We start from the raw sequence: 56,381 nt of genomic DNA, 5'->3' as shown, positions 1-56,381 counted from the left end.
TGCACGACGGGATCGTCACGCTCGCCGGCGACGTGCTGGCGGCGGAGGACGAGCGGGCCCGCCGGGCGATCCGCCGCGTTCCCGGCGTCCGGGGGGTCGAGGCCGTCTGGACCGCCCACCGCGAGGCCGGAGGGTCGTCCCGGTTGCACGGCGGCCGGCTCCGGCGGCCGGTGCCCGAACTGCTGCAGGTCCAGTGGTCGCCGACCGCCCGCTTCCTGGCGGGCACCGCCGCGGTCGTCCTCTGGACCCTGCGGCTGCCGAGCCCGTTCTCGACGGCGGCGCGCGGCATGGCCGCGGTGCTGGCCGTCCGCGCCGCGGCGAACCTGCCGCTGCGCCGTCTGACCGGGATCAACGCCGGGCGCCGCGGCGTCGACGTCACCGCCGCCGTCACCGTGAACGCGTCCCCGGCCGCCGTCTGGGCTCTGGTCAGCGACTACTCGGCGTTCCCGAAGTTCATGCCCCAGGTGTACGAGGTGCGCCTGTCCGACGACGGCCGCATCTCCCACTGGCTGATCAGCGGCCCGGCCGGCACGCCCGTACGGTTCGACGCGAGCGAGACCCGCCGCGTGGAGGGCCGCGAACTCGCCTGGAAGTCGGCCGAGGGCGAGCTCATCGCCCACGCGGGCACGTTGCGGCTGGCCGCGGTGCCGGGCGGCCGGACGCAGGTGCAGGTGCGGCTCTCGTACAACCCGGTGGCGGGGGCGGCGGGCCACGTCGTGGCCCGGCTGCTGGGCACGGACCCCGAACGCCGGCTGCGCCAGAGCCTGGCGATGCTCAAGACGCACGCCGAGGAAGCCGCGCTCCAGCACGCGTGACCGCCGGCCTCCTACCGTGACGGCGACGGCGACGGGGTCGTGGTCACGGTGGGGGACGGCGCGGCCGGGGCGGCCGTCTCCGGCGGTTTGCCGAGCGAGGTGACCACCAGCACCCCCGTGGCGACCGCCACCACCGTCACCAGAGCGACGGCGACCAGCACGAACCTGCGCATCGCCCGCTTGTGGACGACCTGCCGCGCGGCCTCCTCGCGCCGCAGCTCGGCACGCCTGCGCTTGACCTTTCTCTGTGACATGAACGCTCCCGAGAGTTCTCGCGCGCCACGATAGAAGGCACGCTGTAACGCGCAGCTAAACGGATGGACGGAGGCCGTAAGTGGAGCGGAACGACCTCGGGCGACGCCTGGCCGGACTGCGACCGGACGAGCTGGACGAGGAGCAGCGGCAGGTCTACCAGGCCATCGCGGGCGGCCCCCGGTCGGTGGGCCCGCAGCCGTTCGCGCTCGCCGACGAGGAGGGACGGCTGCGCGGCCCGTTCAACGCGATGCTGCTCAGCCCGCCGGTCGGCGGCGCGCTGCAGGCGGTGGGGGCCGCGGTGCGCTACGGCTCGGTCCTGCCCGCCCGCGTACGGGAGCTGGCGATCCTGGCCGTGGCCGCGTGGTGGGACAGCGCGTTCGAGCGCGAGGCGCACGAGGCGGTCGGCCGCGCCTGCGGCCTCACCGAGGACGAGCTGGCGACGCTGCGCGAGGGCGGCCTGCCCGAGCCGGACGACCCCGCCGAGCGCGCCGCCCTGCGGGCCGTCGCGGCGCTCACGGCGCGCGGCCGGCTGGACGACGAGGAGTACGCGGGGGCGGTGGCGGCGCTGGGGGAGCGCGGCCTGTTCGAGCTGACCACGCTGGTCGGCTACTACGGCACGCTCGCCCTGCAACTACGGGTCTTCGCCGGCGAATGACCCCGGAGCCCTCGTAAGAAGGTCTCAGCGCTCGATGCTGGCGTTGAAGTGCGCGAGCCCGCCCGCGAAGGACTCCAGCTCCTCCGTCGTCCAGTCCTCCAGCACCTTCGCCAGCCCGCGCAGCCGGCCCTCCCGCTCGGCCCGCGCCCGCCGCAGCCCCTCCTCGGTGACGCGGAGCTTGCGCGCCATGCCGCCCTCCGGGTCGGGGATGCGCTCGGCCAGCCCGGCCCGCAGCAGGACGGCGGTCTGCCGGTTCACGGTGGAGGTGTCGAGGCCGAACGCCCGCGCGAGCTGCCCGATCGACAGCGGCCCCTCGGCCTCCAATCGGCTCAGCAGGATGTAGCTGCTGCGTTCCAGCGGCCGCTCGTCGGGCCGTTCGGCCGCCACCAGCTCCTTGTAACGGCCGATCAGCATGAGTTCCCGCTCGATGTCGGCGATCTCCGTGCGCACCTTGCCTCCTGTCGCGGGAGTCAAGAATATCCGTTGAGTGGGCATGTGTATGATGCACACCATTTGCGCCTGGCGGCAGGCCGACTTCGGGGGAGCGACGTATGGACGAACCGGGCACGGTGCCGCGCAGCGGACTCGTCGTCGGAGTGCTGGCGGCGGCGGGCATCACGGTCTCGCTGATGCAGACCCTCATCGTCCCCCTCATCGCCACCCTCCCGGCCCTGCTGCACACCACCACCGCGAACGCCTTCTGGGCCATCACCGCCACGCTGCTCGCCGGCGCGGTCGCCATGCCCGTCTCCGGCCGTCTCGGCGACCTGTACGGCAAGCGCCGCGTCATGGTCGTCAGCGCCCTCCTGCTGTCGGCCGGCTCGTTCGTGTGCGCGCCCGCCGAGTCGCTGGTCCCCATGGTCGTCGGCCGCGCCCTGCAGGGCCTCGGCATGGGCGTGATCCCGCTCGGCATCGCCATCATGCGCGACGTGCTCCCGCCGCAGCGGCTCGGCTCGGCCATCGGGCTCATGAGCTCCTCGCTCGGCGTCGGCGGCGCGCTCGGCCTGCCCGCCGCCGCGCTCGTCGCCCAGTACGTGAGCTGGCACGCGCTGTTCTGGGCGGCGGCCGGGCTCGGGCTGCTGATGAGCGCGCTGATCCTGGTGATCGTGCCCGAGTCGCCGGTCAGGTCGCCCGGCCGCCTGGACGTGGTCGGCGCGATCGGGCTGGCGGCCGGACTGGTGCTGTTCCTGCTGCCGGTCTCCAAGGGCAGCGAGTGGGGCTGGACCAGCGGGACCACGCTCGGCATGTTCGGGGCCTCGGCGCTCGTCCTGCTGCTGTGGGGCTGGTGGGAGCTGCGCGTGCCCGCGCCGCTGATCGACCTGCGCACCTCCGCCCGCCGCCAGGTGCTGATGACGAACCTGGCCTCCATCGTGATCGGCTTCGCCATGTACGCGATGTCGCTCATCACCCCGCAGCTACTCCAGCTCCCCACCGCCACCGGCTACGGTCTGGGCCTGTCGATGGTCGAGGCCGGCCTGTGGATGGCGCCCGGCGGGCTGGTCATGATGGCGATCTCGCCCGTGGCGGCCCGCCTGTCGGCGGCGCGCGGGCCGAAGACGTCCCTGCTGCTCGGCGCGCTCGTCATCGCCGCCGGCTACCTGCTGGCCCTCGTCCTCATGGGGCACGCCTGGGGCATCCTGATCTTCTCGGCCGTGGTGGCCGCCGGGATCGGCTTCGCGTACGCGGCCATGCCGTCGATCATCATGGCGGCGGTCCCGCGTACCGAGACAGCCGCCGCCAACGGCCTCAACAGCCTCATGCGCTCGATCGGCACCTCGTCGGCCAGCGCCGTGCTCGGCGCGGTGCTGGCCAACATGACGATCCGGCTCGGTCCGGCGACGTTGCCGTCCGAGGCGGGCTTCCGTACCGGGTTCGTGATCGGGGCGGGCGTGGCGGTGCTGGCGGCGCTCATCGTCACCACCATCCCCGGCCGCCGCGCCGCCGCCCGCCGCCTCGGCGGCGTCCCCGCCGGCCTGGACGAGGAACTGCCCGCCCGCTGAGCGCCCTTTACCCGGCGGACCAGCCGCCGTCCACGGGGACGATCGCGCCGTTGACGAACGAGGCGGCGTCCGAGGCCAGGTAGAGCGCGGCGTCGGCCATCTGCTCCGGCTGCGCCATGAGCTCGCCCAGGGCCAGCACCGGCGACAGGCGGGCGGCGCCGGCCGGGTCGAAGGTGGCCCCGTCGGCGATGTTGGTCGCGGTGGGGCCGGGCAGGATGGCGTTGCAGCGGATGCCGTCCTTGGCGTACGCCCAGGCGACACTCCTGGTCAGGCCGATGAGCCCGTGCTTGGAGGCGGTGTAGGCGGCTCCGGCCGCGCCGCCGCGGATGCCCGCCTCGGAGGCGGTGTTGACGATCGCGCCACGGCCCTGGCGCAGCAGGTGCGGCAGCACCGCGTGGGTGACCAGGAACGCGCCGGTCAGGTTGACGCGGATCACCCGGTCCCACACCTCGGGGCTGATCTCGGCGGGCAGCGCCATGGTGTCCAGGATGCCGGCGTTGTTGCAGAGCACGTCGATCCGCCCGTACGCGCCGATCGCCGCCTCCACCAGCGCCGCGACCGACGCCTGGTCGCCGACGTCGGCGGTGACGGCGAGCGCGGCCTCGCCCACGACGGCGGCCGTCTCCTCGGCCCGCGCCCGGTCCACGTCGGCGGCCACCACCCGGGCGCCGGCCTTGGCGAAGGCCACCGCCATGGCCCGGCCGATCCCCGATCCCGCTCCCGTGACGAGGGCGACACGGTCGTCGAAAGCGTTCATGAGCAAGTCCTTCCGCTCGGGCGGCGGGCCTTCCTGGGGGGTGCTCCGCCTACCGGACATCTCTGTCCGGTTGTTACGATAGCCTTCATGCCGGGGCCGCGTCGACCGAACAGAGGACCCAGCGCCGCCGCCGAGAACCGCGCCGCGCTGATCACCGCCGCGCGCCAGGTCTTCGCCGCCGAGGGCTACGGCGCGCCGCTCAGCTCCGTCGCCCGCGTCGCCGGCGTCGGCCAGGGCAGCCTCTACCGGCACTTCCCCGACCGCGTCGCGCTGGCCATGGCCGTGTTCGAGGAGCAGGTGGCCGCGCTGGAGGCGCTCGCCGCCGAGCCGGGCAGCACCATCGACGACCTGCTCGCGGTGATGACCGAGAACGCCGTCGCCTCGACCGCGTTCATCGAGCTCGTCTCACGGGCCTCCACCGAGCCCGACCCGCGCATCCTCGGCCTGCGCGAGCGCGTGGTCGGCCTGCTCCAGGGCGTCCTCGACGACCCACGGCGGGCCCCCCGCATCCGCCCCGGCGTCTCGGCCGACGACCTCGTGCTGATCTTCGGCATGATCGCCGGCGCCCTCGCCCACATCCCGGCGTCCCAGCGGCACGCCACGGTCCGCCGCGCCTGGTCCCTCCTCCGCGAGGGCGTGGAGCTCTGACGCGGCGACGGCTGCCGCTCTCCTCGATCAGAGGCGGAACGGGTCTCTCCACAAGGCGTAGAACTCGGGCGGGTAGAAGTCGGTCAAGCTGATCACTCGACCGGTGGGCGCCGTGCCCCGCAAGGTGGCCGGATCCAGCCGCTTCCTGCACAGCTCGTCCGGGGGCCGGCGAAGGACGAGGTTGGCGTAGCCCTCTTTCCGCAGCTCGAAACAGAGCGCCTTGATCAGCCGGGTGGGCTGCTCCGGACGGTCGCGGTGGGGTTTGCCCAGGTGGAAGTAGCGGAGCTCGCAGGCGTCCGGGGTCGGATGCCCCAGAACGGCGCCGACGACCCCGAACAACTCGCTTCGATGGTCCTGGTCGAGGACCAGCAGGAGGCGCTGCTCGCCGGTGCCGGCGTCCTGGAAGATCTGCCGGCGCAGTTCGGCGACGCTGCGCACGCCGGTCAGCTCGGTCACCAGCGGTTCGTCGTAGGGCTCGTAGTCGCGGACGCGGTCGGCGTAACCGAGGCGGAGGTCCAGGTACTCCTCGTGACCGCAGGGCATCAGCAACCCGTGCCTCCGGGTGCAGCCGGGGTCCCAGTGGTAGGCGTAATGGATGAGTGAGGCGGCCAGGTCGGGGTGGGCACTGGCCCAGACGTCGTCGAAGACGAACCAGGGCCGGTGGCCGCTGGAGTCCGCGTGCAGGGCCATCAGCGCCAGGTGCTCTCCGACGTGGATGAGTGTCCGCTCGGGCAGGCGGCCGTCGTCGGGGGTGACGGTGCGCAGGTGTTCCAGCGCCGCCCGGTGCGCCTGGTCATGCGGCTCGGGGAACTCGGCGGCGTCGCCCGCGAAACGGCTGACGCGTTCGAGGGCGGGTGCGATGCCGCCTTCGTCGGGGGCCACCGACGCTCGGAGGTCGAGGAGCCGGCCGGGCCAGGCGTCGTGATCCTGGATGGGCCGGCGGAGCGCGGCGGCCAATTGAGGCAGTCGCACACCGGGAAGAACGTACGTGCGATCGTAGGCAAGGGTGTCGTGCCTGCCGTCCAGAGTGGTGAACAGCATGTAGGTGGCGCCGGCGTCGCGCGCTGTCGAGGAGGCGAGCTCCACGCAAGGGAGGGGCGCGACGAACGGCGTCGGGCCGGGAGCGGCGGCGTCGGGCAGCGGCCACGAAGGGTGGAGGGGATAGGCCCAGCGGTCCGGCTGCTCGGCGACGCGGGCGTCGTCGACGAAGTAGAACGCCTCCTCCAGATGCACGCCCATGCTGCGGATGCGGATGCTGTGATCATCGACGTGCAGCTCCCCGTCGGCCCACAGCTGCGTCCGGATCCGGCGGCGTAGCTCGACCATGTCCTCAGGAGGGGTGTCGCCGCATTCCCTCAGCAGTTCCACCTCGTAGGGCGCGCCGTCCAGGTCGGAGTGCGCCCGGTCGAGGCCGCCCGGCTCCCACAGGCCGCGAAACCATTCCAGGACGGTGCGGCCGGGCACGTGCCGGACGGTCTTACACAGAGGCCCGGCTTCCCAGTCACGGTGGATGAAGTACATGAGAAGCGGGCTCCTGAGGCGATGACGGCGTGGCCGCCATGTTACTGATCTTGCCGTCCGACGGCAGAAGGCCGCATCAGCCGTGGCCTTCTGCCGTCGTGCGGGATCGTCAGTTGTAGGGGTTGTCGTAGGTGAAGCCGCTGCGGTGTTCCCTGTAGACGTTGTTCGGGAAGCTGGACCCGATCAGCTCGAAGGTGACGTTCCGGACGACGGCCCCGTAGTCCACCTCGCCCGAGTGCGGGGAGGCGAAGCCGGAGTAGAAGCACCAGGGGACGGTCGTGGAGGGGTTCCAGAAGAGGGTGTTGTAGAGGACGCCGTTGACGTAGATCCTGACGTACGGCGCCTGGAAGCTCGAACGGCGGCACAGCACCAGCGAGTAGGTGTACCGCGTGTTCCCGTCGTCGAAGGCGACCGTGCCCTCGACGCGGGCGAGCTGGGTGCCGTCGCTCGCGTTCACCTGAAGGATGATCGGGCTCGGGGGTCCGTACGCGGCCTGTGCCGGGCTGAGCGGCAGCAGCGCGACGGCGATGGCGGCGAGCAACAGCGCGATGCGGCTTCGCATGCACGTCCTCCTGATGGGGAGTAGGGCGGGTCCACTCGCGGCGAGATTATGGTCGGACGTGCGAGGGGTCCGGGCCCGGTGTCATCCGGCCGGGCACGAAACGGGGCGCCGGCACACCCCTTTCCGCGGGTCACGCCGCCCACCAGCCCGGCGACCGGAGCAGGTCAGGCAGGGGCCGATGAAAATTTCATCGGGCTCGGGGCAGGACGTCGATGACGTGGTCGTGGTCGCGCCAAGGCGCGGGAAACCGCCGTACGCCGAGGGCGGGCGGGCCGTCAGGATGTCGTCGCGCGGCGACCGGCCGCCTGCCCGAGGAGCGTGCATGAGGAGATTCGCGGTCATGGCCGCCCTGGTTCCCCTGATGGCCACCACCGTGGCCACCTCGCCCGCCACCCCGACCGGGCATGAGCTCACCTGGAAGCGGTGCCCGGCGCCCACCCCGGGCCAGGGGAAGGGCGGCCGGCCGGAGCCGCTGCCCGACGGCACCGCCTGGGAGTGCGCGACGTTGCAGGTGCCGCTGGACCACGCCCGTCCCGGCGGGCCGCGGCTGCCCCTGGCGCTCGTCCGCGCCAAGGCCAGACCGGGCGCGGGCGAGCGGCGGCTCGGCTCGCTCGTCTTCAACTTCGGCGGTCCCGGCGAGTCCGGCGTGGCCACGCTGCCGCCGGTGGCCAGGGACGACTACCTGAAGCTGCACCGGCGTTACGACCTGGTGAGCTTCGACCCGCGCGGGGTGGGCCGCAGCGACGGGGTGCGCTGCCTGGACGGCCGGGCGTTCGACGCCTGGCGCGACCTGGACGGCACCCCCGACGGCCCGGCCGAGGAGCGCGCCCTCACGGGCGGGTTCCGCGCGTTCACCGCCGCCTGCGCCCGCCACGCCCGCGCTGTGCTGCCGTACGTCGGCACCGAGAACGCCGCCCGCGACCTCGACCTCCTGCGGCAGGCGCTCGGCGAGGAGCGGCTGCACTACTTCGGCATCTCGTACGGCACCAAGCTCGGCGGCGTCTACGCCCACCTGTTCGCGCGCCGGGTGGGCCGGATGGTGCTGGACGGCGCCGTGGACCCCACCGAGAACGCCGAGCAGGTCGCCCTGCACCAGGCGAAGGGCTTCCAGCGGGCACTGGGCAACTTCCTGCGCGACTGCGCCGGGCGGCGCGACTGCCCGGTCCCCGGCGGACGGGCCGCCAGGCAGAAGGACGGAGAGCAGGACAACCGGCGCGGCGCGCGGCGCCTGGCCCGGCTGCTCACCCGCCTCGACTCCCGCCCGCTGCCCACCGCCGACGGACGCCCGCTCACCCAGACCCAGGCCCTGTACGGCATCGCCGCCGCGCTCTACTCCCGCGAGTTCTGGCCGTACCTGCGGCTCGCGCTGCGCTCGGCCGTCGAGGACGGCAAGGGCGACCTGCTGCTGTACTTCTCCGACGCCCTCCACGGCCGAGGCGACGGCGGCCGCTACACGAACCTGCAGTCCGCCAACGCCGCCGTCAACTGCGCCGACTCCAGCGACCGCTACACCACAGCGCACGTACGCACCCGGCTGCCGCAGTTCCGCGCCGCCTCGCCGGTCTTCGGCGAGCTGCTGGCCTGGTCGCTGCTGCAGTGCACGGACTGGCCGGTGACCGGCGCGGCCGCCGCGACCGACGTGCGCGCCCCCGGAGCGCCGCCCGTCCTCGTGGTCGGCACCACCGGCGACCCGGCGACGCCGTACGAGGGCGCCGCCACGATGGCCGAGCGGCTGGGCGTCGGCGTGGAGCTCGTCCACCGGGGCGAGGGCCACGGCGCGTACGGCTCGGGCAGCACCTGCGTCGACGACACCGTGAACCGGTTCCTGCTGGACGGCACGGTCCCGGCGAACCGCACCACCTGTGCGTGACCCCGGCCCTAGGGAAAGCCCTAGGGCGGCTCCTGATGCGGACGGGCGGCCGGCGGTGCCAGGCTGCGGAGGTCCGAACAGGCTCCGAGCAGTCCGACGGCGTGGTCGGGGAGCCCCCCGCTCCCTGTCGTGCCCGCGGACGGGGACGGGTGTGGAATGACCGAGGCTTCCGAGGCCATGGACAAGCGGCTCGCCGGAGTCGTCGAGCTGCGGGACTTCCTGGACAGGGCGGGGTCGCTGACCCTCGCCGACCGGCGCGCGCTGGTCGCGCAGGCGCTGGTCCTCATCGAGCAGAACTACGTGCACCTGCCGCTCAAGGTCGCGATGCACGCCGTGAACCCCGTCCAGCGGCTGCTGGCGCTGCGGCTCGGCCGGCAGGGCGAGGCGAGCATGGACCCCGAGTGGCGCTTCCACGCCGAGCTGTCGCAGATCTTCCACTCGGTACGCGACCTGCACACCAACTACCTGCTGCCGGAGCCGTTCGCCGGCCGGATCGCGTACCTGCCGTACCAGGTCGAGGAGTACTACGAGGGGCAGGAGCGGCACTACGTGGTCGCCCGGGTCGTCGCGGGCTTCGCCGCCCAGGGGTTCGGCCCCGGCGTACGGGTCACGCACTGGAACGGCGTCCCGATCGACCGCACGCGGGACGGCTGCTCGCCGCGCTGCCCGCGCGCCGCCTGGAGGTGCGGGTCGCCGGCTCGGGGGACGAGCTGGCCCTGCGCACCCACCTGCTCGACCGGGCCGACGTCTACGTGGACGGCCGGCCGCGGGCGTCAGCCGACCTGACCGGGGAGAGCGTCACGGTGTCCGTGCCGGGGGTCAGACCCGCAGCAGCGGCGGCCAGGTCTCCGGGCCGACGACGCCGTCCGCGCCGAGCCCTCTCGCCTGCTGGAACGCGCTCACCAGCGCCATGAGGCCCTCGTCGGCGACCGTGGACTCCAGCCAGGTGCGCAGCCCGCCGGGGAGGTCGGCGTACGCGGCCGGGGGCACGTGCCCGCGAGCGAACAGGCAGCCGCGCACGGTCTTGACGTCGTAGTTGTCGTCGCCGAGCCGGATCACCGGCAGATTCCTCACGAGCTCCTCCGTCCAGAAGGCGTCCGGGCCGCTCTTGATGATGGCGGCCACCGACGCCCGGAAGTCGTTCATGTCGATGGAGTGGGGGTCGGGCTTGGCGGTGTTGACCTCGCGGTGCGCCTTGACCCGCGAGGCCGGCAGCCCGAACGCGCGGCACAGCTCCGCACACAGCCGGACGTAGGACTCCCGCTGCGCGGCCGGCCAGGGCTGGGTCCCGTTGTTTTCGGCCTCGATGCCGAGCGAGCTGGAGTTGTCGTGCCAGGGCGAGGTCGAGGGGGCGTTGTGCCAGCACCGCCCGGCGGCGATCACGTAGATGCGGCCGGAACGGCCGAGCCCGAAGTGCGACAGCGGGCCGTCGAGCCCGGGCCGCCCGTCGCGCACCACGGCCAGCGACGGGTAGTCGCCGCCGCCGGCCGGGCCGGCCGTGTGGTGGCAGACGACGCCCTGGACCTCCGGCTGCGGCCCGTGGCCCCGGGTCCGCCACCCGGCCACCTCGGTGACCGGGCTGCCGGTGCGGCGGGCGACGTCGGCGAGCTGGGTCAGGAACGGCATCAAGGACTCCCATCGGTGTCGTGCGTCCTGCGCGGTTCCCTAGAATGCCCGACAAATCCGGGATTATGAGCGCTTTCCCCGCCCAGGCGACCGGCCGGGCGGGCTGACCTGCGGGCACGCGGGCGAGGACGTCAGGACTCCGTCGCAGTCACGACTCAGCCACGGTGACGACGACCTTGCCCCGCGCGTGGCCCTCCTCCTGGTAGCGGACGGCCGCCGGGATCTCCCCGAACGTGTACGCCCGGTCGATCACCGGCCGCAGCTCGCCCGCGTCGATGAGCCCGCCCAGCGTGATCAGGTTGCGCCGGGTCTCCTTCCACGGGCCGTTGGTGATGGCCACCCGGTGCGGCAGGAACGGCGCGGCGGCCATCGTCCCGAACATCCGCCCCATCGGCTGCAGCCACCGGCTGCCCCGCCCGCCCACCTGCACGTGCCGCCCCTTCGGGCGGATCAGCCGCCGGTAGGCCCGCCCGGGGTGGCTGCCCGCGATGTCGACGACCAGGTCGAAGCGGCGGCCGAGGCCCAGGACGTCCTCCTTGGTGTAGTCCACCACCTCCTCGGCGCCGAGCGAGCGCACCAGGTCCAGGTTCGCGGGGCTGCACACGCCGGTGACCTTCCCGCCGAACGCCCGCGCGAGCTGCACCGCGAACGTGCCCACGCCGCCGGAGGCGCCGTTGACCAGGACCCGCTGCCCGTCCTCCAGGTCGCCGTCGTCGCGCAGGGCCAGCAGGGCGGTCTGCGCCGCCATCGGCACCGCCGCGGCCTCCTCGAACGACAACGTACGCGGCTTGGGCGCCAGGTCGGCGACCTTGACGGCGGCGTACTCGCCGAAGCCGCCGCCGCCGGACATGGCGTACACCTCGTCGCCGGGCTCGACCTCGGTCACGCCGGGGCCGGTCTCCTCGACGACGCCGGCGACGTCCGCGCCGAGGATCGGCAGGCTCGGCCGGAACAGGCCGGGGCCGCCGGGCATGAGACGGGCCAGGCGCGGCTCGCCGCGCATCAGGTGCCAGTCGAAGGGCTGGACGGACGTGGCGCGCACCCGTACCAGCACCTCGCCGGGGCCGGGCACGGGGCGGGGCAGCTCGGTGAGCTTCAGGGCGTCGGGGGAGCCGTAGGAGTCGAGGACGAAGGCCTTCATCGGGGCGCTCCTTGTTCTGGTGGGAACGGACGAACGCCAGTGTGAGCGCGCCCCCGCCCCGGGGTAACCGCCGAAAGTACGACCTTCCGAGTGGCCTTTGGGACGCCTGGATCAGGGCCGAAGCGCCGATGAGCCGCCCCCGTCCCGGCCGCCACCATCGAGGCATGACCCAGGCATTCGTTCCCACCGGCCCGGCCGGGCGGCGCGCGTCACGGCTCGTGCCCGTCGCGCTGATCGCGCTCTCCGTCGTCCCCCTGGTGGCCGGCGCGCTCCGGCTGTCCGCCCTGTCCGGCGGCCCGGACGTCCTGCCGGACGGCGCCCGCTTCGCCGCCGTGCCCGTGCCCGTCGTGGCGCACATCCTGGCGGCGACCGGCTACACCGTGCTCGGGGCCTTCCAGTTCGGGGGCCGCCGGCCGCCCGCCAGGCACCGGCTGATGGGGCGGATGCTGCTGCCGCTCGGGCTGGTCGTGGCGCTGTCCGGCATATGGATGACCCTCTTCTACCCCCGTCAGGACGGCGACGGCGACCTGCTGGCCGCGTTCCGGCTCGGGTTCGGCTCGCTCATGGCGCTCGCGCTCGTCCTCGGCCTGGCCGCCGTGCTGCGCCGCCGCTACGCCCGCCACCGCGCCTGGATGATCCGCGCCTACGCGCTGGGACTCGGCGCGGGCAGCCAGGCGCTGATCCTGGGCATCTGGACGGGCGCCGCCGGCGATCCCACGGGCACGACGCGGGCGCTGCTGCTCGGCGCCGGATGGGCGGTCAACCTGGCCGTGGCCGAATGGCTGATCCGCCGCCGCACGGGCCACCGAGGTCAGCGCCTGACCCGGTCGGTCTCGTAGGCCCACATCGCGATCTCGACCCGGTTGCGCACGCCCAGCTTGGTCATCAGGCTCGCCACATGGCTCTTGACCGTGCTGAGCGAGATGTGCAGCTCGGCGGCGATCTCGCTGTTGGTCCGGCCGCGCGCCACCGTCGCCAGGATCTCCTCCTCCCGCTCGGTCAGCGGCTCGACCGGCTGCGCGGGCGGCGCGGACGGGGCCGACCCGGCGAACGCGCCGAGCAGCCGGGCCGTGACGTTCGGGGCGATGAGCGCGTCGCCGCCGGCCGCCGCCCGCACCGCCTGCGCCAGCAGGTCGGGCCCGGCGTCCTTCAGCAGGAAGCCGCGGGCGCCGGCCCGCAGCGCGGCGTAGACGTACTCGTCCAGGTCGAAGGTCGTGATGACGACCACTGCGATGGGGTCGGCGACGGCCGGGCCGGCCAGCAGGCGGGTCGCCTCGATGCCGTCCAGCGCGGGCATGCGGATGTCGAACAGGCACACGTCCGGGCGCAGCCGCCGGGCCAGCTCGACCGCGCGCCGCCCGTCGCCGGCCTCGGCGACCACCTCGATGCCGGGCTGGAGGTCGAGGATCATCCGCAGGCCGGTCCTGGCGATCTCCTGGTCGTCGGCGACGATCACCCGGATCGGGCGCTGGTCCTGGTCGCTCACGTCGTGGCCCCCGCCCTGGGCAGGACCGCGGTGACGGTCCAGCCGCGGCCCGGGTTCGGGCCCGCCTCGCAGGTGCCGCCCAGCAGGCCCGCGCGTTCGATCATGCCGATGAGGCCGTACCCGGCCGAGGAGATCTGCCGGGCCACGACGCCGTCGCCGTCATCGGTCACCCGCAGCCGCACCGCCGCGTCGTCGGCCGCGACGTCCACCTCGATGCGGGTGGCGTGCCGGGCGTGCCGGCGGGCGTTGGTGACCGACTCCTGCGCGATCCGGTAGATCGCCGCCCCCACCGACGGCGGCACGCCTGCGACGTCGCCGCTGATCCGTACGTCCACCGCCGGTCCGACCCGCGCCCGGCCGGCCAGCTCGGTCAGGTCGCCCAGCTGCTTGCCCGGCGTCAGCTCGGCCGGCTCGTTGCGGCGCAGCACGTGCACCATGGTGCGCATCTCGGCCAGCGTGCGCGACGCCTCGGCCTCGATCACCCGGAGGGCGTCGGCCGCGGCGTCCGGCTGCTCGGCCGCCGCCGCGGCGAGTCCCGCCTGCGCCCTGATCGCCATCGCCGAGACGTGGTGGGCCACGAGGTCGTGCAGCTCGCGGGCCAGTTGCTCGCGCTCCAGCAGCTTCACCTGGTCCAGCTCGCGCGAGCGCGCCCCCGCGCGGAAGCGCATCGCGCCGCCCAGCCCGAGCGCCGCCGACGTCACCGCCAGTCCCGCCACCAGGTCGCCCGGCGCGAGGCGGCCCTGCGCGGCCGACAGCCCCAGCGCGCCCAGCGCGACGAGGAGACCGCCGACCGCCTCCCGCCCCGACCCCCACCGGAACAGCGCGTAGACGAGGATCAGCACGAACACCATCGTGTACGTCTCGACGTCCTGCCCGCCCGCGGCCAGCGACGCGGCCCCGCTCACGGCGAACGCGGTCACCATCACGAGCAGCGGCCGCTGACGCCGCCACAGCAGCAACGGCACCAGCACGACGGTGACGGCCACCGCCGGCACCCGTAAGGGCAGGTCCGGTCGCAGCACGCCCTCCAGGACCGCCACCGGCACGAGCACCGCGACGAGCGCCCAGTCCCGCCAGACCCGCCGCGGCGCGCCGGGCGCCCGCGGCTCGTTCCACACCGAGCGCCCCAGCGAGCGGATCAGTCCGTTCACGCCCTCATCGTACGGGTTTACCCCCGTTCACCGCCCTGGCTGGACGTGCGTGATCCCGGCGCCGAGAAGGTCGGCCACCGCGCGCAGCTCGGCCAGGCGGTGGCCGGTGCCGAGGGCCCAGTGGTGGGAGATGCCGCTGGCGCTCCAGGCGTCGGTCCACTCGCCGGGGTCGCAGCCGAAGTCCACCCGCGAGGTCGTGTTGCCGATCTGCAGCAGCGGCCCCTCGACGACCTCGCCCTCCGAGACCACGAAGCCGTAGCCGCCGTCACGGTCCTGGCGCAGCCCGAACGCGGTGACCGGGCCGCGCGTCACGTCGAACTCGACCGACACGCCCCAGCCGCGCTTGCCGTGGTAGACGCCGAGACCGCGCAGCAGCGGGCGGCGGGAGCTGATCGCGAGGTGGGCGGGGCCGTCGTGGCCCATCTCGACGTGGCCGCGGGCGAAGTCGAGCGCCTGCAGCTCGGTGAAGGAGCCGCCGCCGCCCAGCCTGTCCATGATCAGCATGGCGAGCGAGGTGCGCAGCTCGTACTCGCCGGCCGCCGGGACGCCCCGGGCCGTGAGCAGGGACGCGCCGAGGATCATGCCGGCGCCCAGCCGCTCGTGGATCTCGCCGTCCAGGCCGCGGTGGTAGTAGGCGAGGCTGTCCAGGGCGAAGTCCTCGACCAGCCGGTCCAGGCCGACCGAGACGCGGGCGGCCCACTGGAGGTCCTCCTCGTTGACCGAGCCGTCCAGCTCGAAGACCTCGCGGGCCAGCTCGACCCGGGCGGCGGCCTCGTCGCCCGCGACCTTCTCCACGCGTACCCGCAGGTCGTCGAACTCCAGCACCTCGACGTGGCCGCCGAGGTTGGCGCTGACCAGGGTCAGGTCGGTGGCCACGTCCAGCATGCCGGGGTAGAGGTGGCCCATCAGCCCGTGCCGGCCGCGGCCCAGCGCGGCGCGCACCCCGGCCGCCTTCACCCAGCGGCCGATGCGCTCCCACGCCCGCTCGTCCTCCAGGTAGCCCGACACCGAGCGGAACGGGATGCCGCACCGGGTGAAGGCGTTGGCCATCTCCGGCAGCGGGCAGGCGCCGCAGTAGGCGAGCCACTGGCCGGTGTCGAAGGTGGCGTGGTCCATCGACTCGGTCGGCTGCAGGTTGATGAGCAGCACGGGCGCGCCGCTGCGCTGCGCGATCGGCACGAGCATGGTGGCCGTCATGTACGTCGTCAGGAACCCGACGATCAGGTCGCATCCGGCGGCGCGCAGCTTCTCGGCCGCCACCGCGCCCTCCTGCGCGTCGGAGATGAAGCCGACGTCGACGACCTCGCAGTCCAGCGCCTCCATGCGTTCGGCCACCCGCGCGGACGAGCGCCGCAACTGCGGCAGCAGGTCCGGGAACTGCGGCCAGTACGCCCCCAGCCCTCCGGCGACCAGCCCCACCTTGACGCGGGGCGGTGTGATCCGAGTGAACGTGCCGCTCACCGGCGTTCTCCCTTCGCTCAGCGGACTTCGACCTCGATGATGCGGGTGTAGTCGTTGGCGCCGTTCGAGGCGAGCGCCACGACGCGGACCGCGTCCGCGGTGACCGGCGCGAAGTCCGAGCGCACGGTCCCCGCGGTGTTGCCGCGCACCTGCGCGACCGTCTGCCACTGGCCGCCCACCTGGGCCTGGACGTCCCAGTCGCGCACGCCGTAGCGGTAGGCCGGGTAACGCTCGGTGTCGAGCGTGTACAGGTCCACGCGGGAGATCTGACGGGCGCCACCGAGCGCGATCGCGACGGTGTCGGGGAAGGCGCGGGCGGTGGCGTCGTTCCAGCCGTTGCCGCCGGCCCAGCCGTTGGAGGAGCGGTCGCCGTCGGCGACGCTGCACGGCGGGTAGTTGGCGTTGGTGTGCTGGGAGGAGGCGGTGACGGGGCGGCGCAGGGCGAAGTTGCCGCCGTTGTCGAGCCGGTCCACGGTCATGACCTCGACCGGCACCTCCAGGCTGCGCTTGGTGGTGGTGCGCAGGCGCAGGCCGTAGGTGCCCTCGGCGGTGCCGGGCGGCACGGCCACCAGCAGCTTGGCGGACAGCTCGTAGCCGGGCGGCAGGTAGCTGGTGAGCATCGCGCGGGACGCGGTCAGCGGCTTGTCCACCTCGATGGCGGCGGTGGCGTAGCCGGCCTTCTTCGCGTCGCTGCGCAGGCCGATGTCGATCCTGGCGGGGCAGGCCGGGTCCACGCCGAGCGGGGCGACGAGGCGGTCGGCGCCGGCGATCGGGGTCAGCGCGCCGGTGCCCTTGGACGTGCCGGGCCGCACCTTGACCGAGGCCGACGACGGCGGCTCCGACGCGGGGGAGGGCAGCGCGGGGGAGGGGGACGAGGGCGCGGGCGTGAGGGCGGCGGTCCCCGCCAGGGCGGGGGCCGTGAGGGCGGCGGCGGCCGTGACCAGGGTCGTGGTGGCGGCGAGCGCGGCGGTGAGGTGACGCATGTTCGGACCTTCCTCCTAGAGCGCGTGCAGGCCGGGGGCGCCGTCGAGGGTGACCAGGCTGGCCCTGGTGGAGACCGGCGCGCCGGGCCGGTCCACGTACGGGACGACCCGGAAGTCGGCCCGCCACTGGCTCCGCGTGACCTCGCAGGAGACGTAGCCGCGCTGGTAGCTGGAGAAGCGCAGGTGCGGGTTGACGGGGTCGCTGCCGCCGGGCGGCACGCCGGTGTTCGCGTTGCCGTTGCCGCCGCTGCTGACGGAGGTGCAGACCAGCTCGACGCCGACGGCCGGCGAGGCGGGGTCGTCGAAGTTCGTCCGCAGGTCGCCGGCGAGGTTGTAGTGGATGTCGCCGGTCAGCACGACCGGGTTGCTGACCCGCCGCTCGACCAGGCCGGTCAGCAGGCGGTCCTTGGCGGCCTTGTAGCCGTCCCACAGGTCCATGCTGAGCTTCTGCGCCGGCCCCGCGTCGAAGTCGAGCTGCATCATGGCGACCTGCTGGGCGAGCACGTTCCACCGGGCGCGGGAGGCGCCGAGGCCGTCCAGCAGCCACTTCTCCTGCTCGGCGCCGATCATCTGGCGGGCCGGGTCGAGCCGGTCGGCGCAGTCCACCTGCTGGCCGTCGCCGCAGACCTGGTCGTCGCGGTACTGGCGGGTGTCGAGCACGTTGAACTCGGCGAGGTCGCCGAAGGTGAAGCGCCGGTAGATGCGCGCGTCCGGACCCTCGACGGAGGGCAGGCGGACCGGCATGTTCTCCCAGAAGGCGCGGAAGGCGTTGGCGCGGATGACGAGGTAGTCCTGCTCGGTCACGTCGCCGCCGGGGCCGTACCGGCCGGCCCAGTTGTCGAGCACCTCGTGGTCGTCCCAGGTGACGATCCACGGTGCGGCGTGGTGGGCGGCCTGCAGGTCGGGGTCGCTCTTGTAGAGGCCGTACTGGACGCGGTAGCGGTCGAGGGTGTCGCACTGCACCCGGAACTGCTCGGGGACGGGCGTGTTGCGGTTGCCGCCGGTCGGCACGATGCCGAACTCGTAGATGTAGTCGCCCAGGTGGAAGACCACGTCGGGGTGCTCGTCGGCGAGGTGGCGGTAGGCGCTGTAGTAGCCGTCCTGCCAGGACGCGCACGAGGCGAAGGCCAGGCGCAGCGCCTCCGGGCCGGCGTCGTGGGCGGGCGCGGTCCTGGTGCGGCCGACGGGGCTGAGCTCGCCGCCGGCGCGGAAGCGGTAGTGGTAGTCGCGGCCGGGCCGCAGGCCGGTGGCGTCCACGTGCACCGAGTGGCCGTACTCGGGCAAGGCCCAGGCCGAGCCGTGCCGCACGCGCCGGGTGAACGCCTCGTCCTCGGCGATCTCCCACTCCACCTTGATCTTCTGGTACGGCAGACCGCCGAGCGGCTCCAGCGGCTGGGGCGCCAGCCGGGTCCAGAGCACGACCCGGTCGGGGAGCGGGTCGCCGGAGGCGACGCCGAGCCGGAAGGGGTAGTCGCCGCGGGCCATGGTGCGCGCGTCGGCCGACGCGGTCCACGGGTCGGCCAGGTCGGAGGTGAAGGCCAGGGCGAAGGCGGCGCCGCCGAGGCCGAGGAAGGATCTACGGGAGGGATGACCCATGCTCCTGCTTCCTACGCTGGGGGGCGAAAGCCCTCACTTTGTAGCAAGCAGGATGTGGTCTTAACAAGAGTCGAGTTACAAATAACGTCCTCGACGTTACATTCGCCGCCCGCCGGGCGCTGAAAGGGTCACAGTTGCGCGACCAGGACGTTGCGGTGCCGGTCGTGCAGGCGCTGCAGCAGGTCGGCGGGCGCGCCGGAGTCGACCACGATCACGTCGAAGTCGTCGAGCGGCGCCACCCGGTGCAGCGCCACCCGGGCCAGCTTCGAGCCGTCCACGGCCAGGATGCGCCGGGTGCCCGAACGCAGCATCGCCCGCTTGACCAGGACGATCTCCTGCTCCTGGTGGAAGGCGTACTGGTCGGAGACGGCCGAGGTGGACACCACGACCACGTCGGTGCTCACGGCCTCGGCGGCGTCCACGCAGCCGAGCCCGAGGAAAGAATCATGGCTCGCGTGATATTCGCCGCCCAGCGCGATGAGCCGGATGTCGGGGACGCCGGCCAGCAGCCGGATCGCCTCCAGGAAGTTCGTCACCACCGTGAGCGGCGCGAGCTCCCCCAGATGACGGGCCACGGCCAGTGCCGTGGTCGAGTCGTCGAGCATGATCGAGCTGCCCGGCTCGATCTGGCCCGCCACGACCCGCGCTATGGCGTCCTTCTCGGCGGTGTGGGCCTGCAGCCGGTAGGCGATGTTGCTCTCCCACACGTTGCTGGCCTGAGCCGTCGCCCCGCCGCGGACCTTGCGGACCATGCCCTGGCGTTCGAGCTCGTCGAGGTCGCGGTGCACGGTCATCACGCTCACGCCGAAGCTCTCCGCGAGCTCGGCGACCGAGGCCGAACCCTGGCGCACGATGTGCTCGGCCATGCCGCGCCACCGGGCGGACCTGCTGGGGGTGTGCTGACGCGAATCCACCGAAGCCCTCTCCACACTGGTGAGACGGCTGCGCATCCTACTCTTGACACCCCGCTGGGGCGACTCGTAACCTCCCTGCATCCATCACTTGTAACAGAATTGGCTGTTAAATTAACAATCAATTCATGGAGGTAGGCGAGCATGACCGGCCTTCTGCACGACGCCCGGGTGAGCCGCGGGCAGTTCTTCCGCCTGATGGGCGGTCTGGCGCTGGCGAGCGCCGCGACCGCCTGCTCCACCCGGCCGGAGACGACCGCGACGACGGGCGGCGGCGGCACCACCACCGAGCTCAAGTTCGTCGGCGTCTCCGACCAGAAGGCGCCGATGGACAAACTGGCCGCCGCCTACGCCCAGGCCACGCCCGGCGTCCGCGTCACGCCCTCGTACGCGCCCACCGACCAGGTGCAGACCTCGCTGCGCACCCAGCTCGGCGCGGGCAACGCCCCCGACCTGCACGTGGTCTACCCCGGCAGCGGCAGCGCCATGTCGATGACCCAGATCGCCCAGGCCGGCCTGCTGGCCGACCTGTCAGCGCAGGCGTGGACGCAGACCATCCCCGCGGGCTTCAAGCCCGCCTTCCAGCTCGACGGCAAGACCTACCTGTACTCGGCCGGCTCGTCGGTCATCGGCGCCGTCTACAACAAGAAGGTCTTCCAGCAGGCCGGCATAGACGCGCCGCCCACCACGTGGACCGAGTTCCTGGCCGTCTGCGACAAGCTCAAGAAGGCCGGCGTCGTGCCGATCGCGCTCGGCGCGCAGACGCCGTGGGTCACCCAGCTCATCACGTACGCGCTGGTGCCCTCCACCGTCTACGCCAAGGACCCCACGTTCGACGACAAGCAGCAGGCCGGGCAGGCGACGTTCGCCGGCTCCGGCTGGCAGCAGGCCTTCGAGATGTACCTGGAGCTGCAGAAACGCGGCTTCTTCAACGACAAGCCCAACGGCACCACCTTCGAGCAGCAGACCTCGATGGTCGCCACCGGCAAGGCCGCCATGGCCGTGCAGGTCTCGGCCGTGCTGCCCGACTTCCGCAAGGCCGCCTCCTCGCCCGACGACCTGTCGATGTTCCCCCTGCCGGGCGCCGACGACGCCGACTCGGTGTGGATCCCGGCCGGCGTCGTCGTCGGGCTCGGCGCCAGCGCCAAGGGCAAGAACGCCGAGGCGGCCAAGGCGTTCATCGACTTCCTCGGCAAGCAGGAGAACATCAACGCCTGGGCCAAGGAGATCGCCGCCATCCCGCTCACCCAGGACGCCTCCTCCACCATCGACCCGGCGGTGGAGTCGTTCCTGCCGTTCACCAAGGACCGCGCGGTGCCGTTCATGGACCAGCGCTGGCCCAACGCCGAGGTCCAGCCGGTGCACTTCGCGGTGGTCCAGAAGCTGCTGGCCGGCGACTCCACGATCGACGAAGCACTGAAGAAGATGGACGAGGCATACCGCAAGTGACCCCGTTGACCGCCCGGCGCGCGCGGCCGGCCAGTGCCGCCCGCCCGCGCCGCAGCGCCACCACCCCGCCCTGGCTGTTCGCCGCCCCCGCCCTCGCGGTGTACGCGCTGGTCGTGCTCTACCCCGCGATCAGCGGCGTCGTGTACGCCTTCACCGACTGGAGCGGCATCGGCGAGGACTGGTCGTTCGTCGGCCTGGCCAACTTCCGCACCCTGCTCGGCGACGAGCAGGCCATGGGTTCGATCGGCAACACGCTGCTGCTGACCCTGGCCGTCGTCGCCGTGCAGAACGGCGTCGGGCTGCTGCTGGCGCTCGGCGTGCACGCCAGGCTGAAGAGCCGCGCCCTGCTGCGCGTGGTCTTCTTCGCGCCGGTCGTCGTCAGCCCGGTCATGGTGGCCTTCCTGTGGAAGTACATCTACAACCCCGACCCGGAGGCCGGCCTCAACGGCCTGCTCGGCCTGCACGTGGACTGGCTCGGCGACCCGTCGGTGGCGCTGTGGTCGATCGCCGGCATGGTCGTGTGGCAGTACGCCGGCTACTCCATGGTCATCTTCCTGGCCGGGCTGGAGGGCGTGCCCAAGGAGCTGCACGAGGCCGCGATGATCGACGGGGCGGGCACGTTCCAGCGCTTCAGGTATGTCACCTGGCCGCTGCTCGCGCCCGCCGTCACGATCAACCTGATGCTGTCCACGATCGGCGGGCTCAAGCTGTTCGACCAGGTCTTCGCCGCCACCAACGGCGGCCCCGGCTACGCCACCGAGACCCTGTCCACCGTGCTCTACAAGCAGGCGTTCGTCTTCGGCAAGTTCGGCTACAGCACCGCGGTCGCGCTGGTGCTGGCGCTGTTCGTGGCCGCGGTCTCGCTCATCCAGGTCTCCTACCTGCGCGGCCGGGAGGTGAGCGTGTGATGCGGCGTACGTTCCTGCTGGAGATCGTCATGATCGCGGTGGCGGTGGCGTTCCTGTTCCCCGTCTACACGCTGGTGTCGCTGGCGCTGAAGGACCCGGCGCAGATCTCGCAGGCGCCGCTGGCCCTGCCTGACCCGCCCACGCTGGACAACTTCGCCACCGCCTGGTCGGCCGCGGCGCTCGGCCCGTCGCTGGTCAACAGCACCGTCATCACCGTGGTCAGCCTGGTCGCGCTCATCGCGCTCGGCTCGTTCGCCGCCTACTTCCTGGCCCGCGTGCAGACCCGGCTCGGCTACGGGCTCTACATCCTGTTCCTGCTCGGCATCGTGCTGCCCTTCCAGCTCGGCATGATCCCGCTCTACCGGCTGGTCACCGACCTGGGGCTCATCGGCACGCACGCCGGGATGATCCTCTTCTACACCGGCATCCAGCTGCCGTTCACCGTGTTCCTCTACACCGGCTTCATCCGGGCGCTGCCCCGCGAGTACGCCAGCGCCGCCCAGATCGACGGCGCCGGCCACCTGACGGCGTTCACCCGCGTCGTCTTCCCGCTGCTGCGGCCCATCACCGGCACGGTGCTCATCCTGAACGCGGTCTTCATCTGGAACGACTTCTTCACCCCGCTGGTCTACCTCGGCGGCTCCGGTTTCGAGACGGTCCCGGTCAGCGTCTTCGCCTACGTCGGCCAGTACGTCTCCCAGCACGGCCTGGTCTTCGCCGGCCTCGTGCTCGGCGCGCTGCCCATCGTGGCGGTCTTCCTCGCCCTGCAGCGCTACGTCATCAAGGGCTTCTCCAGCGGGCTGAAGGGATGAGCGAGGCCGCCCGGATCTTCCGGGACCCGCCGCGCGCCTACTCGCCGGCCGCCATCTGGTGGTGGAGCGGCGAGCCCCTGCGCCGCGACCGGCTGCGCTGGCAGATGGAGCGGCTGGTCGCCGGGGGCGTGCACAACCTCGTCATACTCAACCTCGCCCCGTCAGGGCCGCTGTTCGGCGCCGACGCCGACGACCCGCCGTTCCTGTCCGAGGCGTGGTGGGAGCTGCTGGACGGGGTGTGCGCCGACGCCTTCGAGCTCGGCGCCCGCCTGTGGTTCTACGACCAGCTCGGCTTCTCCGGCGCCGACCTCCAGGCCCGCCTGGTGCAGGAGCGGCCGGAGTTCGCCGGGCAGTGGCTCGGCCCCGGCGGCGAGATCACCACGCGCGGCTTCAACTACCTGTCGGCCGAGGCGTGCACGGTGCTGCTCGACCAGGTGCACGGCGAGTTCGAGCGGCGCGTCGGGCACTGGTTCGGGCGGGTCGTCGCCGGGTCGTTCCAGGACGAGCTGCCCACGCTGCCCACCTGGTCGGCCCGCTTCGCCGAGGAGCACCTGGCGCGGCGCGGGAAGGAGTTCTCGCTCGCCGACCCCGACTGGGCCGCCTACCAGCGGACCCGCGCCGAGCTGGCCGAGGAGGCGTTCTTCCGTCCGCTCGCCGACTGGCACGAGCGGCACGGCCTGCTGAACGGCTGCGACCAGCAGGACCCGGCGCGCGCCGGGCATCCGGTGGCGGGCGTCGAGCTGTACGCCGACTACGCCCGCACCCACCGCTGGTTCTCCGCGCCCGGCTCCGACCACCACGGCGACGCCCGCCTGCACGCCTCGCTGGCCCACCTGTACGGCCGCCCCCGCGTCTGGATCGAGGCGTTCCACAGCAGCGGCTGGGGCGGCACGCTGGAGGAGACCTTCGACTGGCTGCTGCCCTGGCTGCGGGCCGGGGCGACGCTCTACAACCCGCACGCGGTCTACTACACGACCCGGCGCGGCTGGTGGGAGTGGGCGCCGCCGTCCACCGACTGGCGGCAGCCGTACTGGCGGCACCACCGGGTGTTCGCCGACGCGGTGACCCGCCTGTGCGCCGCCCTGTCGCTGGGCCGCCACGCCTGCGACGTCGCCGTCCTGCTGCCCACCGCCACCGTCCAGTCCGGTACGCCCCTGGCGGGCGGCGGCCCGGCGGGGCCGGACGCGGCGCGGGCCGACGAGGTCTACCGGGCGCTGGTGGGCGACATGGCGTGGTTCGCCACCAAGCCCGGGGTGCTCGACCGGCTGGGCCTCGACGCCGACGTGATCGACGAGGACTCGGTACGGCGCGCGGAGACCGCGGACGGGCGGCTCGCGGTGTCCACCGAGGCGTACCGGGCGATCGTGCTGCCCGCCGTCACCGTGCTCGACGACGACGTGGCCGCGCGGCTGACCGCGTTCGCCGACGCGGGCGGGCTGCTGGTGGCCGTCGGCGCCGTGCCGCCCGCGCTGTGCGGCCGGGCCAGGCTCGCCGCCACCCCCGAGGACGTGGGGGAGGCGCTGGCCGCGATGCCGCGCCGGGTCGAGTCCCCCGTGCCCGCGCTGGTCCGCGAGACCGGCGACGCCACGCTGGTGTTCCTGACCGCGACGCATCCCATGGCCAGCAGGATCGGCGTCGGCCGGCCCGAGGAGCGGGGCGTGGACCTGGGCTGGCTGGACGCCGACATCGACTTCGACCCCGCCAGGTACGCCCGCGAACTGCGCGTCACCGTACGGGACGTGGCGGGCACGCCCCGGCTGCTGCGCCCCTTCGCGGGCGGCGACCCGGTCCCGCTGCCCCACGTCCGGCGCGGCGACGCCGTCGAGGTGGTCGTGCCGTTCGACGACGGGCCCGCCGCGCTGCTGGTCTTCGACGGCTCAAGCGGCGATCCAGTGCCGCCGGAGCCGGCGTACCCGGTGGAGACGGACCTCGGGGACGAATGGGACGTCGAGCTGGTCCCCACCCTCGACGACACCTGGGCGGACTTCGGTGGCGGCGCCGGCGTCGAGCACCGGACCCTGCGCACGCCCGGCGGCGAGCCCGTCCACGTCACCTTCGGCCCGCGCGGCGAGCAGCGGGTCGGCGACGGCCCGTGGACGCCCTCGGTCTGGTCGGCCTCGCGCGGCCTGCGCAAGGACCCCGTGCACCGCGACACCCTCGGCCCCAAGGGGCACGTGCCGGTGGAGTTCCTGGCCTTCGGCCGGGTCGCCGCCGGGGTGGAGGCCCGTTTCCGCAGCGTGCTCACCGTGCCGCCGGGCCCGCCGCGGTGGCTGGCGCTCGGCGCGGGCGCGGCCAAGACGCTCCGGCTCGACGGCGAGCCGCGCCCCCTCGACGACGCCGGGTACGCCGCCGTCACCCGTGACCCCGTGCCGCCTGGCGAGCACCTGCTGGAGCTGCTGCTCGTCCCGGACGAGGAGCTGGACCTGCGGGCCTACGCCTGCCTGGCCGCCGACCCGGCCGACGCCGCCCGGCCCGAGTGGATCGCCGGCCCCCGCCTGGAGACCGTCGTGGAGGCCGGCGTGGAATGCGACGGCGGCGGGGACCGGGTGCTGCAGGTGGCGTCCACCACGTTCTGCCGGGTGCTGGTCAACGGGGTGGAGGCGGGCCGGCAGGGCGGGTTCGACCCGTACGCGGAGGCCGACATCCCGCGCGTGCGCCGCTACGACCTCGCCCCGCTGCTGCGGCCCGGCCGCAACACGATCGCCGTGGAGTCGGACGGCTGGATCCTGGCCGACGGCCTGGCCGTCTCGGGGCCGGACTGGTCGCCGCGGCCCCGCGTACGCCGCCGCCAGCACGGCGACCCCGCCGCGCTCTGGCTGCGGCCCCGGCCGCACCCGCTGCCGGAGGCGGGCTGGCTCGACGGGCGGCCGTCCGCGCCGCCCGCCGGGTTCGCGGTCCCCGGCGACCGGCCGGGGGAGGAACGTTTCCTGCTCGACCCGCCGCCGGGCGCGACCGCCGTCGAACTGCCCACGACGGGCGCCGCCGAGCTCCTCGGCGAACTCGGGGACGGGCCTGTCGAGGTGCGGGTGGTCACCGGGCCCGGCGCGCGGGCCGGGGCGGCCTTCACCGGGCCGGTCCGCTTCACCTGCGGTCCCGGCCGCATGCGGCTCGGCGACTGGGAGGAGCGGGGCCTGCCCGGCTACAGCGGCGGCGTGCGCTACCGGACCACCGTCACCGTCCCGGCCGCCGGGCCCGGCCTGCTCGACCTCGGCCGGGTACGGGGCACGGCCGAGGTCGTGGTCGACGGGAAGCCCTGCGGGGTGCGGGTCTGCTCGCCGTACCGGTTCCCCGTCGAGCTCGCCGAGGGCCCGAACGTGGTGGAGATCCTGGTGCTCGGCACGCTGGGACCGTACATGGACGAGGTGAGCCCGACGCACTTCGTCTTCGCCGGCCAGCGCGCCACCGGCCTGTTCGGGCCGGTACGGCTGCGCACGCCTCAGCCTCCCGCGTGATCCTGAGCGGCGGGACCCTGCCCGGCGACCCAGGCCGCGATCTGGGCCCGGGAGGTGAAGCCGAGCTTGCACAGGATGTGCTCGACGTGCGCCTCGGCGGTGCGCTGCGCGATCACCAGGGTGGCGGCGATCTCCTTGTTGCTCATGCCGCGGGCGACCAGCGCCCCGATCTCCCGCTCGCGGCGGGTCAGCGGCGAGTCCTCGCCGGTCCGCGGGGCGCGTGGCCGCCGCTTCTCGTGGCCCGTCGCGTACCCGGGCACGTCGCCGGGAGGCAGCTCCACGCCCTTGCGGAAGGCGGCGGCGAACCCGCGGGCGCCCAGACGCTCGCGCGCCGCCGCCTCGGCGGCGTCGTGGTAGCCCTCCAGGTAGCCGAACAGCGGCCCGCCGAACGCCCGCCAGCTCTCCTGCGAGGCGCCGAGCAGCGTCGCGGCCCGCTCCGCCGAGGCGTCCGCGGTCATCCAGGCCAGCGCCTCGACGCAGAGCGCGACGCCGAGCCGGTCGTCGAACGGCTGCTTGAGCCGGATGGCCTCCTGCTCCATCTCGATCGCGCGGGCCGGGTCGCCCTGCCGCCAGGTCTCGATGCCGAACATCCACAGCGTGTAGGAACGGAACCAGTGCTCGTGGCGAGCCTCGCACCTCGCCAGGCACTCCTTGAACCGGGCGATCGCCTGGTCGTCGTCGCCGAGCAGGCCGTGCGCCGTCGCCAGGTACATCAGCGCGTTGACCACGCCGCTCTCCTCGCCGGCCGCCCGGTGGCCGTCGGCGGCCTCGCCGAGCAGCGTCACCGCTTCCCTGAGGTCGTGCCGCATCAGCGCGGCCAGGCCGGCGACGTACGCGACGGGCGCGGCCGGCGGCGGGTCGGGCAGGGCCTCGCCCAGCTCCCTGCACTCCCGCAGGAGCGCGTCGGCCTCCTCGAAGTCGCTCTGCAGCACCGCGAGGCGGGCCTGGACGCACAGCGCCTCGGCCCGCTCCGGGGACGGCTCGGGCGCGGCGGCCAGCAGCCGCGCCAGCCACGCCCGGCCCTCGCGCAGCGCCCCGGCCGCGATCCAGTGGAAGCAGAGCGCCGTGGCGAGCACCAGCCCGTCGCGGACGCCGTCCGGCCCCGGCGCGTACGGGGAGGAACCGGAGGAGGGCAGGGCGGAGTCCAGGGCGGTGCGCAGGTTGCCGTGGTCGGCGCGCAGGCGGGCGAACCAGGCGACCTGGTCCGGCCCGTACCAGTCACGCCGGGCGCGCAGGGCCAGGTCGCGGAAGTAGGCGCGGTGCCGGGCACGCAGCTCCGCCTCCTCGCCCGACTCGCGCAGCCGCTCGCGCCCGTACTGCCTGATGGTCTCCAGCAGCCGGTACCTGACGCGTCGCCGGTGCTCCTCGCGGGCCAGCACCGACTTGTCCACCAGCCCGCCGACCAGGTCCATCACGTCCTCGGGCGGGATGCCGCCGCCGGAGCACACCTGCTCGGCCGCCTCCAGGTCGAGCCCGCCGGAGAACACCGACAGCCGGCTCCACAGCAGCCGCTCCTGCTCGGTGCAGAGGGCGTGGCTCCAGTCGATGAGCGAGCGGAGGGTCTGCTGGCGCGGCATGGCGGTCCTCGCCCCGGTGGTGAGCAGCCGGAAGCGGTCGTCCAGCCGTTCCAGGAGCTGCTCGACCGACAGCGCCCGCAGCCGTACGGCCGCGAGCTCGATGGCGAGCGGGATGCCGTCGAGCCGGCGGCAGACGCGGGCGACGGCCTCGCGGTTGGCGTCGGTGATCTCGAAGCCGGGCAGCACGGCCCGCGCCCGCTCGGCGAACAGCCGCACCGCGTCGGTCTGGCCGTCAGCCCGGCCGGCGGTCCCGGCGGCCTCGGGGACGGCCAGCGTCGGCACCTGCAGCACCTGCTCGCCCGTGACGCCGAGCGCCTGCCTGCTGGTGGCGAGGATCCGCAGGCCGGGCGCGGCGCGTACGAGCCGGTCGGCCAGGGCCGCGCACGCGTCCAGCAGGTGCTCGCAGTTGTCCAGCACCACCAGCGTCCGCCGGTCGCGCAGGTGGGCGGCCAGCACCTCGAGGGAGGGCCGCGACGCGCTGTCCTGGAGGCCCAGCGCCGCCATGACGGTGGCGACCAGCAGCTCGGCGCTCTCCAGCGCGGCCAGCTCCACCAGCCACACCCCGTCGTGGTACGCCCGCCGCAGGTCGAAGGCCACCCGCAGCGCCAGCCGTGACTTGCCGACGCCGCCCACGCCGGCCAGCGTCACCAGCCTGCCCTCGCCCAGCAGCCGCTTGACCTCGGCGATCTCCCGCCGGCGGCCCACGAAGCTGTTGAGCTCGGCCGGCAGCGAGCCGGCCGGCGACATGGTCTGCCACCCGTCCGGTCCCGGCTTCGGCCCGCTCTTCGGCCCAGTCTTCGGTGCAGCGATGGTCATGATGGAAGCCCCCGGGACCCAGGCTATGCCCTGACCCTTTTCGTCCGCCTTTGTGTTGGTATGGGGATGGCAAAACCGGGCTCAGCCCTGGTTGAGCACCGAGTGCCGCCGGCTGTAGGCGAGGTAGACCACGAGCCCGATCAGGAACCACACCGCGAAGCGCAGCCAGGTCAGCGGCTCCAGGAACGTGATCAGCCAGAGGGAGAACACCACGCCGACCGCCGGCACCACCGGCATCCACGGCGTCCGGAACTCCCGGTGCAGGTCCGGCCGCCGGTAGCGGAGCACGATCACCGCCGTGCACACCACCACGAACGCCAGCAGGATCCCGATGTTGGTCAGCTCGGCCGCCTCCCTGATCGGCAGGAACCCGGCGATCAGCCCCGAGGCCACGCCCACGATCCAAGTGACCCGCGAGGGCACCCGCCGCACCGGGTGCAGCCGGGCGAACCAGGCGGGCAGCAGCCCGTCCCTGCTCATCGAGTACCACACGCGGGTGACGCCCAGCATGAACGTGAACATCACGGTCAGGATGCCGACGATGGCGCCCACCGCGATCAGCCCCGCCAGCCCCCGCAGCCCGACGGAGGCGAACGCCGAGGAGAATCCGCTCACCGGGTCGATCTCCCGGTAGTTCTGCATGCCGGTGAGCACCAGCGTGGCCAGGACGTACAGGATCATCGAGATGACCAGCGAGTAGATGATGGCCTTCGGCATGTGCCGCCGGGCGTCGCGCGCCTCCTCGGCCGCGGTGCTCATCGCGTCGTAGCCGAACACCGCGAAGAACACCGTCGCCGCGCCGGTGATCGCCCCGCCCACGCCGAACGGGAAGAACGGCGAGTAGTTGGCCGGGTCGATGAAGAAGAACCCGACCACGATCACCACCAGCACCACGGCGACCTTGATCGCCACCACGGACGTCTCGAACCTGGCGGCCGTCTTGATGCCGCGGTTCAGCAGGAAGGCGATGAGCAGGCACAGCAGCACGGCGAACAGGTCCACCACGTGGCCGTCCCCGGTGCCGGGCGCGCCCAGCATCCAGGCGGGCAGCCCGAGGCCCAGCTCCTCCACCAGGAAGCCGAAGTAGCCGGAGATGCCGATGGCGACCACCGCCACGATCGCGGTGTACTCCAGCAGCAGGTCCCAGCCGATGAACCAGCCGACGATCTCGCCGAGCACCGCGTAGCCGTAGGTGTAGGCGGAGCCGGCCTTCGGGATCATGCCCGCGAACTCGGCGTAGGAGAACGCCGCCGCCGCGCTCGCCACCCCCGCCAGCAGGAACGACACCAGCACCGCCGGCCCGGCCGTCTGGCTGGCCACCGCGCCCGCGAGGGCGAAGATGCCCGCGCCGATGATGCCGCCGACGCCGATCGCCGTGAGCTGCCACAGCCCCAGCGACCGGGACAGATCACCCTCGTGCTCCTCCGCGATCTGCTCGACCGGTTTGCGGCGGAACATGCCTTGCGACGCGGCCACGGCGACCTCCTGAGCACCCTGTCGGTTCTCAGGAGGTCCTTTCCCGGCCCGCTCCTCGCATGCCCCGGCCCCGGCGTACCGGACCGGGATTTGACGCGTACGGCAGCGGACGGGCGGAGGTCAGCGCGCCTTGCCGAAGTCGGCGGGGACCGGCCGGCGGGTGCTCAGCAGCGTGAACAGCTCCTCCCACAGCGGCATCACGACCTCCGGCGTGTAGGCGTGCGCCGTCCGCGCCGCCGCGGCGCCGAGACGCGCCCGCAGCTCGCGGTCGGCCATGAGCCGGCCCAGCTCCTCGCCCAGCCTCGCCACGTCGCGCGGCGGCACGAGGACGCCGTTCTGGCCGGAGACCAGCACGTCGGCGGGCCCGGTCGGGCAGTCGAAGGCGACCACCGGCAGGGCGTGGCCCATCGCCTCGATCATCGCCATCGGCAGGCCCTCGATGCGCGAGCTGAGCGCGTAGATCGACGCCCGCGCCAGCTCCTCGTGGATGCGGTCGCTGCGGCCCATCAGCGAGATCCGCCCCTCCATGCCGGTCTCCTCGATGCGCTGCCGCAGCTTCTGCTGCGAAGGACCGGTGCCGAAGATGCGCAGCCGCCACTCCGGATGCTCCTCCGCCACCGAGGCGAAGGCCGGGATGAGCATGTCGTAGCCCTTCTGCGGCACCAGCCGCCCGGCCGCGATCACCACCGGGTTGCTCTGGTCGGAGTGCTCACGGTGGTCCATGTGGACCGCGTTGGGGATGCGCACGATGGGCGTGTCGTCCAGGATGGCGTGATACTCGGCGCGGCTGGTCTCGGTCAGCACGGCGACCGCGTCGAAGCGCCCGTAGTGGCGGGCGATCTGCTCGCGTACGGCCTCGTGGTAGGCGCCCAGGTTCATGTGCTCCTGCGCGACCCGGATGACCTTGCGCGAGGCGCGGCGGGCGGAGATCAGGTTGAGCGCCGGGCGGGTGGTGACGAGGATGCCGTCGTTCAGCGACGACACGTAGTCCATCACGGCGGCCTCGACGCGCTCGGTGAACCACTCGGCGGCGAACTCGCCGTACGGCACGATCTTGCCGCGCGCCCGCCGCCACACCTTGCGCACCAGGGAGTCGGCCGACACCCCCTCGCGCTGGTCGACCAGCGCGGACAGGCGCACCCGCGGGTCGATGGCGAACTGCGGCTTGCCGCGCCGGCGCACGACGCTGACGATCTCCACGTCGTGGCCCGCCTCGGCCATGGCGTTGGCCTGGTTGACGACCGTGCGGATGGTGCCGCCCATCCCGTACGCGTGCAGCAGCATGTAGCGGATCCTCACGGGAGGTACCCCCACGTGCGCGCCATCCCCTTGAGGACGTCGGGCACCTCCTCCGGGCCCGGCAGCTCGCGGCCCGGCTGCACCTGCCCGGAGCGGATCTTGTCCTTCCAGTCGCCGAGCCCCTTGGTCACCACCTCGGGGGTGCCGTAGTTGAGCATGGCGGGCGCCCACTCGATGGTCAGGAAGCCGCAGATCTCGCGCAGCGTCCGCTCCGGGTCGGCGGTCAGCTCCTCGTAGCGCACGGTCAGGCCGGGCAGCGCCTTCCTGGCACGCTCCACCGCCTTCATGTAGCGCAGCGCGTCCTTCGCCGCCTCCTCGGGCGTGCGCCGGTCCGGGCTGGCCTCGTGCCAGGAGGTCGCGATCGAGGCGGGGTGGCGCAGCAGGAACACGAAGCGCGCGTCCGGCCAGCAGGCGGCCAGGCGCTCGAAGGCGAAGGCGTTGGCGGGCGTCTTGTCCACGATGTACCGCTTGCCGCTGCGGACCAGCTCCCGGTGGAGCACCCGGTCCCACAGCAGGTGCTCCAGGTCGGCCTTGTTGTGGCCGAGCGCGGCCATCGCCTTCTCCGCCAGGTTCGTGCCGAAGTCGACGCCCAGCCGCCGGACGTGCAGCTCGTGCGGGGCGTGCAGGTCGGGGTGGGAGTTCAGCATGGAGCGCAGCAGCGTCGAGCCGGACCGCACGGGCGAGATGACGAACACCGGCGCCCTCAGCAGGCGGTCCGCCTCGGGGTCCGCGGGCGGGCGGAACGAGACGTCGGATGCCTTCTTGGCGGGCACCACCGGTTTGGCCGGGCCGGAGGTCTTGGACACCCGCTCGATGCGCAGGCCCGTGTGCCTTTCCAGCGCGGTGGTGATCTTACGCTGCCACTTCATGGTGGGGGAGGGTACTTACCTTTTCTGCAGATTGTCTGAAAGCGGCCGGCGGGGTGACATCCTCGTCAGTTGATGCGGCGCTCCCGGCCCGCCCAGGCCCGGTCCCGCAGGACGTACTTCTGGATCTTGCCGGTGGAGGTCTTCGGCAGCTCGCCGAACTCCACGCGCTTCGGCACCTTGAACCGTGCCAGCCGCGACCGCACGTGCTCCACGATCTCCTCCGCGGTGGCCGTCGCGCCCTCGCGCAGCGTCACGTACGCGGCGGGCACCTCGCCCCAGTGCTCGTCCGGCACCGCGACGACCGCCACCTCCAGCACCGCCGGATGGTCGGCGATGGCCTGCTCGACCTCGACCGAGGCGATGTTCTCGCCGCCCGAGATGATCACGTCCTTGCTGCGGTCGCGCAGCTCCACGTACCCGTCGGGATGGCGGACGCCGAGGTCGCCGGTGCGGAACCAGCCGTCAGGCGCGGCCGCCGCGGTCGCCTCGGGATCGCGGTAGTAGCCGAGCATGACGTTGTTGCCGCGCAGCGCGATCTCCCCGACCGTCGTGCCGTCGGCGGGCACGTCGCCGCCGTCCCCGGCCACGACGCGGGCGGTGCAGGCGATCATGTTGCCGACGCCCTGGCGGGCCTTCAGCCGCGCCTGGCGCTCGCCGCTCAGCCCGTCCCACTCCGGCCGCCAGTCGCAGATCATCGCCGGGCCGAACGTCTCGGTGAGCCCGTACAGGTGGATGACGTCGAAGCCGAGGCCCGACATGCGGCGCAGGATCGCCGGGGACGGCGGCGCGCCGCCCGTCGAGACCCGCACCGTGCGCTCCAGCGGGGCCGCGTCCGGCGCGTAGGCGATCATGGACAGCACGGTCGGCGCGCCCTCCAGGTGGGTGACGCCCTCGGCCCGCAGCAGCCGCCACACCTCGGCCGGGTCCGGCTTCGGCAGGCACACGTGCGTCCCGGCCGCCGCCGTCACCGCCCAGGGGAAGCACCAGCCGTTGCAGTGGAACATCGGCAGCGTCCACAGGTGCACGGTGGCCGGCGACAGCCCGGCGTGCCCCACCATGGCGAGGGCCTGCAGATAGGCGCCGCGATGGTGGTACATGACGCCCTTCGGGCGGCCGGTGGTGCCGGAGGTGTAGTTGATCGACAGCAGCGCCCGCTCGTCGGCCGGGGTGAGCGCCAGCGGGGCCGCCCGCGCGAGCAGGTCCTCGTACTCCGCGCCGGCCCGGATCCGGTGCGGCGGCCCGGCCAGCCCGGCGAACGCCGCGTCCACCAGGCCGTCGAAGACCGGGTCGTGCACCAGCACGCCCGCCCCCGAGTGCTCCAGGATGTAGCCGACCTCGCCCGGCGCCAGCCGGGTGTTGATCGCCACCAGCGGCACGCCCGCCCACGGCACCCCGAAGTTCGCCTCCAGCAGCACGGAGGTGTTCGGCGCGAGCACCGCCACCGGGCGGCCCCGCGCCAGGGACGCCAGCGCGCCCGCCATCCGGCGGCAGCGCTCGCGCAGCTCGCGGTAGGTGACGCGGCGGTCCCCGTCGATCACGGCGATCCGGTCGCCGTGCGCGTCGGCGGCCCGGTCGAGGAAGGAGACGGGGGTCAGCGGCTCGAACGACAGACCGTCCAGATCGGGCATGCGGGAGTCCTCCGATCAAGAGGCGGGCTCACCCCGCCATCCTGAGCCGCGACCCCGTGCCGCGTCCACCCCGTCCGCCAGGACTTTCCGCCCCCGCGCTGGGTAGTCGTGACGGCCGGACCGAGAGCGAAGGAGCGTTGCCGTGCAGATCCCTCAGCGGCCCGGCATCAGCCAGGTGCACACCGGCATGAAGGTCGTCGACCGCGACGGCAAGGAGGTCGGGACGGTCGAGCTGGTCAAGATGGGCGACCCGCAGGCGGCCACCACCGACGGACAGCAGCCCGGGCGGAGCCCCGGCTTCGTGCCCGTGCTGTCGGACGTGTTCGGCCACGCCGAGCCCGACCTGCCGCCCGCGCTGGCGGCCCGGCTGCTGCGGACCGGCTTCGTGAAGGTGGACGGCCGCGGGCTGTTCGCGCGCGACCTGTACGTCGCCCCCGAGCAGGTCGCCAGGATCGAGGACAACGTGGTGCATCTGTCGACCGACGGCGGCTCCCTGGCGAAGGAGAGCTAGGCCGGGGGCTCCTCAGGGCCGAGGAGGCGGGCGATGGTCTCGGACTGGCGGGTGCGGAACCAGGCGCGCTCGCGGGGGCCCGACTCCAGCCCGCAGGGGCGTTCGACGTCGTGGCGGGCGTACTCGTCGGCCCACAGCGCCGCCTTGACCCGGCTCGGCAGGTTCGCCAGGCCGGGGCGGCGGCGGGCGCGGCGCAGCGCCGCGAGGTCCAGCTCGGCCGCGGCGACCAGCGTCTCGCCCGACCCCGCCCGCGCGAGGGCCCGGCCCTGGGGGTCGATCAGCTCCGAGCCGCCGTTGACGGAGTCGCCGGGGACGGCGCTGCCGGTCAGGCCGCCGGAGTTGGCCGCCACCACGTACGCCAGGTTCTCCACGGCGCGGGCGCGACGGGCGATCGCCTTCGGCGTCAGGTCCGGGGAGGACGCCTCCGAGGTGGGGTTGCAGAACACCTCGGCCCCGCGCAGGGCGAGCGCGCGGGCCAGCTCCGGCACCTGGACCTCCTCCGAGGCCAGCGCCGCCAGGTTGCCGATCTCGGTACGGGCCACCGGCAGCACCGCGTCGATGCCGTACATCTCCGTGTAGCGCTCCCACACGTCGTACGGCGTCGGCGTGAACAGCGAGTGCAGCCGCCGGTAACGCAGCACCACCTCCCCGGCGGGGGAGAGGATCACCGTCGCCTGGAAGTACAGCCCGGGGAAGTGCTCGTCGCGCTCGTAGGCGTTGACGCACAGGAACACCTCCTCGCGTACGGCGATCCCGGCCAGCAGGCGGTATTCGGGCCCGCCGGGGTCGAGCGCCGCCCGCTCACGCCACTCCGGCAGGCTCTCGCGCATCGGGAAGCCGGTCAGCGCGTACTCGGGCAGCACCACGAGCCGCAGCTCCGGCCCGAGCCACGCCTTGGAGCCGGCCACCCGGTCGGCGACGCGGGCGACGGCGGCGGCGATCTCGGCGCGCGGGTCGGCGGCGGCGTTGACGGCCCGCGTGCCGAGCTGCAGCGCCAGGGCCAGGTAGGCGGTCACGCGCCGGTCCTCCACTCGTTTATCAACGTCCTGCGCACGCATACGCCGTCCTCCAGCCACTGCCACACCCGGCTGCGGGAGCGGCCGTCCTCGCTCAGCACGATCAGCTCGAACAGCCGCAGCGGCCGGCCCTTGTAGCGCCAGGTGAGATAGATCGTGCTGTCGTCCACCTCGCGGAACTCCCCCTCCAGCCGGTCGATGTCGATGCGGCACCGGCCGCCGCCCAGGTGGACGGCGGGGAACTCGTGCACCTCGGTGCGGCCGTCGTCCCAGGTGTAGCGGTTGGTCTGGTGGTAGGCGGCGTCGCCGACGATGCGGCACGTCATGTGGACGCGGTGCCGGTCGAGCAGGGCGCCGTCGCGGCCGAGATGGAGGTATTCCCCCTCCCACTCGCCCTCGTGCCGGGCCAGCAGCGGCATCTCCTCGCGCAGTCCCATCGGCTACTCCTCGGTCGGATGCCACCAGGGGTCGGCGGCGGGGGATCGGTTGACGAGGAACGCCCGGCGGCGCAGGAACCGGGCGATGGAGGCCGGGCCCATGCGCGAGCCGCCGAGCCCGGACAGGCGGAAGGAGTGCTTCTCGCCCTCGTGCACGAGCGCGGTGAGCGCGGCGTCGTTGACGCTGACCGCGCCGACCGGCAGCCGGACGGCCACCGCCATGGCCTCCTCCTCGGTGGCGGCGAACACCGCGGCCGACAGCCCGTACGCCGAGTCCGCCGCCAGCGCGACCGCCTCGTCCGGCCCGTCCACGGCCATGACCGGCAGCACCGGCCCGAACGTCTCCTCGGTCATCACCAGCATCGAGTGGTCCACGCCGGACAGCACGGTGGGGCGGCACCAGTGGCCGCCGCCGTGCCGCTCGATCGTCCCGCCGGTGTGCGCGACGGCGCCCCGCGCCAGGGCGTCGGCCAGGTGGGCGGCGATCACGCCGGGCTGGTCGGGCGCGACGATCGGTCCAATGGGGCCGCCCTCGCAGGTCAGCCGGGTCCGCTCCGCCTTGGCCACGAGCAGCGCCAGGAAGGCGTCGTGGACCTCGCGGGCGACGTAGACGCGCTCGATCGACTGGCAGGACTGGCCGGCGTTGGCGGTGCCGCCCCACAGGATCGCCGAGGCGGCCCGGTCGAGGTCCGCCCCGGCCAGGACGATTGCCGGGTCCTTGCCGCCGAGCTCCAGGTGCGCGGGGACGAACGCGCGGGCCGCCGCCTCGGCCACCAGCCGTCCGGTGGGGACGCTGCCGGTGAACACCACGGCGTCCACCAGCCCCACCAGCGCCGCCCCGGTGGCCGGCCCGCCCTCGACGACCGCCAGCGGCAGCTCGCCGGGCACGAGCCGGGTCAGCGGCTCGATGAAGCGCGGCGTCACCTCGCTCGGCTTGACCAGCACCGCGCAGCCGGCGGCCAGCGCGGGGGCGGCGTCGAGGAGGCCGAGCAGCAGCGGGAAGTTCCACGGAGTGATCGCCCCGACCAGCTCGTACGGCACCGCGTCCCCCGCCACGTGCACCCCGGGCAGCTCGGCGGCGAACCCGGCGGGCGGGGCGAGCAGCGCGGGCGCCCGCCGCGCCCACCGCTCGATCGCCTCCGCGACGACCCGCCGCTCCAGCACCGACTCCGCGACCCGCCCGGTGTCGGCCACCAGCGCGGCCAGCAGGTCCTCGTCGCGGGCCAGCGCCGCGGCGAAGCGGGCGAGCACCGGGCCGCGCCCGGCCGGCCCCGCCGCCGCCCAGCCGGCGGCCCGCGCCCGCAGCCCGGCCGCGATCCCGGCGAGCCGGTCCGGCGGGACGGGGCGCAGGTGCCGCTCGGCCCGGCCGGTCAGCGGGTCGAGGACCGGCGTGCTCACGACCGGCTGTGGGCGGCGCACCAGCCGGCCCAGCTCAGGGTGCCCTTGTCGAGCTGCTTGGCGTGGAAGGAGGTCCAGGAGTTCTGGCTCGGCCCCGGCTCGTCGGGCGCGGCGGTGTAGAGCGGGTGGTGGGCCTCCACCTCGGCGCGCAGCCACGGCTCGACGTCGGCGTAGGAGTCGAGCGACCAGGCGAGGGCGCGGTAGGTGAGCTGCCCGCGCACCTGGCTCTCGGCCAGGCCCATGAACGGCGCCCACGGGGCCGTGCGCGTCCAGCTCACCTTGACCCGCATCGCGCCGTCCGGGATCTCGCCGGGGACCGTCCGCGCCGCCACCTCGCGGTCGTCCACCTGGAACTCGAACATCTCCTGCGCCGTGTAGACGCCGCCGACCAGGCCGAACGTCTCGCCCAGAGTGGCGCCGTAGTCGGCGTGGACGGCGATGTCGCTGGTCCAGACGGTCTCGTCGTGCAGCCGGCGCATCGGCGGCCCGGCGAAGGCGGGGGTGATGGGGAACGGGCCGAAGTTGACCGCGTCGTTGTTGATCGGCACGACCGGGTAGGTGCGGCCGTCGAGAGGGTTCGCCCATTCGCGCAGGACGCGCGCCGGGTCGCCGGGGTCGGTGTAGCAGACGAGCTCGCGGGAGAGCTGGTGGAGCCGGTCGGTGCCGGGCACCCGGTAGAGGCGGCGAATGTTGTAGCCCTCGATCCCGAACAGCTTCCGGCCATGCGGAATATCCGGTTTAAGAGCGTCGCCGGGAATGTTGGCGTAGACGGAGCCGGAAATGCGGAAAACCATGTCTTCCCCATCCGGACGTCCGAAAGTTTGCAAGGCCAGCATTCCGCTCGGGTCGGTCACCGTGCGGTAAACGGGGCCGGGATGCGTCGGATCCATGGTGATCACAATAAAGGCTGAGGGCCCGCCGGACGCAGAGTGTATTTCGTGCCGGAAACCGGGTGTGTCATCCCTTTTGTCAGGGGTACGGGCCGCGAAGGGCACCGGGAGGCGTGGCGTCTCCCGGCGCTCGCACGTACATCCGACACCTGTGAAGGACCGCATGATGACCGACCGATTCGCCCGTGCGCTCGGCTGGACCAGCCTCGCGCTCGGCACGGCGCAGCTCGCGGCGCCCCGGGCCGTGACCCGCCTGTGCGGCGTCGACGACGCGCCGGGGGCCAAGACGATCACCAGGCTCGTGGGGGGACGCGAGCTGCTGCACGGCGCGCTGCTGCTCGGCGGCAAGACGCCCGCCCAGTGGACGTGGACCAGGATGGCCGGCGACGCGATGGACCTCGGCCTGCTCGGCAAGGCCGCCGCCGCCCGCACCGGCTTCCGGCGCCGCCGCGCCCTGTTCGCCTTCGGCGCGGTCGCCGGCATCGCCGCACTCGACGCGACCTGCGCCGGGCTCCGCACTCGCAAGGCCCGCAGCCCGCTCCAGGTGCGCGCCTCCATCACCATCAACAAGCCGCGCGCCGAGGTCTACCGCTTCTGGCGCGACCTGGAGAACCTGCCGACCTTCATGACCCACCTGGAGTCCGTGCGCACCCTCGGCGGCGGCCGCTCCCGCTGGCGGGCCAAGGGCCCCGTGGTCGACCTCGAATGGGAGGCCGAGATCATCGACGAGCGCGCCGGCGACCTCATCGCCTGGCGCTCCGTGCCCGGCAGGGGCGTCCGCAACGCGGGCCTGGTCAGCTTCACCGACGGCCCCGCCGGACGCGGCACCGTCGTCGACGTCTCCCTGGAGTACGGCATGCGCGGACGCAAGCTCGCCGCCGCCGTCGCCCGCATGCTCGGCGAGCACCCCGAGCAGCAGGTACGCGACGACCTGCGCCGCTTCAAGCAGGTCATGGAGACCGGCGAGGTCGTCCGCTCGGAGGGCAGCCCCGAGGGCCACCGCGCCCTGCGCCAGCTCCACCAGCACCCCGCCCAGCCGATCGGAGCGCGCGCATGAAGGCCATCGTGTGGACCGGCCGCAACAGCGTCGAGGTCCAGAACGTCCCCGACCCCGCGATGCTCAACGCGCGCGACGCGATCGTCCGCGTCACCTCGACCGCGATCTGCGGCTCCGACCTGCACCTCGTGGACGGCTACATCCCGACCGTGAAGAAGGGCGACATCCTCGGCCACGAGTTCATGGGCGAGGTCGTCGAGGTCGGCCCCGGCGTGCGCAACCTGCGGCCAGGCGACCGCGTCGTGGTGCCGTTCCCGATCGCCTGCGGCGCCTGCTTCGCCTGCGAGGCCGAGCTGTACTCCCTGTGCGAGAACTCCAATCCCAACGCGGGCATGGCCGAGAAGCTGATGGGCCACTCGCCCGCCGGCATCTTCGGCTACTCGCACATGCTGGGCGGCTACCCCGGCGGCCAGGCCGAGTACGTGCGCGTCCCGTTCGCCGACGTCGGCCCCATCAAGATCGAGGACGACCTGCCGGACGACAAGGTGCTGTTCCTGTCCGACATCTTCCCCACCGGCTTCATGGGCGCCGAGATGTGCGACATCAAGCCGGGCCAGACGATCGCGATCTGGGGCGCGGGGCCCGTCGGGCAGCTCGCCGCGGCCAGCGCGTTCCTGCTCGGCGCCGACCGGGTCATCGTCATCGACCGGTTCCCTTACCGGCTCAAGCGGGCCCAGCGGACCGGCGCCGAGGTCCTCGACTACGAGGAGGTGAACGTGCTGGACGCGCTGCGCGACATGACCGGCGGGCGCGGTCCCGACGCCTGCATCGACGCCGTCGGCATGGAGGCGCACCACCCGACCCCGGCCATGTACGCCTACGACCGCGGCAAGCAGGCCGCCCGGCTGGAGACCGAGCGCCCGTACGCGCTGCGCGAGGCCATCATGGCCTGCCGCAACGGCGGCGTGGTGTCGGTGATCGGCGTCTACGGCGGGTTCATCGACAAGTTCCCGATGGGCACCGTCATGAACCGTTCGCTCACCCTCCGGGCCGGGCAGTGCCACGTGCAGCGCTACATGCGGCCGCTGCTGGACCGGATCCGCGCCGGCGAGATCGACCCGAGCTTCGTCATCTCGCACCGGATGCCGCTGAGCGAGGCGCCGCGCGGCTTCGAGCTGTTCAAGAACAAGCAGGACGACTGCAACAAGGTCGTGCTCATGACGTAGCGCCGCGCGGGGGAGGGGCGTCAGCCCCGCTGGTCCTTCTCCCCCGCGTACGCGACCGCCGCCCACGCGGCCAGCAGGACGGCGGCGGCCGCGAACACCCACCAGCTCCACGACGCGGTGAGCAGATTGATCAGCGCGCTCACGACCGCCGACAGCACCGCGCCGCCGGCGGCCGTCACCGCTTTTCTTCGTGGTTTTCCTGCCGCGTTTCCCGGCTGGGGCGGAAAAGCGGGCGGCGGGGCCGGATGAGGCTGCCCGCCGCCGGCCACGATGTCGCCGGACCCGTGGTGCGTCGCCTTTCCGATGCTCCCCGGCCCGTATTGGTGGATCTCGTCGCCGCCGTTCATCGGGTCTCGATGTTTCCGGCGCCGTGGTGGGTCGCTTTCCCGATGCTGCCGGCGCCGTACTGGTTGATGACCTCGTTGCGGCCCACGGCGTGGGTGATGTTGAAGGTCATGGGCGGCAGGTCGAGCTTGCCCACGGCGGCGGTGAGATCGGCCGAGAGCTGGTCGATCTCGCTTCTGTCGGTGCCCCAGACGGCTTCGCGCTCGACTCCGGCGGTGCCGATGACCAGGCCGTACACCGGCGGCAGCCGGAGCACCGCGACCAGCCGCCAGATCAGCACCGCGAGCACGAGGAGGACCGCGAGCGTCCAGACGTCGCCCAGCGCCCCCACGAGCACGCCGCCGAAGATCAGGGTGAGCAGCGCGCGGACGACGAATTTCCGCCAGGCCGCGCCCTTGTCGGCCACCAATTTCCGCTGCCCGATGTGCGTGATGGTCCGCAGCGCGTAGGTGTCGCTGCCGACCTGCATGACCCCGTCGCGAACCAGCACCTGCACCGGCCCGTAATCAGATCCCATTGTCCCGCCCCCTTCTTGAGAGATAAGAAGAAATCTATGTTTCGGTGGCGGTCAATGCGCGGAGTATTGATAACTAGTTGGATTCATTGGACGGACATTCGTGTAACTGCATTTGCCGGAAAAATGAAAAACACTGAAATTCAGTGATATATCCGGCGAGTGCCGCGAACGCGGTCCGGCCACCGCCGGGCGAGCCCCAGGGGACAGAACGGGAGAAGTCAACCCTTGCCCTCCGGGAAGATCGCGGGGACACTGCGGTCGGACCCGTGCTCACGTCCGGCTGGAGGCGCCACCGTGCGAACCCTGCTCCTGACCGTCCTGCTCGTCCTGACCGCCGTCACCGCGCCCGCCGCCGCGCCGGCCGCCGCGGCCGAGGAGCAGGACCTGCTGGACCAGCTCAAGGCCGTTCCCGGCCTGACCGTGGTGTCGGAGACGCAGCCGGCCGGCTACCGGTTCTTCGTCCTCAGCTACACCCAGCCGGTCGACCACCGCGACCCGCGCAAGGGGACGTTCCAGCAGCGCCTCACCCTGCTCCACCGCGCCACCGACGTGCCCGTGGTCCTCTACACCGGCGGCTACGGCCTGGCCGTCCAGCCCGCCCCCTCGCGGACCGAGCCCACCAGGATCCTCGACGCCAACCAGGTCTCCGTCGAGCACCGCTTCTTCCGCTCCTCGCGCCCAGCCCCCGCCGACTGGCGCGACCTGAACATCTGGCAGGAGGCCACGGACGAGCACCGCATCGTCCAGGCGCTCAAGATGATCTACCAGGGCCGCTGGATCCAGACCGGCGCCAGCAAGGGCGGCATGACCTCCGTCTACCACCGCCGTTTCTACCCCGGCGACGTGGACGGCGTCGTGGCCTACGTCGCCCCCGACGACCCGGTCAACCAGCTCGACCGCGACTACGACCGCTTCTTCGCCGAGGTCGGCACCGCCCCCTGCCAGCAGGCGCTCGAGACCGTGCAGCGCCAGGCGCTGCTGCGCCGCGACCGGATGGTCCCCCTGCTGGAGGCGGACGCCGCCCGCAACGGCTACACCTTCACCAGGACCCTCGGCAGCGCCGACCGCTCGTACGAGATGACCGTCCTGGACACGGTGTGGGCCTTCTGGCAGTACTCGACGGCCGCGGACTGCGCCTCCGTGCCGCCCGCCACCGCCACCGACGAGCAGCTCTACGCCTGGATCGACAACGTCGCGTTCTTCGGCTTCTACACCGACCAGGGCCTGGAGTACTACTGGCCCTACTACCACCAGGCCGCCACCCAGCTCGGCTGGCCCGACCTCGCCTTCGCCCACCTGCGCGGCCTCACCAGGTACCGCGACCTCTACCAGCCCAACTCGGTGCTGCCCGTCGAGCTGCGCGCCCGGCACCAGCCCCTGCCCATGCTCGACGTGGACCTGTGGGTGCGCACCCAGTCGGAGCGGATGATGTTCGTCTACGGCCAGAACGACCCCTGGAGCGCCGAACGGTTCACCCCGTCCGGGCGGGACTCGTACCTGTACGTCGTGCCGGGCGCCAACCACGGCGCCAACATCGCCTCCCTGCCCGACGCCGAGCAGAGGGAGGCCATCGCGACGCTGCGGCGCTGGGTGGGAGGGACGTCGTTGCTGCGCTCCCCGGGCACCGCGACGCTGCCGGGCGACGACATGCTCGTCCACCGCCGCCCCGCTTGATCACTGTCCGCCTGATCACTGTCCGGCCGGCCCGGCGCGGGTGTCGATCACCCGCCCGAACGGCACCCACCGCTCGCCCTCGAAGCGCGAAAGCTGCTCGGCCTCGATCGGGAAGGCGTCACCCGGCCCGGTGGACAGCGTGATCCCCGGCAGCAGCATGCCGAGCCGGACGTCGTCCAGCCGGTGCGCCGCCGCGCGCAGCGCCTCCCGCGAGGGGCAGCGCATGCGCCGCAGCGTCTTGACGAACGCCTCCGCCGCCGACCAGCCGAAGACCACCTGCTGGCTGCCGGGGTCGGCCTCGGGGGCGTAGCGCTCCAGCGCCGTCAGATACGTCCGCACGGCCGGGTCGTCGGCCCACTCCGGCGCGGCCGGATCCTTCTGGAACCCGGCGGTGATCACACCCTGCACCTTGTCGTAGCCGACCGGCTGGAGCACGGCGGGGGAGGCGGCCACGCCGTTCAGTATGTGCAGCGGGTTCCAGCCGGTCATGGCGGCGTCGGCGGCCAGCGCCTGCGCGGCGAACTTCGGCGTGCTCACGTCGAGCAGCACGTCCGCCTTCGACGCGGCGAGGTTGGCGAGCTGGCCCTGCACGCCGGGGTCGGTCACCTCGTAGCCGCGCTCGGCCACGATCCGCACCGAGGTGCCGGCGATCGCGCGGCGGAAGCCGTCCAGCAGCTCGTGGCCGAAGTCGTCGTTCTGGTAGAGCACCGCGACGCGGGCGTGCGGCAGCTCCTCGGCGAGGTAGCGGGCGTAGACGCGGGCCTCGGCGACGTAGCTCGGCTGGAAGCCGATCGTCCAGGGGCGGCGCTCGGCCTCGGCGCCCCACGCGGCGGCCCCGGTCGCGACGAACACCTGCGGCACCTTCCACCGGTGCGCGAACTCGCGCACCGCCGCCGTCGAGGGCGTGCCGAGCGTCTGGAACAGCGCGAACACCCGCTCGTGCAGCACCAGCCTGCGGGCCTCCTCGACCGCGCGGGCCGGCTCGTAGGCGTCGTCGCGGACCAGGAACTCGACGCGCCGCCCGTCCACGCCGCCGTGCCGGTTGAGGTGCGCGAAGTACGCGCTCGCGCCCTGCGCGACCGCGGCGTAGGCGGAGGCGGGCCCGGACAGCGGGTAGATCCCGCCCACCTTGACGTGATCCGCGTCGATGCCGGTGCCGTCCTGGCCCGCGCACTCGCCGGTGAGCACGGCGCCGCCGCCGTCCGCCCGGCACCCGGTCAGCAGCAGGAGCGTCAGGACCAGCAGGACGCGCCTCATGCCCGCCTCCCCGCCGGGAGCCGGGCGGCCACGGCGGCGGCGGCCCGGCGCAGCAGCCCCGCAAGGCCGGTCGGGGCCGCGTAGACCACCGCGACGATGAGCAGCCCGGACACCAGGCCGGGGGCGGCCGGGTTCAGCTCGCGGGCCGCGGCCGGCACCGCCGTCACGACCAGCGCGCCGAGCAGCGGCCCGGCCGGCGTCGCCAGGCCGCCGATCACCGCCCCCGCCAGCAGGGTGATGGACAGGCTCAGCGTGAAGGTGTCCGGCGCGACGAACCCGGTCGTCCACGTGTGGAGGGCGCCCGCCACGCCCGCGTACATCGCGCTCCAGGCGAACGCCCGCGTCAGGTGGGACGCGGCCTGCATGCCGAGCACCTCGGCCGCCGCCGGATGCTGCCGGATCGCGGTGAGCGCCCGCCCGCCGCGCGAGCGCGTCAGGTTGCGGATCCCGGCCACGGCCACCGCCGCCGTGGCCAGCACCAGGAAGTAGATCCACTGGTCGTCGTCGAGCCCGGCCCCGCGCGGCGTGGCCACCGGCATCCCCATCGCGCCGCCGGTGACCTCCGGGAACCGCTTGAGCAGCGGCGGCAGCACCACCGCGACGGAGAAGGTCACCACCGCCAGGTACAGGCCGCGCAGCCGCAGCGCGGGCAGCCCGGCCGCCCAGCCCAGCCCGTACGTGACCAGCGCGGCGGCCGGCAGCGTCACCGGGTACGGCAGCCCCAGCCGCCCGATCATGACCGCCGCCACGTACGCCCCGACGCCGAAGAAGGCCCCGTGCCCCAGCGAGATCTGCCCGCTGTGTCCCACCACGAGGTCCAGCCCGAGCAGCGCCACGGCGTACACCAGCACCAGCGTCACCTGGAACAGCCGGTACGGCGGCAGCACGAACGGCAGCCCCGCCGCCGCCACCACCGTCATGGCGAGCGCGGCCCGCCGCCACGGCCACGTCCGCCGCCGGTCGCCGGCCGCGAGCCCCACCGCCGGCCGCCGGTGCCCGGTGAGCGCGGCCCCGCGGACGCCGGTCATGCCCGCTCCACCGGAGCCGAGCCGAACAGGCCCTGCGGGCGCAGCAGCAGCACCGCGACCACGATCACCAGCGGCACCGCGATCTTCAGATCCGCCCCCACGAATCCGAGGTACGTGCCCGCCAGCGTCTCGGTGACCCCGACGGCCAGCCCGCCCGCCACGGCGCCGAGCGCGCTGTCGAACCCGCCCAGCGTGGCGGCGGCGAAGGCGTAGACCAGCACTCCGGTCATCATCGAGGGCTCCAGGAAGAGCGTCGGGGCGAGCAGCACCCCCGACAGCGCGCCGACCGCCGCCGCCGCGCCCCAGCCCAGCGCCAGCACCCGCCCCACGCGTACGCCCGACAGCCGCGCCGAGCGGGCGTCCGCCGCGACGGCCCGCATCACCAGGCCGAGCCCGGTCCGCCGGACCACCAGCGCGAGCGCCCCCAGCACCGCTCCGGCCACGCCCGCGGCCGCCAGCGCGGCGAGCCCCGGCGGGCTGTCGGGGAACGGGCTCGGGAAGGCCCGCAGCGCCGCCGTCCACACCAGCGTGGCCAGCGCGTTCACCAGCACGTACAGGCCGATCGTGGTCACCACCAGCGTCACCTCGCCCGCGCCGCTCTCCAGCCTGCGGATGACCAGCCGCTCGGTCAGCACGCCCGCGGCGAAGGCGAGCGCCACCGTCACCGGCAGCGCCACCCAGTACGGCATGCCGGACACGACGAGCTGCCAGGCCACGTAGGTGGCGAGCATGGCCAGCTCGCCCTGCGCGAAGTTGACGATCCCGGTGAAGCGGTAGGTGAGCACCAGGGCCAGCGCGAGGGCCGCGTACCCGGCGCCCGCGCCCAGACCTTCCAGGAGTTGCTGTCCGAACACCGGCTCACCACCTCCCTCGGACGCGCCTGGCGGTGATCCGGCCCGCCTCCATGAGGAAGGACCGGTGCGCCACCTCCAGCGCCGCCGGCACGTTGTGCTCGACGATGACCATCGTGGTCCCCTCGTCCCTGTTGATCGCGTGAATGGTGCGGAAGAGCAGGCCCGCCGTCCGGGGGGCCAGGCCGCGCATCGGCTCGTCCATGAGCAGCAGCCGGGGGCGGGCCATCAGCGCGCGGGCGATGGCGAGCAGGCGCTGCTCGCCGCCGCTCAGCGTGCCCGCGGGCTGGCTGAGCTGCGCCCGCAGCACCGGGAACCAGCCGAACAGCCGGTCCAGGTCCTCGCCGGCGCCGCGCCGCGGCCACGGGCGGGCCCGCGCGCCCACCCGCAGGTTCTCCTCGACGGTCAGCGGGCCGAACGTGCCGCCCTCCTGGGTGACGTGCGCGACCCCGAGCCGGGCGATCTCGTCGGGGGCGCGGCCGAGCAGCCGCGTCCCGTCGAGCGTGGCCGTGCCGCGCGCCCGTACCAGGCCGGACAGGGCGCGCAGCAGCGTCGTGCGGCCCGCGCCGTTCGGGCCGAGCAGCACCGCGATCTCGCCCTCCGGCACGGTCAGGTCGACGCCGTGCAGCACGCGGGCCGCGCCGTACTCGGCCCGCAGCCCCCGCACCTCCAGCCCGGCGCCTGCCACTGGCGGGCCGGTCACCGCGTGACTCCCAGGCAGGCCGCCACCACGGCGGGGTCCCGTCGGACGGCGTCCGCCGGGCCGTCGGCGATCTTGTGTCCGCGTTCCAGGCAGACGATCCTGCGGCACAACGACAGCACGAAGTCCAGGTGGTGCTCCACGACGACGATCGTCAGCCGCAGCTCGGCGTGCAGCCGCCGGATCAGCCCGGCGAACGCCGGCACCTCGGCCGGGGCGAGCCCGCCCGCCGGCTCGTCGAGCAGCAGCAGCCGCGGCCCGGCCGCCAGCGCCCGCGCGATCTCGACGAGCTTGGTCGTCCCGTACGGCAGCGCCTCGGGCGGATGGTCGGCGTACTCGCCCAGCCCGAACCGGGCCAGCAGCGCGTCGGCCGTCTCCCGCAGCCGCCGCTCCTCGCCCGCCGCCAGCCCGAGCGCCGCCCCCCAGAACCCGGCCCGGCCGTGCCGGTGCGCGCCCGCCATGACGTTCTCCCGCACCGACAGGCCGGGGAACAGCGCGGTGTTCTGGAAGGTGCGGGCCACCCCGCGCCCCGCCACCCGGTGCGCGGGCAGCCGGGCCAGGTCCTCGCCCGCCAGCAGCACCCGGCCCTCCTGCGGCGCGCACCGCCGGGTCAGGCAGTCGAACAGGGTGCTCTTGCCCGCGCCGTTGGGCCCGATGAGGCCGACGAGCTCGCCCTCGCCGACGGCGAGGTCCACGCCAGAGAGCGCGGTGACCCCGCCGAAGCGCATGGTGAGCCCGGAGACCTCCAATAACGCGGCCATGTCGGGGGCTCAGCCCGCCGTGGGGACGGTGTACCCCTCGGCCAGCTCGGACACGGCGGCCTCCTTGACGAGCGTGGCGCCGCCGACAGCGTCCTTGTCCGGCTTGACGATGTACGACGAGCGCGAGGCGGGCCGGTCGTAGACGCTGAAGTCCATCGGCGTGCCGCCCAGCCCGGCCTCCCACGCCTTCTGCGAGCGGTGGGCCGCGAGGATGCCCGCCCGACTGAGGTCCTTGCTCTCGCACGCCTTGCGCAGGGCGTCGCCGACGATGACGGCCGCCGTCCAGCCGGCCGCCACGCCGCTGTCGAGCGGCTGGCCGGCGTACTTGGCCCCGTAGTCGGCGATGAGCTTCTGGTAGGCGGGCAGCGGCGCGCTGATCGGGGCGCCGGCGGTCACGTAGTAGAAGTCCTTCAACAGCGCGGGCGCGGCCGGCGTGTCGAGCAGCTGCGGGCTGTAGGCCGAGTTGCTGCCCATGAACGGCACGTCCATCCCGCCGGCCAGGGCCACGCCGACCAGCGAGGCGGCCTGGCGCGGGCCGACCGAGACCAGCACGGCCTTCACCCCCGCCTTCTTGAACGCCGCCACCTGGGCCGTCATGTCCTGGTCCGTCGCCTTGATCTTCTGCTCGACCACGGTGAGGCCGAGCTTGCCTGCCGCGTACGTGGACCCGGCGAGGGCGCTCTCGCCGTAGTCGCCCTCGAAGTACAGGTGACCGATCTTGTCGCCGGACTTGAGCCCCTTCTCCTTCACCAGGAAGTCCACGCCGTTGATCATGTCCACGTCGTACGTGGTGCCGGTGACCTGGATGGCCTCGCTGCCGAGCAGCCCGGTCGCCCACGCCATCGGGATGGTGAGCACCTTGTCGGCGTTGATCTTGTCCTTGAGCGCGGTCACCATCGGCGAGCCGATGAACTGCGGGATCGCGGCGGTCTTCGGCGCCACCTCGGCATAGGACGCCATCGCCTTCTGGGCGTCGTAGCCGTGGTCGCGCACGACGGTCTCGATCTTCCTGCCGCAGACGCCGCCCGCCTGGTTGACCTGGTCGAAGTAGAGCTGCTGGGCCTGGGTGAGGCTCTTGCCGAGCGAGGCGTACGGGCCGGTCAGGTCGGTGAGCAGGCTCAGGGTGATCGTGTCGGCGGTCACGCCGGGGCCCGTCTTGACGCCGTCGCCGCCGGTGGCGCTCGCCTGGCCGTCGCCGCCGGTGGCCTTGCCGCTGGCGCAGGCGGTGGCGGCCAGCGCCAGGGACACGAGCGCGGCGACGACGGCCTTGCGGTTAGTGGACATGTCAGCTCCTGGTCTCAGGGGACGGGGTGGGGTTCGCGGACAGGGGGAGCCGCAGGCCGGGCAGCCGCCGGCGCAGCGAGTGGAGCAGGCCGAGCAGGCCGCCCGGCAGGAAGAGCACGACCGCGACCACGGCCGCGCCGTACAGGAGGCGGGCGGCCTCGGCGGGGGAGACGCCGTCGCCGGAGCCCGGCGCGGCCACCAGCGGCAGCGCGTCGCCGTAGCGGGTCAGCAGCTGCGGCAGCAGGGAGACGAAGACCGCCCCGATCACCGCGCCGCCGACCGACCCGAGGCCGCCGATCACGATCATCGCGAGGTAGTCGAGGGAGAGCAGCATGCCGAAGTAGTCCGGCACCGTGCGCTGGAAGACCAGGGCGAGCAGCACGCCGGCGAGGCCGCCGTACATGGACGACAGCACGAACACCCCGGCCCGGTAGCGGGCGACCGGCACGCCCATCACCCCGGCCGCGATCTCGTGGTCGCGGATGGTGTTCATGGCCCGCCCGGGACGGCCGCGCAGCACGCCGCGGGCGAACAGCGCCGCGGCCAGCAGCACCGCCCCGCCGAGGAACCACAGCCGCTCCAGCGCGCCGAACGGCACGTCCATGACGACCAGCTCCGGCGCGTCGGAGAAGACGAAGCCGAACAGCTCCAGCGGCGGCACCGCGCGGCCGTTGAAACCGCCCGTCACCGGCCCCGCGTTGAACAGCAGGTGCTGCCCGAGGAAGATCAGCGCCAGCGTGGCGATGCCCAGGTAGGCGCCCTTGAGCCGCCCGGCGATCGGGCTGAACAGCCCGCCCGCCGCCCCCGACAGGACCACGGCGAGCACGGCGGCGAGCGGCGTGGGCAGGCCCAGGCCGCCCAGCGACCCCGTGGGCTCGGCGGCGAAGTACACGTAGGCGTAGGCGCCGACCGCCAGGAAGAACGCGTGGCCCATGGAGAGCTGGCCGGTGGCGCCGGTCAGCAGGTTGAGCCCGATCGCGCCGACCGCGGCCGACATCGCGAACAGCCCCGCCTGCAGCCAGAACCCCTCCAGGTAGAAGGGCACCACCACGAAGGCGGCCAGCACGCCGGCCCTGATCAGATGCCTAGACACGGGCGAGCTCCTTCGTACCGAACAGGCCCGCGGGCCGCAGCAGCAGGATGGCGATCATGACGAGGAACGGCGCCACGTCGCCGATCCCGCGGCCCAGGAAGGTCAGGTCGTTCTGGTAGCCGGTCATCAGCGCCTCGGTGACCCCGACGACCAGGCCGCCGACCAGCGCGCCCGTCGTGGAGTCCAGTCCGCCGAGAATGGCCGCGGGGAACGCCTTCAGCGCCGCGAACGAGGCGCCCCGGTCCAGGCCCGGCGTGGGGAAGACGCACAGGAACAGCGCGGCCACCGCCGCCAGCGCCCCGGCCACCGCCCACGCGCTGAGCGACACCCTGCCGAGCCGCACGCCCATCAGCGCGGCCGTCTCCGGGTCCTCGGCCGTGGCCCGCATCGCCACGCCCCAGCCGGTGAACTTGAACGCCAGCAGGAACACCGCGATCAGCAGCGCCGCCGTGACCAGCGCGACCAGCCGGGTCTCGGCCACCGGCACCGGCCCCAGGTGCACCACCCGCGACCCCCACGGATCGCCCATGGCCAGCACCTCGGCGCCGATCCTGCGGGTCAGCTCGGTGGTCAGCACGATGTCCACGCCGATCGTCACGATCGCGAGCACGCCGTGCGTGGCCGCCTTCGACCGGCGGATGACGAGGAACTCCACCAGCGCGCCGAGCACGGCGGCCACGGCGATCCCGGCCAGCAGCGCGGGCCAGAAGCCGATCGCGGCGTGCAGCCGCGCCACCACGTAGCCGCCGGCCAGCAGCAGCGAGGCGTGCGCGAAGTTCACCACGTCCGTCGCCTTGAAGATGACGACGAAGCCGAGCGCGATGAGCGCGTACACGGCCCCGATGGAGATCCCGTTGACGAGCAGCTCCAGGAATGTGATCACAAGCCCTCCTCGGTGCCCAGGTACGCGCCGACGACCTTGGGATCGTTCTGCACCTCGGCGGGCGGGCCGTCGGCGATGCGGCGGCCGAAGTCCAGCACGGTCACCCGGTCGGCGAGCCGCATGACCATGCCCATGTCGTGCTCCACGAGCAGGATGGAGATCCCGAGGCTCTCCCTGACCGAGACGATCAGCTCGGCCATCTCCACCCGCTCGCCGCTGTTCATGCCGGCGACCGGCTCGTCGAGCAGCAGCAGGCGCGGCTCCATCGCCAGGGCGCGGGCCAGCTCCACCCGTTTGCGCACCCCGTACGGCAGCAGCCCGACCGGCGTGCCGAGCAGGTCGCCGAGCCCGACGAACGCGGCGATCTCCGCGATCCTCGCCTCGTGCGCGCGCTCCTCGCGGCGGGCGCGGGGCAGCCGCAGCCCGGCCGCGACGAAGCCGGCGCGGGTGAGCCGGTGCCGGCCGAGCAGCAGGTTGTCGCGCACCGGCAGGCGGGGGGAGAGCGCGATGTTCTGGAACGTGCGGGCCACGCCCAGCGCCGCCACCTCGTGCGGGCGCAGCGCGGTCAGCTCGGCCCCGCCCAGCCGGACGCTGCCCGAGGTGGCCCGGTAGACGCCGGACAGCACGTTGAAGCAGGTGGACTTGCCGGCCCCGTTCGGGCCGATCAGCGCGTGCACCGTGCCGGGCTCGACGGTGAAGCTGACGCCGTCGAGCGCCGTCAGCCCGGCGAAGCGCACGGTCACGTCACGGACCTCCAGCGGCGGCATACCGCCCGGTTGGTATGTCGGGGTCGCGCCGGATTCGGGGGTCGCGCCGGATTCGGGGGCCGCGCCGGATTCCGGGGTCGCGCCTGATGCCCGGGTCATGCCGACCACCTCGGCAGGGCCGCCCGCGGGCGCACCTCGGCCGGCGTCTCGTCGCTGACGCCCAGGTAGCGCCGCCGCACCTCGTCGCTGGCGGCCAGCGCCGCCGCCGGGCCCTCCATGGCCACCCCGCCGACCTCCAGCACGTACGCGTAGGAGGCCAGCGACAGCGCCGTGGCCACGTTCTGCTCGACGAGCAGCACCGACGTGCCCGCCGCGTTGATCGCCCTGATCGTCGCGGCGATCCTGGCCGCCATCTGCGGGGCCAGCCCCAGCGTGGGCTCGTCGAGCAGCAGCACCGACGGCCCGGCCATGAGCGCCCGGCCGATGGCCAGCATCTGCTGCTCGCCGCCCGACAGCAGTCCGGCGGGCTGGCGGGAGCGCTCGGCGAGCACCGGGAACAGCTCGCGCACCCGTTCCCTCGCCTCGGCGGCGGCCCGTCGCGGCGTGCCGAGGCCGCCCGCGCGCAGGTTCTCCTCCACGGTCATGCGGGCGAACACCCGCCGGCCCTCCGGCACGTGCGTGACGCCGCACCGCACCACCGCCGCCGCCCCGAGGCCGGACAGGCGGGCGCCGTCCAGCTCGATCGTGCCGCGCGCGATCCGGCCGCGCTGGAACCGGAGCGTTCCCGAGATCGCGCGCAGCAGCGTCGTCTTCCCTGCGCCGTTCGCGCCGAGCACGGCCACGACCGCGCCGGACGGGACCCGCATCGACACGCCGGAGAGGGCACGCACCGGCCCGTAGTCCACGACGAGATCGCCGACGGTCAGTTCGGCCATACGACTTCCTCCCAAGACCCCATGCCGGCTCACCCAAACCGCTGACGTGCGCCGTCGTCCAGATGCCGGCGTGAAGTCGGGCGGCCTGCCCACCGCGGCCGGGCCCCGGTTGTGCAGCCGCACAACGATGGATCACAAAACGCTACAGAGCCTTGTTCTGGAGCGGGGGGCGGTGGCAGCCTCGGGGAATGCGTCCCCCTACGGTCGTGGACGAGGACGTCCGCCAGACGCTGCGCACCGCCGCCGTGGTCCTGCTGGAGCACCTGCCCGAGCTGACCGGCGAGTTGGTCGCCCGCACCCGCGACGGCGACGAGGTGTACTGCGCCTGCGTCCCCTACGACGAGCACTGGAAGAGCACGTTCGAAGGCGTCCGGCTGGGGCTCACCGCCATCCTGCAGCCGCCCTCCGAGCGGCGCGACCTGGTCTTCACCGCGAACATGGCCCGCCGCCGCGCCGAGCAGGGCCTGCCCCTGGACTCCCTGCTGCGGATGTACCGGCTGGCCGGCCAGGTCGTCTGGTCGGCGCTCGTCGACCACATGGAACGCGAGCGGCCAGAACGGCTGAGCGTGCTGGTGCGCGCCGCCGGGCACGTCTGGCACGCCATCGACCGCCAGTCCATGGTGGCCTGCGACACCTACAACCGGCGCGAGCAGGAGATACTCGGCCGCAGCAGGGAACGCGTCAACGCCCTGCTCGACGCGCTGCTCGACGGCACCGCCGACGCCGGGGTGGTCCGCGCCGCCGAGGCCGCGCTCGACCTGCCCGAGCACGGCGCCTACGCGGTCGTCACCGTACGCCGCGGCGGCCGGCAGGACGACGCCCTGCTGCCCGAGTCGCTGGACGGCATGCGCCTGCTGTGGCGGATGCGCACCGGGCACGAGGTGGCCGTGGCCGCGCTCGGCGAGGCCGGCCTGGACGACCTGTGCAGGGAGCTCAGCTACGTCATCAGCGGCGTGGCCGGCGTCAGCCCCGTCGTGACCGGCCTGGCCGAGCTGGGGGCCGCCCACGAGCTGGCCCTGCTCGCCATGCGCACCTGCGTGGACGGCGGGCCCGAGATCGCCCGCCTGGACGGCCGGGTGCCCGCCGCGCTCATGCTCACCCGGCCCGACCTCGCCTTCCACCTCCTGGACAGCGCGCTCGGGCCGCTGCTCGCGCTCGACTCCGCCGACCGCGACACGCTGCTGACCACGCTGGAGACCTGGCTCGCCTGCGACGGCTCGGCCGCGAGGGCCGCGGCCCGCCTGTTCTGCCACCGCAACACGATCGTCAACCGGGTGCGCAGGATCGAGCAGCTCACCGGCCGCTCGCTGGCCCGCCCCCGCGACCTGGTGGACCTGGCGCTGGCCCTCGACGCGGCCCGCCTGCTGCCCAACAGGAACGCGTAGGCCGCGGGGGGAACATCCCCCCGCGGCCTACTGCACGTCGCTCACGGTCAGTCGGTGCCGAACTCCATCGCGGCCTGGTCCAGCAGCTCCTCCTCCGTCACCGCCTCGCCGCGCGAGGCGATGGCCTCCGCGCCGCCCTCGTCCATGGCGCCGATGAGGCCGGTCGAGGCGGCCTGCGCCGCGCCCACCAGGGCCGGCTGCCCGCCGCCGACCATGCCGAGCCTGGCGTACTGCTCCAGCTTGGACCGGGAGTCGGCGATGTCGAGGTTGCGCATGGTGAGCTGGCCGATGCGGTCCACCGGACCGAACGCGGAGTCCTCGGTGCGCTCCATGGACAGCTTGTCCGGGTGGTAGCTGAACGCCGGGCCGGAGGTGTCGAGGATCGAGTAGTCCTCGCCGCGGCGCAGCCGCAGCGTCACCTCGCCGGTGATCGCCATGCCGACCCAGCGCTGCAGCGACTCGCGCAGCATGAGCGCCTGCGGGTCGAGCCAGCGGCCCTCGTACAGCAGCCGGCCGAGCTTGCGGCCCTCGATGTGGTAGCTCGCCAGGGTGTCCTCGTTGTGGATGGCGTTGACCAGCCGCTCGTAGGCGGCGTGCAGCAGCGCCATGCCGGGGGCCTCGTAGACGCCGCGGCTCTTGGCCTCGATGATGCGGTTCTCGATCTGGTCGGACATGCCGAGCCCGTGCCGGCCGCCGATGGCGTTGGCCTCCAGCACCAGGTCGACGGCGGAGGCGAACTCCTTGCCGTTGATCGTCACCGGGCGGCCCTGCTCGAAGCCGATCGTGACGTCCTCGGCGACGATCTCCACCTCGGGGTCCCAGAACCGCACGCCCATGATCGGCTCGACGATCTCGATGCCGGTGTCGAGGTGCTCCAGCGACTTGGCCTCGTGGGTCGCGCCCCAGATGTTGGCGTCGGTCGAGTAGGCCTTCTCGGTGCTGTCGCGGTAGGGGAGTCCGTGGGCCAGCAGCCACTCCGACATCTCCTTGCGGCCGCCGAGCTCGTGCACGAAGTCGGCGTCGAGCCACGGCTTGTAGATGCGCAGGGAGGGGTTGGCCAGCAGGCCGTAGCGGTAGAAGCGCTCGATGTCGTTGCCCTTGAACGTCGAGCCGTCACCCCAGATCTGCACGCCGTCCTCCAGCATGGCGCGCACGAGGAGGGTGCCGGTGACCGCCCGGCCGAGCGGGGTGGTGTTGAAGTAGGTGCGCCCGCCGGAGCGGATGTGGAACGCGCCGCAGGCCAGCGCCGCGAGCCCTTCCTCCACGAGCGCCGCCCGGCAGTCGACCAGGCGGGCGATCTCGGCGCCGTAGGCGGTGGCGCGGCCGGGGACGGAGACGATGTCGGGCTCGTCGTACTGGCCGATCTCGGCGGTGTAGGTGCAGGGCACTGCACCCTTCTCGCGCATCCACGCGACCGCTACCGAAGTGTCGAGACCACCGGAGAAGGCGATCCCGACTCGTTCACCGACAGGCAGGGAGGTGAGTACCTTGGACACGAGCAGAAGTATATACACACCTCTGCATGTCCATGCAATGCGGCTCGCGGGGCGCGGCGGTCAGATTCGTCCAAGAGCCAGGTGGCGGGGCCTGGTTACGGTCGTCGCATGGAGATCGATCACCTGATCGTCGGCGCGGGGACGGCCGGATGCGTGCTGGCCGAGCGGCTGTCGGCGGACCCGGCGCGGCAGGTCGTGGTCCTGGAGGCGGGGGCCGACGGCGAGGACGGCGACTGGGGGCTGCGGGCCACGGTGACCGGGGGCCGGGCCGAGCCGCTGGCGCGGGGCAAGGTCGTGGGCGGATCAGCGCAGGTCAACGGGATGGGCGCGCTGCGGGCCACCGTCCGGGACTTCCGCGCCTGGGCCGCGCTCGGGCTGCCCGCCTGGGACTGGGAGCGGGTGCTGGAGTCGTACCGGCGGGTGGAGACGGACCTCGATTACGGCGGGCGGCCCTACCATGGCGACGCCGGGCCGGTCCCGATCACCCGCTGGCCCGAGACGGAGTGGACGCCGCCGGTGCAGGGGCTGGTCGAGGCCATGACGGCCGCCGGGCATCCGTACTGCCCGGACATGAACGCGCCCGGCGCGAGCGGCGTCGGGCCCTATCCGCACAACCGGCGCGGGCGGCGGCGGATGCCCACCGCGCTGACGCACCTCGCGCCCGCCCGCGCCCGGCCGAACCTGACCGTGCTCCCCGGGCGTGCCGCCGAACGGGTGCTGGTGCGGCGCGGGCGGGCGTACGGGGTGCTGGCCGGGGGAGAGACGCTCGCCGCCCGCGAGGTGATCCTGGCCGCGGGCACCCCGCTCACGCCCGCCCTGCTGCTGCGCTCGGGCATCGGCCCGGCCGATGAGCTGCGCGGGCTCGGGGTGGACGTGGCCGCCGACCTGCCGGGGGTCGGCCGCGGCCTGTACGACCAGCCGGGCGCGGTCCTGCCCGCCGTGCCGCGCCCCGGCGCGCTGCCGGCGGATGCGCCGGTGACGCAGGTGGTCGCGCGGCTGGCCGCCGTGCCGGGCCACGAGCCGGACGACGGCTTTTACCTGTGCCTGTTCTGCGGGCCGCCGCCGCACGGCGGGCCCGCCATGGCCACGATCATGGTCGGCGATCTCGTCCCGGCCTCGCGCGGGTCGGTCACGCTCGCCGGACCGTCCGGCCCGCCCCTTGTCGACCTCGGCTTCTATCGGGAGCCCGGTGACCTGGGGCGGATGCGGGAGGCGTATCGGCACGCCTGGGAGCTCGCCCGGGATCCCGCCTTCGCCGCCACCGCC

At 73.5% G+C, this 56,381-nt stretch carries 52 protein-coding genes (2 of these 52 cut by a window edge); 17 read left to right on the top strand and 35 right to left on the bottom strand.

The window, feature by feature from the left end; all coding sequences use genetic code 11:
* On the top strand, nt 1-815 hold the 3' portion of the coding sequence (locus BMW85_RS26005; protein WP_091086192.1) for an SRPBCC family protein. The gene continues 349 nt to the left of window position 1, outside the view; only the last 815 of its 1,164 coding nucleotides appear in the window; its start codon lies off the left edge, out of view; the stop codon is at nt 813-815.
* An 11-nt stretch (nt 816-826) separates the two neighbouring features.
* Here the strand turns inward: BMW85_RS26005 and BMW85_RS26000 are convergent, their stop codons facing one another.
* Entirely contained in the window at nt 827-1,069 is a 243-nt protein-coding gene (locus BMW85_RS26000; RefSeq protein ID WP_091086191.1) for a hypothetical protein, read from the bottom strand.
* Nucleotides 1,070-1,149: 80 nt separating this feature from the next.
* Between BMW85_RS26000 and BMW85_RS25995 the strand changes: the two genes are divergently transcribed.
* The gene (locus BMW85_RS25995) at nt 1,150-1,725 is read left to right on the top strand and encodes a carboxymuconolactone decarboxylase family protein (RefSeq protein WP_091086188.1); all 576 of its coding nucleotides are present in this window, start codon (nt 1,150-1,152) and stop codon (nt 1,723-1,725) included.
* 24 nt (nt 1,726-1,749) lie between these two features.
* On the opposite strand, the gene BMW85_RS25990 is transcribed toward BMW85_RS25995, so the two are convergent.
* Complete coding sequence (locus BMW85_RS25990; protein ID WP_218155927.1) at nt 1,750-2,175, bottom strand: MarR family winged helix-turn-helix transcriptional regulator; 426 nt, start codon at nt 2,173-2,175, stop codon at nt 1,750-1,752.
* A 101-nt stretch (nt 2,176-2,276) separates the two neighbouring features.
* Here BMW85_RS25990 and BMW85_RS25985 point away from each other — a divergent pair, with 101 nt between their 5' ends.
* Entirely contained in the window at nt 2,277-3,725 is a 1,449-nt protein-coding gene (locus BMW85_RS25985; protein ID WP_091086187.1) for an MFS transporter, read from the top strand.
* 7 nt (nt 3,726-3,732) lie between these two features.
* Here BMW85_RS25985 and BMW85_RS25980 read toward each other — a convergent pair whose 3' ends face one another.
* A complete protein-coding gene (locus BMW85_RS25980) occupies nt 3,733-4,482 on the bottom strand; it encodes an SDR family NAD(P)-dependent oxidoreductase (RefSeq protein ID WP_091086184.1) in 750 nt (249 codons plus the stop codon).
* Between the two features lie 87 nt (nt 4,483-4,569).
* Here BMW85_RS25980 and BMW85_RS25975 point away from each other — a divergent pair, with 87 nt between their 5' ends.
* A complete protein-coding gene (locus BMW85_RS25975) occupies nt 4,570-5,130 on the top strand; it encodes a TetR family transcriptional regulator (protein ID WP_091086183.1) in 561 nt (186 codons plus the stop codon).
* Nucleotides 5,131-5,157: 27 nt separating this feature from the next.
* Here BMW85_RS25975 and BMW85_RS49730 read toward each other — a convergent pair whose 3' ends face one another.
* On the bottom strand, nt 5,158-6,594 hold the full coding sequence (locus tag BMW85_RS49730) for a hypothetical protein (RefSeq protein WP_177240886.1): 1,437 nt from the start codon (nt 6,592-6,594) through the stop codon (nt 5,158-5,160).
* A gap of 166 nt (nt 6,595-6,760) precedes the next feature.
* Nucleotides 6,761-7,213, bottom strand: coding sequence for a hypothetical protein (locus BMW85_RS25965; protein ID WP_091086177.1), 453 nt, complete (start codon nt 7,211-7,213; stop codon nt 6,761-6,763).
* 322 nt (nt 7,214-7,535) lie between these two features.
* Between BMW85_RS25965 and BMW85_RS25960 the strand changes: the two genes are divergently transcribed.
* Together BMW85_RS25960 and BMW85_RS25955 are read left to right on the top strand one after the other, a co-directional pair.
* Entirely contained in the window at nt 7,536-9,083 is a 1,548-nt protein-coding gene (locus tag BMW85_RS25960) for an alpha/beta hydrolase (protein WP_091086174.1), read from the top strand.
* 156 nt (nt 9,084-9,239) lie between these two features.
* Nucleotides 9,240-9,869, top strand: a complete 630-nt coding sequence (locus tag BMW85_RS25955; RefSeq protein WP_091086173.1) for a hypothetical protein — start codon at nt 9,240-9,242, stop codon at nt 9,867-9,869.
* 33 nt (nt 9,870-9,902) lie between these two features.
* Here BMW85_RS25955 and BMW85_RS25950 read toward each other — a convergent pair whose 3' ends face one another.
* Nucleotides 9,903-10,709 carry a peptidoglycan recognition protein family protein gene (locus BMW85_RS25950; RefSeq protein WP_091086170.1) on the bottom strand — a complete coding sequence of 269 codons (807 nt, stop codon included), beginning with the start codon at nt 10,707-10,709 and terminating at the stop codon, nt 9,903-9,905.
* A gap of 148 nt (nt 10,710-10,857) precedes the next feature.
* Nucleotides 10,858-11,850, bottom strand: coding sequence for an NAD(P)-dependent alcohol dehydrogenase (locus BMW85_RS25945; RefSeq protein ID WP_091086167.1), 993 nt, complete (start codon nt 11,848-11,850; stop codon nt 10,858-10,860).
* A 164-nt stretch (nt 11,851-12,014) separates the two neighbouring features.
* On the opposite strand from BMW85_RS25945, the gene BMW85_RS25940 reads away from it, so the two are divergent.
* On the top strand, nt 12,015-12,689 hold the full coding sequence (locus tag BMW85_RS25940; protein WP_091086165.1) for a DUF2306 domain-containing protein: 675 nt from the start codon (nt 12,015-12,017) through the stop codon (nt 12,687-12,689).
* Here the strand turns inward: BMW85_RS25940 and BMW85_RS25935 are convergent.
* The 6 genes from BMW85_RS25935 to BMW85_RS25910 all read right to left on the bottom strand — a co-directional run bounded on the left by BMW85_RS25935 (nt 12,662) and on the right by BMW85_RS25910 (nt 19,441).
* Nucleotides 12,662-13,336: a response regulator gene (locus BMW85_RS25935; RefSeq protein WP_281249604.1), complete on the bottom strand. Its 675-nt coding sequence runs from the start codon at nt 13,334-13,336 to the stop codon at nt 12,662-12,664. The two genes, BMW85_RS25940 and BMW85_RS25935, sit on opposite strands and share 28 nt — an antisense overlap.
* On the bottom strand, nt 13,333-14,487 hold the full coding sequence (locus BMW85_RS25930; RefSeq protein ID WP_091086162.1) for a sensor histidine kinase: 1,155 nt from the start codon (nt 14,485-14,487) through the stop codon (nt 13,333-13,335). Before BMW85_RS25930 ends, BMW85_RS25935 begins: the two co-directional genes overlap by 4 nt.
* A 27-nt stretch (nt 14,488-14,514) precedes the next feature.
* A complete protein-coding gene (locus BMW85_RS25925; protein ID WP_091086159.1) occupies nt 14,515-15,948 on the bottom strand; it encodes an L-fucose/L-arabinose isomerase family protein in 1,434 nt (477 codons plus the stop codon).
* 17 nt (nt 15,949-15,965) lie between these two features.
* The gene (locus BMW85_RS25920) at nt 15,966-16,931 is read right to left on the bottom strand and encodes a discoidin domain-containing protein (protein WP_091086158.1); all 966 of its coding nucleotides are present in this window, start codon (nt 16,929-16,931) and stop codon (nt 15,966-15,968) included.
* Between the two features lie 15 nt (nt 16,932-16,946).
* On the bottom strand, nt 16,947-18,527 hold the full coding sequence (locus BMW85_RS25915) for an alkaline phosphatase D family protein (protein WP_091086154.1): 1,581 nt from the start codon (nt 18,525-18,527) through the stop codon (nt 16,947-16,949).
* 128 nt (nt 18,528-18,655) lie between these two features.
* A complete protein-coding gene (locus tag BMW85_RS25910) occupies nt 18,656-19,441 on the bottom strand; it encodes a DeoR/GlpR family DNA-binding transcription regulator (protein ID WP_245775066.1) in 786 nt (261 codons plus the stop codon).
* A 141-nt stretch (nt 19,442-19,582) separates the two neighbouring features.
* On the opposite strand from BMW85_RS25910, the gene BMW85_RS25905 reads away from it, so the two are divergent.
* From BMW85_RS25905 to BMW85_RS25890, 4 genes are read left to right on the top strand one after another with little or no spacing between them, the layout of a single operon-like run.
* Complete coding sequence (locus tag BMW85_RS25905) at nt 19,583-20,887, top strand: extracellular solute-binding protein (RefSeq protein ID WP_091086149.1); 1,305 nt, start codon at nt 19,583-19,585, stop codon at nt 20,885-20,887.
* Entirely contained in the window at nt 20,884-21,795 is a 912-nt protein-coding gene (locus BMW85_RS25900) for a carbohydrate ABC transporter permease (RefSeq protein WP_245775065.1), read from the top strand. Before BMW85_RS25905 ends, BMW85_RS25900 begins: the two co-directional genes overlap by 4 nt.
* Nucleotides 21,795-22,607 (top strand): carbohydrate ABC transporter permease, encoded by an 813-nt coding sequence (locus tag BMW85_RS25895; RefSeq protein ID WP_091086146.1) that lies wholly within the window; start codon nt 21,795-21,797, stop codon nt 22,605-22,607. Before BMW85_RS25900 ends, BMW85_RS25895 begins: the two co-directional genes overlap by 1 nt.
* The gene (locus BMW85_RS25890; protein WP_091086144.1) at nt 22,604-26,059 is read left to right on the top strand and encodes a hypothetical protein; all 3,456 of its coding nucleotides are present in this window, start codon (nt 22,604-22,606) and stop codon (nt 26,057-26,059) included. The genes BMW85_RS25895 and BMW85_RS25890 overlap by 4 nt, the downstream gene beginning before the upstream one ends.
* On the opposite strand, the gene BMW85_RS25885 is transcribed toward BMW85_RS25890, so the two are convergent.
* The 5 genes from BMW85_RS25885 to BMW85_RS25865 form a co-directional block, all read right to left on the bottom strand.
* The gene (locus BMW85_RS25885) at nt 26,044-28,452 is read right to left on the bottom strand and encodes an ATP-binding protein (RefSeq protein WP_245775064.1); all 2,409 of its coding nucleotides are present in this window, start codon (nt 28,450-28,452) and stop codon (nt 26,044-26,046) included. The genes BMW85_RS25890 and BMW85_RS25885 overlap by 16 nt on opposite strands.
* Before the next feature lie 81 nt (nt 28,453-28,533).
* Complete coding sequence (locus BMW85_RS25880; protein WP_245775063.1) at nt 28,534-29,928, bottom strand: amino acid permease; 1,395 nt, start codon at nt 29,926-29,928, stop codon at nt 28,534-28,536.
* Nucleotides 29,929-30,048: 120 nt separating this feature from the next.
* Nucleotides 30,049-31,227 (bottom strand): glycosyltransferase family 4 protein, encoded by a 1,179-nt coding sequence (locus BMW85_RS25875; protein ID WP_091086140.1) that lies wholly within the window; start codon nt 31,225-31,227, stop codon nt 30,049-30,051.
* Complete coding sequence (locus BMW85_RS25870; RefSeq protein WP_091086138.1) at nt 31,224-32,096, bottom strand: sulfotransferase family protein; 873 nt, start codon at nt 32,094-32,096, stop codon at nt 31,224-31,226. The genes BMW85_RS25875 and BMW85_RS25870 overlap by 4 nt, the downstream gene beginning before the upstream one ends.
* Nucleotides 32,097-32,161: 65 nt before the next feature.
* A complete protein-coding gene (locus BMW85_RS25865; RefSeq protein WP_177240885.1) occupies nt 32,162-33,724 on the bottom strand; it encodes an AMP-binding protein in 1,563 nt (520 codons plus the stop codon).
* 142 nt (nt 33,725-33,866) lie between these two features.
* Here BMW85_RS25865 and BMW85_RS25860 point away from each other — a divergent pair, with 142 nt between their 5' ends.
* On the top strand, nt 33,867-34,235 hold the full coding sequence (locus BMW85_RS25860; protein WP_091086135.1) for a DUF2171 domain-containing protein: 369 nt from the start codon (nt 33,867-33,869) through the stop codon (nt 34,233-34,235).
* Here BMW85_RS25860 and BMW85_RS25855 read toward each other — a convergent pair.
* The 4 genes from BMW85_RS25855 to BMW85_RS25840 are packed head-to-tail and all read right to left on the bottom strand — an operon-like array spanning nt 34,232 to nt 37,880.
* Entirely contained in the window at nt 34,232-35,251 is a 1,020-nt protein-coding gene (locus BMW85_RS25855) for a nitrilase-related carbon-nitrogen hydrolase (protein ID WP_218155925.1), read from the bottom strand. The genes BMW85_RS25860 and BMW85_RS25855 overlap by 4 nt on opposite strands.
* Nucleotides 35,248-35,688 (bottom strand): hypothetical protein, encoded by a 441-nt coding sequence (locus BMW85_RS25850; protein ID WP_091086130.1) that lies wholly within the window; start codon nt 35,686-35,688, stop codon nt 35,248-35,250. Before BMW85_RS25850 ends, BMW85_RS25855 begins: the two co-directional genes overlap by 4 nt.
* A gap of 3 nt (nt 35,689-35,691) precedes the next feature.
* Nucleotides 35,692-37,086 (bottom strand): aldehyde dehydrogenase family protein, encoded by a 1,395-nt coding sequence (locus BMW85_RS25845; protein ID WP_091086373.1) that lies wholly within the window; start codon nt 37,084-37,086, stop codon nt 35,692-35,694.
* Nucleotides 37,083-37,880 (bottom strand): DUF1838 family protein, encoded by a 798-nt coding sequence (locus BMW85_RS25840; RefSeq protein WP_245775062.1) that lies wholly within the window; start codon nt 37,878-37,880, stop codon nt 37,083-37,085. The genes BMW85_RS25845 and BMW85_RS25840 overlap by 4 nt, the downstream gene beginning before the upstream one ends.
* 259 nt (nt 37,881-38,139) lie before the next feature.
* On the opposite strand from BMW85_RS25840, the gene BMW85_RS25835 reads away from it, so the two are divergent.
* Nucleotides 38,140-39,033, top strand: a complete 894-nt coding sequence (locus tag BMW85_RS25835; RefSeq protein ID WP_091086127.1) for an SRPBCC family protein — start codon at nt 38,140-38,142, stop codon at nt 39,031-39,033.
* The gene (locus tag BMW85_RS25830) at nt 39,030-40,199 is read left to right on the top strand and encodes a zinc-dependent alcohol dehydrogenase (RefSeq protein WP_091086125.1); all 1,170 of its coding nucleotides are present in this window, start codon (nt 39,030-39,032) and stop codon (nt 40,197-40,199) included. Before BMW85_RS25835 ends, BMW85_RS25830 begins: the two co-directional genes overlap by 4 nt.
* A gap of 20 nt (nt 40,200-40,219) precedes the next feature.
* Here BMW85_RS25830 and BMW85_RS49725 read toward each other — a convergent pair whose 3' ends face one another.
* Both BMW85_RS49725 and BMW85_RS25825 read right to left on the bottom strand, forming a co-directional pair.
* Entirely contained in the window at nt 40,220-40,378 is a 159-nt protein-coding gene (locus tag BMW85_RS49725; RefSeq protein WP_177240884.1) for a hypothetical protein, read from the bottom strand.
* Nucleotides 40,379-40,542: 164 nt separating this feature from the next.
* Nucleotides 40,543-41,061, bottom strand: a complete 519-nt coding sequence (locus BMW85_RS25825) for a DUF6232 family protein (protein ID WP_245775061.1) — start codon at nt 41,059-41,061, stop codon at nt 40,543-40,545.
* Between the two features lie 294 nt (nt 41,062-41,355).
* On the opposite strand from BMW85_RS25825, the gene BMW85_RS25820 reads away from it, so the two are divergent.
* Nucleotides 41,356-42,735: a S28 family serine protease gene (locus BMW85_RS25820; RefSeq protein WP_091086120.1), complete on the top strand. Its 1,380-nt coding sequence runs from the start codon at nt 41,356-41,358 to the stop codon at nt 42,733-42,735.
* Between the two features lie 15 nt (nt 42,736-42,750).
* Here the strand turns inward: BMW85_RS25820 and BMW85_RS25815 are convergent, their stop codons facing one another.
* From BMW85_RS25815 to BMW85_RS25770, 10 genes are all read right to left on the bottom strand, one after another.
* Nucleotides 42,751-43,992 (bottom strand): ABC transporter substrate-binding protein, encoded by a 1,242-nt coding sequence (locus tag BMW85_RS25815; protein ID WP_091086117.1) that lies wholly within the window; start codon nt 43,990-43,992, stop codon nt 42,751-42,753.
* Complete coding sequence (locus tag BMW85_RS25810) at nt 43,989-45,020, bottom strand: branched-chain amino acid ABC transporter permease (RefSeq protein ID WP_091086115.1); 1,032 nt, start codon at nt 45,018-45,020, stop codon at nt 43,989-43,991. Before BMW85_RS25810 ends, BMW85_RS25815 begins: the two co-directional genes overlap by 4 nt.
* On the bottom strand, nt 45,017-45,874 hold the full coding sequence (locus BMW85_RS25805; RefSeq protein ID WP_091086113.1) for a branched-chain amino acid ABC transporter permease: 858 nt from the start codon (nt 45,872-45,874) through the stop codon (nt 45,017-45,019). Before BMW85_RS25805 ends, BMW85_RS25810 begins: the two co-directional genes overlap by 4 nt.
* Nucleotides 45,875-45,878: 4 nt before the next feature.
* Complete coding sequence (locus tag BMW85_RS25800; protein WP_245775060.1) at nt 45,879-46,574, bottom strand: ABC transporter ATP-binding protein; 696 nt, start codon at nt 46,572-46,574, stop codon at nt 45,879-45,881.
* Complete coding sequence (locus tag BMW85_RS25795) at nt 46,571-47,332, bottom strand: ABC transporter ATP-binding protein (RefSeq protein WP_091086107.1); 762 nt, start codon at nt 47,330-47,332, stop codon at nt 46,571-46,573. The genes BMW85_RS25800 and BMW85_RS25795 overlap by 4 nt, the downstream gene beginning before the upstream one ends.
* Nucleotides 47,333-47,341: 9 nt before the next feature.
* Complete coding sequence (locus BMW85_RS25790; protein WP_091086105.1) at nt 47,342-48,616, bottom strand: ABC transporter substrate-binding protein; 1,275 nt, start codon at nt 48,614-48,616, stop codon at nt 47,342-47,344.
* A 1-nt stretch (nt 48,617) separates the two neighbouring features.
* Complete coding sequence (locus tag BMW85_RS25785; RefSeq protein ID WP_091086103.1) at nt 48,618-49,709, bottom strand: branched-chain amino acid ABC transporter permease; 1,092 nt, start codon at nt 49,707-49,709, stop codon at nt 48,618-48,620.
* The gene (locus tag BMW85_RS25780; RefSeq protein ID WP_091086100.1) at nt 49,702-50,592 is read right to left on the bottom strand and encodes a branched-chain amino acid ABC transporter permease; all 891 of its coding nucleotides are present in this window, start codon (nt 50,590-50,592) and stop codon (nt 49,702-49,704) included. The genes BMW85_RS25785 and BMW85_RS25780 overlap by 8 nt, the downstream gene beginning before the upstream one ends.
* The gene (locus tag BMW85_RS25775; RefSeq protein ID WP_091086097.1) at nt 50,589-51,359 is read right to left on the bottom strand and encodes an ABC transporter ATP-binding protein; all 771 of its coding nucleotides are present in this window, start codon (nt 51,357-51,359) and stop codon (nt 50,589-50,591) included. Before BMW85_RS25775 ends, BMW85_RS25780 begins: the two co-directional genes overlap by 4 nt.
* Before the next feature lie 95 nt (nt 51,360-51,454).
* Nucleotides 51,455-52,234 carry an ABC transporter ATP-binding protein gene (locus BMW85_RS25770; RefSeq protein WP_091086094.1) on the bottom strand — a complete coding sequence of 260 codons (780 nt, stop codon included), beginning with the start codon at nt 52,232-52,234 and terminating at the stop codon, nt 51,455-51,457.
* A 188-nt stretch (nt 52,235-52,422) separates the two neighbouring features.
* Here BMW85_RS25770 and BMW85_RS25765 point away from each other — a divergent pair, with 188 nt between their 5' ends.
* Nucleotides 52,423-53,619: a PucR family transcriptional regulator gene (locus BMW85_RS25765; protein ID WP_245775059.1), complete on the top strand. Its 1,197-nt coding sequence runs from the start codon at nt 52,423-52,425 to the stop codon at nt 53,617-53,619.
* 47 nt (nt 53,620-53,666) lie between these two features.
* On the opposite strand, the gene argG is transcribed toward BMW85_RS25765, so the two are convergent.
* Entirely contained in the window at nt 53,667-55,115 is a 1,449-nt protein-coding gene (gene argG / locus BMW85_RS25760) for an argininosuccinate synthase (RefSeq protein ID WP_091086090.1), read from the bottom strand.
* Nucleotides 55,116-55,223: 108 nt separating this feature from the next.
* Between argG and BMW85_RS25755 the strand changes: the two genes are divergently transcribed.
* Nucleotides 55,224-56,381: the 5' portion of a GMC family oxidoreductase gene (locus tag BMW85_RS25755; protein WP_091086087.1), read on the top strand. Its footprint extends 270 nt past the window's final position; 1,158 of the gene's 1,428 nt are visible here — the first part of the coding sequence; it begins with the start codon at nt 55,224-55,226; its stop codon lies beyond the right edge, outside the window.

The sequence above is a fragment of the Nonomuraea wenchangensis genome (assembly GCF_900111685.1).
In the GTDB taxonomy this organism is placed as follows: domain Bacteria; phylum Actinomycetota; class Actinomycetes; order Streptosporangiales; family Streptosporangiaceae; genus Nonomuraea; species Nonomuraea wenchangensis.
Note: the sequence above shows the minus strand (reverse complement) of the source record. Positions and strands in the feature narration are given on the sequence as shown.

Bases quoted from the DNA above. Each gene is read 5' to 3' on its own strand.
- BMW85_RS25870 (WP_091086138.1), bottom strand. From the start codon at position 32,096: ATGAAGTGGCAGCGTAAGATCACCACCGCGCTGGAAAGGCACACGGGC.
- BMW85_RS25815 (WP_091086117.1), bottom strand. From the start codon at position 43,992: ATGAGGCGCGTCCTGCTGGTCCTGACGCTCCTGCTGCTGACCGGGTGC.
- BMW85_RS25955 (WP_091086173.1), top strand. From the start codon at position 9,240: ATGACCGAGGCTTCCGAGGCCATGGACAAGCGGCTCGCCGGAGTCGTC.
- BMW85_RS25810 (WP_091086115.1), bottom strand. From the start codon at position 45,020: ATGACCGGCGTCCGCGGGGCCGCGCTCACCGGGCACCGGCGGCCGGCG.
- BMW85_RS25850 (WP_091086130.1), bottom strand. From the start codon at position 35,688: ATGGGACTGCGCGAGGAGATGCCGCTGCTGGCCCGGCACGAGGGCGAG.
- BMW85_RS25865 (WP_177240885.1), bottom strand. From the start codon at position 33,724: ATGCCCGATCTGGACGGTCTGTCGTTCGAGCCGCTGACCCCCGTCTCC.
- BMW85_RS25895 (WP_091086146.1), top strand. From the start codon at position 21,795: ATGCGGCGTACGTTCCTGCTGGAGATCGTCATGATCGCGGTGGCGGTG.
- BMW85_RS25885 (WP_245775064.1), bottom strand. From the start codon at position 28,452: ATGACCATCGCTGCACCGAAGACTGGGCCGAAGAGCGGGCCGAAGCCG.
- BMW85_RS25795 (WP_091086107.1), bottom strand. From the start codon at position 47,332: ATGGCCGCGTTATTGGAGGTCTCCGGGCTCACCATGCGCTTCGGCGGG.
- BMW85_RS25950 (WP_091086170.1), bottom strand. From the start codon at position 10,709: ATGCCGTTCCTGACCCAGCTCGCCGACGTCGCCCGCCGCACCGGCAGC.
- BMW85_RS25765 (WP_245775059.1), top strand. From the start codon at position 52,423: ATGCGTCCCCCTACGGTCGTGGACGAGGACGTCCGCCAGACGCTGCGC.
- BMW85_RS26000 (WP_091086191.1), bottom strand. From the start codon at position 1,069: ATGTCACAGAGAAAGGTCAAGCGCAGGCGTGCCGAGCTGCGGCGCGAG.
- BMW85_RS25945 (WP_091086167.1), bottom strand. From the start codon at position 11,850: ATGAAGGCCTTCGTCCTCGACTCCTACGGCTCCCCCGACGCCCTGAAG.
- BMW85_RS25830 (WP_091086125.1), top strand. From the start codon at position 39,030: ATGAAGGCCATCGTGTGGACCGGCCGCAACAGCGTCGAGGTCCAGAAC.
- BMW85_RS25960 (WP_091086174.1), top strand. From the start codon at position 7,536: ATGAGGAGATTCGCGGTCATGGCCGCCCTGGTTCCCCTGATGGCCACC.
- BMW85_RS25975 (WP_091086183.1), top strand. From the start codon at position 4,570: ATGCCGGGGCCGCGTCGACCGAACAGAGGACCCAGCGCCGCCGCCGAG.
- BMW85_RS25940 (WP_091086165.1), top strand. From the start codon at position 12,015: ATGACCCAGGCATTCGTTCCCACCGGCCCGGCCGGGCGGCGCGCGTCA.
- BMW85_RS25905 (WP_091086149.1), top strand. From the start codon at position 19,583: ATGACCGGCCTTCTGCACGACGCCCGGGTGAGCCGCGGGCAGTTCTTC.
- BMW85_RS25770 (WP_091086094.1), bottom strand. From the start codon at position 52,234: ATGGCCGAACTGACCGTCGGCGATCTCGTCGTGGACTACGGGCCGGTG.
- BMW85_RS25825 (WP_245775061.1), bottom strand. From the start codon at position 41,061: ATGGGATCTGATTACGGGCCGGTGCAGGTGCTGGTTCGCGACGGGGTC.
- BMW85_RS25775 (WP_091086097.1), bottom strand. From the start codon at position 51,359: ATGCCGCCGCTGGAGGTCCGTGACGTGACCGTGCGCTTCGCCGGGCTG.
- BMW85_RS25835 (WP_091086127.1), top strand. From the start codon at position 38,140: ATGATGACCGACCGATTCGCCCGTGCGCTCGGCTGGACCAGCCTCGCG.
- BMW85_RS25915 (WP_091086154.1), bottom strand. From the start codon at position 18,527: ATGGGTCATCCCTCCCGTAGATCCTTCCTCGGCCTCGGCGGCGCCGCC.
- BMW85_RS25920 (WP_091086158.1), bottom strand. From the start codon at position 16,931: ATGCGTCACCTCACCGCCGCGCTCGCCGCCACCACGACCCTGGTCACG.
- BMW85_RS25980 (WP_091086184.1), bottom strand. From the start codon at position 4,482: ATGAACGCTTTCGACGACCGTGTCGCCCTCGTCACGGGAGCGGGATCG.
- BMW85_RS25840 (WP_245775062.1), bottom strand. From the start codon at position 37,880: ATGGTTTTCCGCATTTCCGGCTCCGTCTACGCCAACATTCCCGGCGAC.
- BMW85_RS25890 (WP_091086144.1), top strand. From the start codon at position 22,604: ATGAGCGAGGCCGCCCGGATCTTCCGGGACCCGCCGCGCGCCTACTCG.
- BMW85_RS25790 (WP_091086105.1), bottom strand. From the start codon at position 48,616: ATGTCCACTAACCGCAAGGCCGTCGTCGCCGCGCTCGTGTCCCTGGCG.
- BMW85_RS25965 (WP_091086177.1), bottom strand. From the start codon at position 7,213: ATGCGAAGCCGCATCGCGCTGTTGCTCGCCGCCATCGCCGTCGCGCTG.
- BMW85_RS25985 (WP_091086187.1), top strand. From the start codon at position 2,277: ATGGACGAACCGGGCACGGTGCCGCGCAGCGGACTCGTCGTCGGAGTG.